At 67.8% G+C, this 57,522-nt stretch carries 46 protein-coding genes (1 of these 46 only partly in view); 11 read left to right on the top strand and 35 right to left on the bottom strand.

The window, feature by feature from the left end:
• Positions 1-587: 587 nt before the first annotated feature.
• On the bottom strand, positions 588-1,571 hold the full coding sequence (locus QMZ26_RS09425) for a LysR family transcriptional regulator (protein ID WP_079222980.1): 984 nt from the start codon (positions 1,569-1,571) through the stop codon (positions 588-590).
• Between the two features lie 208 nt (positions 1,572-1,779).
• Here QMZ26_RS09425 and cysK point away from each other — a divergent pair, with 208 nt between their 5' ends.
• The gene (gene cysK / locus QMZ26_RS09430) at positions 1,780-2,739 is read left to right on the top strand and encodes a cysteine synthase A (RefSeq protein WP_283221293.1); all 960 of its coding nucleotides are present in this window, start codon (positions 1,780-1,782) and stop codon (positions 2,737-2,739) included.
• A 209-nt stretch (positions 2,740-2,948) separates the two neighbouring features.
• Complete coding sequence (locus QMZ26_RS09435) at positions 2,949-3,545, top strand: O-acetyl-ADP-ribose deacetylase (protein ID WP_200734478.1); 597 nt, start codon at positions 2,949-2,951, stop codon at positions 3,543-3,545.
• A 48-nt stretch (positions 3,546-3,593) separates the two neighbouring features.
• Here QMZ26_RS09435 and QMZ26_RS09440 read toward each other — a convergent pair whose 3' ends face one another.
• The 8 genes from QMZ26_RS09440 to gap form a co-directional block, all read right to left on the bottom strand.
• Positions 3,594-4,631 carry an ABC transporter substrate-binding protein gene (locus tag QMZ26_RS09440; protein ID WP_283221294.1) on the bottom strand — a complete coding sequence of 346 codons (1,038 nt, stop codon included), beginning with the start codon at positions 4,629-4,631 and terminating at the stop codon, positions 3,594-3,596.
• A gap of 136 nt (positions 4,632-4,767) precedes the next feature.
• Positions 4,768-5,772 carry a class I fructose-bisphosphate aldolase gene (locus QMZ26_RS09445; protein ID WP_200734480.1) on the bottom strand — a complete coding sequence of 335 codons (1,005 nt, stop codon included), beginning with the start codon at positions 5,770-5,772 and terminating at the stop codon, positions 4,768-4,770.
• Positions 5,773-5,957: 185 nt separating this feature from the next.
• A complete protein-coding gene (pyk, locus tag QMZ26_RS09450; protein ID WP_283221295.1) occupies positions 5,958-7,424 on the bottom strand; it encodes a pyruvate kinase in 1,467 nt (488 codons plus the stop codon).
• A 214-nt stretch (positions 7,425-7,638) separates the two neighbouring features.
• Positions 7,639-8,307, bottom strand: coding sequence for an HAD hydrolase-like protein (locus QMZ26_RS09455; RefSeq protein ID WP_283221296.1), 669 nt, complete (start codon positions 8,305-8,307; stop codon positions 7,639-7,641).
• Positions 8,304-9,479, bottom strand: a complete 1,176-nt coding sequence (locus QMZ26_RS09460; RefSeq protein WP_283221297.1) for a phosphoglycerate kinase — start codon at positions 9,477-9,479, stop codon at positions 8,304-8,306. The genes QMZ26_RS09455 and QMZ26_RS09460 overlap by 4 nt, the downstream gene beginning before the upstream one ends.
• A gap of 621 nt (positions 9,480-10,100) precedes the next feature.
• A complete protein-coding gene (locus QMZ26_RS09465; protein WP_079222991.1) occupies positions 10,101-11,477 on the bottom strand; it encodes a DUF3999 domain-containing protein in 1,377 nt (458 codons plus the stop codon).
• Complete coding sequence (locus QMZ26_RS09470) at positions 11,474-14,149, bottom strand: DUF2339 domain-containing protein (RefSeq protein WP_283221298.1); 2,676 nt, start codon at positions 14,147-14,149, stop codon at positions 11,474-11,476. Before QMZ26_RS09470 ends, QMZ26_RS09465 begins: the two co-directional genes overlap by 4 nt.
• Positions 14,150-14,272: 123 nt before the next feature.
• On the bottom strand, positions 14,273-15,277 hold the full coding sequence (gap, locus tag QMZ26_RS09475) for a type I glyceraldehyde-3-phosphate dehydrogenase (RefSeq protein ID WP_079222994.1): 1,005 nt from the start codon (positions 15,275-15,277) through the stop codon (positions 14,273-14,275).
• 193 nt (positions 15,278-15,470) lie between these two features.
• Here gap and QMZ26_RS09480 point away from each other — a divergent pair, with 193 nt between their 5' ends.
• The 3 genes from QMZ26_RS09480 to QMZ26_RS09490 all read left to right on the top strand — a co-directional run bounded on the left by QMZ26_RS09480 (position 15,471) and on the right by QMZ26_RS09490 (position 17,849).
• Positions 15,471-16,100: an OmpW family outer membrane protein gene (locus QMZ26_RS09480; protein WP_079223005.1), complete on the top strand. Its 630-nt coding sequence runs from the start codon at positions 15,471-15,473 to the stop codon at positions 16,098-16,100.
• A 119-nt stretch (positions 16,101-16,219) separates the two neighbouring features.
• Positions 16,220-17,038, top strand: coding sequence for a S1/P1 nuclease (locus QMZ26_RS09485; RefSeq protein WP_283221299.1), 819 nt, complete (start codon positions 16,220-16,222; stop codon positions 17,036-17,038).
• 10 nt (positions 17,039-17,048) lie between these two features.
• Complete coding sequence (locus tag QMZ26_RS09490; RefSeq protein WP_283221300.1) at positions 17,049-17,849, top strand: MBL fold metallo-hydrolase; 801 nt, start codon at positions 17,049-17,051, stop codon at positions 17,847-17,849.
• Between the two features lie 43 nt (positions 17,850-17,892).
• Here the strand turns inward: QMZ26_RS09490 and QMZ26_RS09495 are convergent, their stop codons facing one another.
• From QMZ26_RS09495 to QMZ26_RS09505, 3 genes are read right to left on the bottom strand one after another with little or no spacing between them, the layout of a single operon-like run.
• On the bottom strand, positions 17,893-18,453 hold the full coding sequence (locus QMZ26_RS09495; protein ID WP_283221301.1) for a hypothetical protein: 561 nt from the start codon (positions 18,451-18,453) through the stop codon (positions 17,893-17,895).
• An 8-nt stretch (positions 18,454-18,461) separates the two neighbouring features.
• Entirely contained in the window at positions 18,462-19,724 is a 1,263-nt protein-coding gene (locus tag QMZ26_RS09500) for a M56 family metallopeptidase (RefSeq protein WP_283221302.1), read from the bottom strand.
• The gene (locus tag QMZ26_RS09505; protein ID WP_079223013.1) at positions 19,717-20,082 is read right to left on the bottom strand and encodes a BlaI/MecI/CopY family transcriptional regulator; all 366 of its coding nucleotides are present in this window, start codon (positions 20,080-20,082) and stop codon (positions 19,717-19,719) included. Before QMZ26_RS09505 ends, QMZ26_RS09500 begins: the two co-directional genes overlap by 8 nt.
• Before the next feature lie 117 nt (positions 20,083-20,199).
• Between QMZ26_RS09505 and QMZ26_RS09510 the strand changes: the two genes are divergently transcribed.
• From QMZ26_RS09510 to QMZ26_RS09520, 3 genes are read left to right on the top strand one after another with little or no spacing between them, the layout of a single operon-like run.
• Positions 20,200-20,757, top strand: coding sequence for a flavin reductase family protein (locus QMZ26_RS09510; RefSeq protein ID WP_079223015.1), 558 nt, complete (start codon positions 20,200-20,202; stop codon positions 20,755-20,757).
• Positions 20,758-20,791: 34 nt separating this feature from the next.
• Positions 20,792-22,744 (top strand): acetyl-CoA hydrolase/transferase C-terminal domain-containing protein, encoded by a 1,953-nt coding sequence (locus tag QMZ26_RS09515; RefSeq protein ID WP_283221303.1) that lies wholly within the window; start codon positions 20,792-20,794, stop codon positions 22,742-22,744.
• Positions 22,745-22,784: 40 nt separating this feature from the next.
• Positions 22,785-23,387, top strand: a complete 603-nt coding sequence (locus tag QMZ26_RS09520) for an NADAR family protein (RefSeq protein WP_283221304.1) — start codon at positions 22,785-22,787, stop codon at positions 23,385-23,387.
• 24 nt (positions 23,388-23,411) lie between these two features.
• Here QMZ26_RS09520 and QMZ26_RS09525 read toward each other — a convergent pair whose 3' ends face one another.
• The 15 genes from QMZ26_RS09525 to QMZ26_RS09595 form a co-directional block, all read right to left on the bottom strand.
• A complete protein-coding gene (locus QMZ26_RS09525; protein ID WP_283221305.1) occupies positions 23,412-23,717 on the bottom strand; it encodes a HigA family addiction module antitoxin in 306 nt (101 codons plus the stop codon).
• Between the two features lie 11 nt (positions 23,718-23,728).
• Positions 23,729-24,007 carry a type II toxin-antitoxin system RelE/ParE family toxin gene (locus tag QMZ26_RS09530; RefSeq protein ID WP_108760453.1) on the bottom strand — a complete coding sequence of 93 codons (279 nt, stop codon included), beginning with the start codon at positions 24,005-24,007 and terminating at the stop codon, positions 23,729-23,731.
• 262 nt (positions 24,008-24,269) lie between these two features.
• A complete protein-coding gene (gene tkt / locus QMZ26_RS09535) occupies positions 24,270-26,267 on the bottom strand; it encodes a transketolase (protein WP_108760452.1) in 1,998 nt (665 codons plus the stop codon).
• Positions 26,268-26,423: 156 nt separating this feature from the next.
• Positions 26,424-27,758: a dicarboxylate/amino acid:cation symporter gene (locus tag QMZ26_RS09540; RefSeq protein WP_283221306.1), complete on the bottom strand. Its 1,335-nt coding sequence runs from the start codon at positions 27,756-27,758 to the stop codon at positions 26,424-26,426.
• Positions 27,759-27,815: 57 nt separating this feature from the next.
• On the bottom strand, positions 27,816-29,462 hold the full coding sequence (locus QMZ26_RS09545) for a BatD family protein (RefSeq protein ID WP_283221360.1): 1,647 nt from the start codon (positions 29,460-29,462) through the stop codon (positions 27,816-27,818).
• Positions 29,463-29,506: 44 nt separating this feature from the next.
• Positions 29,507-31,318, bottom strand: coding sequence for a VWA domain-containing protein (locus QMZ26_RS09550; RefSeq protein ID WP_283221307.1), 1,812 nt, complete (start codon positions 31,316-31,318; stop codon positions 29,507-29,509).
• Positions 31,315-32,319 carry a VWA domain-containing protein gene (locus tag QMZ26_RS09555; protein WP_283221308.1) on the bottom strand — a complete coding sequence of 335 codons (1,005 nt, stop codon included), beginning with the start codon at positions 32,317-32,319 and terminating at the stop codon, positions 31,315-31,317. Before QMZ26_RS09555 ends, QMZ26_RS09550 begins: the two co-directional genes overlap by 4 nt.
• On the bottom strand, positions 32,316-32,765 hold the full coding sequence (locus QMZ26_RS09560; protein ID WP_283221309.1) for a DUF4381 family protein: 450 nt from the start codon (positions 32,763-32,765) through the stop codon (positions 32,316-32,318). Before QMZ26_RS09560 ends, QMZ26_RS09555 begins: the two co-directional genes overlap by 4 nt.
• Positions 32,762-33,691 (bottom strand): DUF58 domain-containing protein, encoded by a 930-nt coding sequence (locus tag QMZ26_RS09565; RefSeq protein ID WP_283221310.1) that lies wholly within the window; start codon positions 33,689-33,691, stop codon positions 32,762-32,764. The genes QMZ26_RS09560 and QMZ26_RS09565 overlap by 4 nt, the downstream gene beginning before the upstream one ends.
• An 8-nt stretch (positions 33,692-33,699) precedes the next feature.
• The gene (locus QMZ26_RS09570; RefSeq protein WP_283221311.1) at positions 33,700-34,749 is read right to left on the bottom strand and encodes a MoxR family ATPase; all 1,050 of its coding nucleotides are present in this window, start codon (positions 34,747-34,749) and stop codon (positions 33,700-33,702) included.
• Positions 34,750-34,915: 166 nt separating this feature from the next.
• A complete protein-coding gene (locus QMZ26_RS09575; protein ID WP_283221312.1) occupies positions 34,916-36,883 on the bottom strand; it encodes a type IV pilus secretin PilQ family protein in 1,968 nt (655 codons plus the stop codon).
• 21 nt (positions 36,884-36,904) lie between these two features.
• Positions 36,905-37,411, bottom strand: coding sequence for a pilus assembly protein PilP (locus tag QMZ26_RS09580; RefSeq protein WP_079225360.1), 507 nt, complete (start codon positions 37,409-37,411; stop codon positions 36,905-36,907).
• 26 nt (positions 37,412-37,437) lie between these two features.
• Entirely contained in the window at positions 37,438-38,112 is a 675-nt protein-coding gene (gene pilO / locus QMZ26_RS09585) for a type 4a pilus biogenesis protein PilO (RefSeq protein ID WP_283221313.1), read from the bottom strand.
• Complete coding sequence (locus QMZ26_RS09590; RefSeq protein ID WP_283221314.1) at positions 38,109-38,969, bottom strand: PilN domain-containing protein; 861 nt, start codon at positions 38,967-38,969, stop codon at positions 38,109-38,111. The genes pilO and QMZ26_RS09590 overlap by 4 nt, the downstream gene beginning before the upstream one ends.
• A complete protein-coding gene (locus tag QMZ26_RS09595; protein WP_079223036.1) occupies positions 38,969-40,027 on the bottom strand; it encodes a pilus assembly protein PilM in 1,059 nt (352 codons plus the stop codon). Before QMZ26_RS09595 ends, QMZ26_RS09590 begins: the two co-directional genes overlap by 1 nt.
• A 219-nt stretch (positions 40,028-40,246) precedes the next feature.
• On the opposite strand from QMZ26_RS09595, the gene QMZ26_RS09600 reads away from it, so the two are divergent.
• Positions 40,247-42,667: a penicillin-binding protein 1A gene (locus tag QMZ26_RS09600; protein ID WP_283221315.1), complete on the top strand. Its 2,421-nt coding sequence runs from the start codon at positions 40,247-40,249 to the stop codon at positions 42,665-42,667.
• A gap of 181 nt (positions 42,668-42,848) precedes the next feature.
• Positions 42,849-43,511, top strand: coding sequence for a hypothetical protein (locus QMZ26_RS09605; RefSeq protein WP_283221316.1), 663 nt, complete (start codon positions 42,849-42,851; stop codon positions 43,509-43,511).
• Between the two features lie 154 nt (positions 43,512-43,665).
• Here QMZ26_RS09605 and QMZ26_RS09610 read toward each other — a convergent pair whose 3' ends face one another.
• The 4 genes from QMZ26_RS09610 to QMZ26_RS09625 all read right to left on the bottom strand — a co-directional run bounded on the left by QMZ26_RS09610 (position 43,666) and on the right by QMZ26_RS09625 (position 47,931).
• A complete protein-coding gene (locus QMZ26_RS09610) occupies positions 43,666-44,715 on the bottom strand; it encodes a hypothetical protein (RefSeq protein ID WP_283221317.1) in 1,050 nt (349 codons plus the stop codon).
• A 372-nt stretch (positions 44,716-45,087) separates the two neighbouring features.
• A complete protein-coding gene (locus QMZ26_RS09615) occupies positions 45,088-46,365 on the bottom strand; it encodes a citrate synthase (RefSeq protein WP_200733223.1) in 1,278 nt (425 codons plus the stop codon).
• Between the two features lie 296 nt (positions 46,366-46,661).
• On the bottom strand, positions 46,662-46,904 hold the full coding sequence (locus tag QMZ26_RS09620; protein ID WP_079223041.1) for a type B 50S ribosomal protein L31: 243 nt from the start codon (positions 46,902-46,904) through the stop codon (positions 46,662-46,664).
• Between the two features lie 88 nt (positions 46,905-46,992).
• Positions 46,993-47,931 (bottom strand): nucleoside hydrolase, encoded by a 939-nt coding sequence (locus QMZ26_RS09625; RefSeq protein WP_283221318.1) that lies wholly within the window; start codon positions 47,929-47,931, stop codon positions 46,993-46,995.
• A gap of 514 nt (positions 47,932-48,445) precedes the next feature.
• On the opposite strand from QMZ26_RS09625, the gene QMZ26_RS09630 reads away from it, so the two are divergent.
• The gene (locus QMZ26_RS09630) at positions 48,446-52,465 is read left to right on the top strand and encodes a transporter substrate-binding domain-containing protein (protein WP_283221319.1); all 4,020 of its coding nucleotides are present in this window, start codon (positions 48,446-48,448) and stop codon (positions 52,463-52,465) included.
• Between the two features lie 36 nt (positions 52,466-52,501).
• Here the strand turns inward: QMZ26_RS09630 and recG are convergent, their stop codons facing one another.
• The 4 genes from recG to rpoZ all read right to left on the bottom strand — a co-directional run.
• A complete protein-coding gene (gene recG, locus QMZ26_RS09635; RefSeq protein ID WP_283221320.1) occupies positions 52,502-54,613 on the bottom strand; it encodes an ATP-dependent DNA helicase RecG in 2,112 nt (703 codons plus the stop codon).
• Positions 54,614-54,620: 7 nt separating this feature from the next.
• The gene (locus tag QMZ26_RS09640) at positions 54,621-55,007 is read right to left on the bottom strand and encodes a RidA family protein (protein WP_046987316.1); all 387 of its coding nucleotides are present in this window, start codon (positions 55,005-55,007) and stop codon (positions 54,621-54,623) included.
• A 134-nt stretch (positions 55,008-55,141) separates the two neighbouring features.
• Positions 55,142-57,304 carry a bifunctional (p)ppGpp synthetase/guanosine-3',5'-bis(diphosphate) 3'-pyrophosphohydrolase gene (locus tag QMZ26_RS09645; protein WP_283221321.1) on the bottom strand — a complete coding sequence of 721 codons (2,163 nt, stop codon included), beginning with the start codon at positions 57,302-57,304 and terminating at the stop codon, positions 55,142-55,144.
• A gap of 105 nt (positions 57,305-57,409) precedes the next feature.
• On the bottom strand, positions 57,410-57,522 hold the 3' portion of the coding sequence (gene rpoZ, locus QMZ26_RS09650) for a DNA-directed RNA polymerase subunit omega (protein WP_079223054.1). Its footprint extends 184 nt past the window's final position; 113 of the gene's 297 nt are visible here — the last part of the coding sequence; the start codon falls outside the window, past its right edge; its stop codon occupies positions 57,410-57,412.

Below are 57,522 nucleotides of genomic sequence, written 5' to 3' on the forward strand. Positions count from 1 at the left end.
GACCGTATCCGGCTGAAATTAAAGGGCTTGAGCCCGGTAAAGTACCGGGAGCAGGTCGCGCTGGCCGCCTAGCCCCCCACCCGTCCAACTTCAGGGGGTCACTTCACCATGGGGGCTTGGTCGCGGCATCCATGCCGCTCACACCCCCTCAACCGGACCCACCCCGCCTTCGACAGATTTCCGCTATCTGTCGGAACAGCTTTCTGCTCTGGTGGGTGCCGACCGTTGGTCGGCACGGGGTCTGATTACGTTCTGAATATCGATATCTGACAGATGTGCCGACCAACGGTCGGCACCTACCAACAGCCGCGTGAACCTGTCAGAGGTGGGGCGGTGTGGGTGGGCAGGACCGTTGGCGCCATGGATGGCGCCATCGAGCCCCCATGGGTGAGGGCGCTTTGCTTGCGAAGCACTGCTTCGCAAGCGCCCGAACGCACAGCCGCCAGCGGCTGGGCCGGACCCCGGAGGGGGGTTTACGGCGTGTCCTGCCCACCCACACCGCCCCGTCAACCCACGGATCGCCCGCTTTTGACGTTGCCGTTGATTGCAGCAGGTGCAGGGCTGCAAGCCCTGCCGAAACCGCCCCCTCAGACCGTGATGGTCTGGGTCAACGACTCCCATGTCGGCGGCACCGGCCACGCAGCCGCCTGGTTGCCATCCAGCACCCGCCGCAGGTCGCGCGGATCAATCTGCGGCGCCAGCACGTGCACCAGCTCCAGTGCGTAATCACGCAGCACCCGGTCGCGCGGCAGCACCGCCCACGCGATGCACTCGGTGATCGGCTCCGGGGCCGGCCACGAGCGCAGGTCCTCATCGTTGGAACTGACCGCCATCTCGGCCAGCAGCCCCACGCCCAGACCCGTGCGCACATAGGTCTTGATCAGGTCGGCATCCAGCGCGGTCAACGCCAGGTCCGGTACCAGGCCGTTGGCCGCGAAGGCGCGCTGCAGCGAGGAACTGGGGCGGGTGGAGGATTCGTAGCTGATCAGCGGCTGGCGGGCCAGCGCGGCCAGGTCCGGGGCGCGGCCGGCGCGGTCCAGCGGGTGGCCCTTGGGCACCACCACCAGGCGCCGCCAGCGGAACAGCGGCACCGCGATGCCATCGGTCGGTTCGCCGCCGGCCGTGCTGATGATCGCGATGTCGGCATCGCCCTGGTTGAGTCGGTCCAGCGCGTCGGCTTCACCGGCCTGCTGCAGATGCACGCTGACCTGCGGGTAGGCCTGCTTGATCGCCGCCACCGCTGGCGGCAGCACGAAGCGTGCCTGGGTGTGGGTGGTGGTCAGGATCAGCTGGCCCTGGCTTTCGCGCCGCTGATTGGCGGCGTAGGTGCGGATGTTGTTGGCCTCGGCCAGCACTGCGCGGGCGCGGGAGATCACTTCGGTGCCCGCCGGGGTCACCGATTCCAGGCTGCGCCCCTTGCGCACGAACAACAGGAAGCCCAGCTCGTCCTCCAGCTGCTTGAGCTGCTTGGACAGGCCGGGCTGGGTGGCGTGCACACGCGTGGCCGCGAGCGTGATGTTCATCTCGGCGTCGGCGATGGCGACCAGGTAGCGCAGCTGGGTAAGCGTCATGGCAGGCGGGGGCGCTGGGGGCGGAGGTCCACTCTAGGGTCTATTACCCTCACCAGCTTATAACCAAAGGTTGTTTAAGAAAGGTATCTGGTCATTTCCGGGCGTCATATGCCGGCGCTACGGTCAGCCGGCAGCCGCTGGCCTGAACGGCCAGCCTCCCCCCTTCCGCCCGCCGGCCCACGGCGCGGCCTGCTTCCGGAGCGCTTCCATGGCCCTGTACGACTCCATCCTCGATACCGTCGGCAACACCCCCATCGTCAAACTGCAGCGCCTGGCTCCGCAGGGCGTGACCCTGTACGCCAAGGTCGAATCGTTCAACCCGGGTGGCTCGGTGAAGGACCGCCTGGCGCTGGCCATCATCCTCGACGCCGAGGCACGCGGGCTGCTCAAGCCGGGCGACACCATCGTGGAAGCCACCTCGGGCAACACCGGCGTGGCCCTGGCCATGGTGGCCGCCGCGCGCGGCTACAAGTTCGTGGCCACCATGGTCGAAACCTTCTCGGTGGAGCGACGCAAGCTGATGCGTGCCTATGGCGCCAAGGTGATCCTGACCCCCGCCGCCGAGCGCGGCAGCGGCATGGTGCGCAAGGCCGCCGAACTGGCCGAGCAGCACGGCTGGTTCCTGGCCAGCCAGTTCGCCAACCCGGCCAACCCGGCCTACCACCGCAACACCACGGCGGCGGAGATCCTGCGCGACTTCGCCGGCAAGCGCCTGGACTACTTCGTCAGCGGCTGGGGCACCGGCGGCACCCTCACCGGCGTGGGCGAAGTACTGAAGGTCGCCCGCCCGCAGACCCGCATCGTGGCCACCGAACCGGCCGGCGCCGCGCTGCTGAAGGGCGACGACTGGAAGCCGCACAAGATCCAGGGCTGGACCCCGGACTTCGTGCCGGACGTGCTCAACCGCGACGTGGTGGATGAACTGCTGACGGTCGAGGACGACCGCGCCATCGCCACCGCGCGCCGGCTGGCAGCCGAAGAAGGCATCTTCGTCGGCATCTCCGCCGGTGCCACGGTGGCCAGCGCACTGGACGTGGCTGCCCGCGCCGAGCCGGGCTCGGTGATCCTGGCGATGTTGCCGGACACCGGTGAACGCTATTTCTCCACGCCGCTGTTTGCCGATGTGAACGAAGGCTCCGACGACGACTGGCTGGCCGGCCTGCCGTAAGCCGCACCCAAGGCGGCAACCCACGGTAGCGCCGGGCCATGCCCGGCGTTTCCATTTTCCGCCGGGCATGGCCCGGCGCTACCGGTCCCGCTTCAGCCGTAATCGCAGCGCGTGAGACGGTCATGACGCAGCATGGATGCCCTCTCCACTACGGTGGGTGCAGCCAGCGCGGGCACGGCGCGCAACAACAACAGGCAGGAGACGGACGCATGAAGATCGAAGTGTGGCAGGGCGACATCACGACCCTGGCGGTGGATGCGATCGTCAACGCGGCCAACGAAACCCTGCTCGGCGGGGGCGGTGTGGACGGTGCGATCCACCGCGCGGCCGGGCCGGAGCTGCTGGCCGAGTGCGAGCGCCTGCCGGAACTGCGCCCGGGCGTGCGCTGCCCGACCGGCGAAGTGCGTGCCACCGACGCCTATGCACTGCCCGCACGGCATGTGCTGCACACCGTCGGCCCGGTCTGGCATGACGGCCAGCGCGATGAACCGGCGTTGCTGGCCAACTGTTACTGGAAATCACTGCAGCTGGCCGAATCGCTGGGCGTGCACTCGATTGCGTTCCCGGCCATCAGCTGCGGCGTCTATGGTTACCCGCTGTACCAGGCCGCGCAGGTGGCAGTGACCGAAACGCTGGCATGGCAGCGCAGCCACGCGCAGCCGATGCGTATCGTGCTGGTGGCGTTCAACACGGCCACGGCCAAGGCCTACCAGCAGGCACTGGCCGCGGCGGGCCAGGCGGTGGAGGCTGAACGCATCCTGCCGCTGCCGCCGGCGGGTGATGCCGGGTACGCTGCCGCGCATTGAGGCACGGGCACGCAGGAAGATGAAAGGCCATCCACGCGTGGCGTGGATCTACCGCTGGATGCGCAGCTCCACCAGGCCGGAATCGCCGCCGATGCTGGATACATCCAGCGTGTAGTGGCCGGCCGGCAGGGTTTCCTGCAGGCGCGCGTCGGTGCCACTGCCGCCATCATCGTCTTCGATGTCGATGTCACCGCCGACCACGCGCAGCACGGTATCGACCTGGCTGGACAGCGCATCCACCTGCACTCGCGCCGGTGCGTCCAGGCTCAGCAGGAAGCGCCGGCGTCCGTCAGCATCCAGCACGGTGAATACACTGCCCGACGCTGGAAGCGGGGTGCCGTCCTGGTCGACGATCGTGGCAGGCACCTTGCTGCGCTGGACGTCCAGCGTGAACGCACCGCTGTCCTCTTCATCCAGGGCACTGACGCTGAGCGTATAGCGTCCCGGTTGCAGCAGCAGGCTGATGCGCGAATCGCTGCCTTCGCCGCCATCGTCGTTCTCGGCATCCTGGCCCTCGCCCTCCAGCGCCAGCAGCGTGTCGAACACGTCCGAGCGCAGATCGATGGTGTAGAGGCCGGCGGCATCCACCTGCAGGGTGTACGTCTGTGACGTCTCCAGCAGCAGGTCGGCGATATGCCCGGTGTTGATGATCGGCTTGCCGTCGTAGGGCTTGAGTTGCTCAGCGCGCAGCCGGAACGGACCGTAGGTGTCCGGCCCGGAGGCATTCACGGCCACCTGGTAACTGCCGCCGCCGTCGGCCCGGAAGGCGACCGCGACGCTGCTGCCCTCATCGGTGGCGCGACTGCGGGCCACCACCTTGCCATCGTGGAAGACGGTCATCGCGCCGCTCAGCGTACCGGTCAGCGTGATGCCGACGCGCTGCTTGTCCTGCAGGGTGATCTGGTACAGCTGGTGATGGCTGCCATCGTTGAAGTTCGTGCCACTGCGCGAGGTGATCTCGCCGGACACAGGCTTGTCGAACTGCAGGACCGGCACCCGGCCCGACGGCTCGGGCGCGCCGAAGCGGTTGCAGCCTGCCACGGACAGCACCGTGGCGACGGCCAGCGCGATTGCGGTGGTACGCATTGAACCTCTCCCTGGCCTTTCGCGGACATCCCTGGCGCACAGGCCCTGCGCAGGGGAGCAGCAACGATACCCGCAAAAGCAGACGCCGGCATGATGCCGGCGCTGCTGTGTCACGTCATGCAGGAAATGGGACGGCTCAGCCGTTCCACTTGCCCAGCGCGGCCAGGCCGTTGTCCTTGGCACGCTCGTACACGGTCTTCTGGGCAGCGGCGTAGTTGCCCTTCATGTCCTTGGCCCACAGCTTCAGCGCGGCCTGCTGCATGGCGCGGCCGTAGGAGAAGCTCAGCGGCCACGGCAGGTTGCCCAGCTGGTTCATCGCGTTCAGGTGCTCGGTCGACTGCTCGTCGCTCTGGCCACCGGACAGGAACACCACGCCCGGCAGGATCGCCGGCACGGTGCTCTTCAGACACATCACGGTCGACTCGGCCACTTCCTCGACGTCGGCCTGCTCATCGCAGCCCTTGCCGGAGATGACCATCGAGGCCTTCAGGATGGTGCCTTCCAGCAGCACGTTCTGCTGGTACAGCGCGTCGAACAGCGAACGCAGGGTGGCTTCGGTGACTTCGTAGCAGGTCTCGATGTCGTGGTCGCCGTCCATGATCACTTCCGGCTCGACCATCGGCACCAGGCCGCATTCCTGGCACAGGGCGGCATAACGGGCCAGCGCGTGGGCGTTGGACTCGATGCAGGTGCCCGACGGGGTGTTGTCGCCGATGTTGATGACCGCACGCCACTTGGCGAAGCGCGCACCCAGCTTGTAGTACTCCTGCAGGCGCTCGCGCAGGCCGTCGAGGCCTTCGGTGACCAGCTCGCCCGGGCAGCCGGCCAGCGGGTGTGCACCCTTGTCCACCTTGATGCCCGGAATCATGCCGTGGTCGGCCATGTACTTGGCGAACGGCACGCCGTCCTTGGTCGACTGGCGGATGGTTTCGTCGTACAGGATGGCGCCGGAAATGTGCTCGTTGAGCTTCGGCGTGGTCAGCAGCAGCTCGCGGTAGGCACGACGGTTCTCCTCGGTGTTCTCGATACCGACGCCTGCGAAACGCTTGGCGATGGTAGCGGTGGATTCGTCGATCGCGATGATGCCCTTGCCCGGGGCGACCATGGCCTGGGCGGTTTCAGCCAGCTGTTCGATGCTCATGTATTTCCTGTGGCGGGTGCGGGAAAAACGTAAGTATAGCCCCGCTGCCCGTTGCCTCGCCGTGGAGGACAGGATGGAAACGCTTCCATGTCTGCGCAGGACAAACGGTGTCCTGCGGCATGGGGTCGGAGCCCCTGCGGGGATCCGACCCTGGATCGGCAGCGCCGACCCGATACCGTCAGGGCTTACAGATCGCCCAGGCCGCTGGCGCGGCCGTCTTCGCCCACTTCCAGCAGGCGCAGGGTGTTGGTGGCACCCAGGGTTTCCATGTGCTCGCCGCTGGTGAACACGACGCGGTCACCGGCCTGCAGCAGGTCCGATTCCACCAGCAGGCGGATGCTGCCGCGTGCCGCTTCGCGCGGGGTCAGGCCGCGGCTGTCGAAGTTGATCGGGTACACATCGCGCATCAGTGCCATCTGGCGGCGGGCGCCGTCATGGCGGGTCACCGCGAACACCGGTGCCTTGGCGCGGAAGCGCGACAGGTAACGGGCGGTACCACCGGATTCGGTCATCGCCACGATGGCACGCACGCCCACGTGCTGCGACAGGAACATGGTGGCCATGGCGATGGCCTGGTCGGCACGTTCCAGGTTGCGCGGCGAGGCGTTGAAGTCGGTTTCGGTCTGGAACTGGCGCTCGGCGCCCAGGCAGATGCGCGCCATCGCTTCGACCGCCTTCACCGGGTAGGCACCGGCGGCGGTTTCGGCCGACAGCATCACTGCATCGGTGCCATCGATGACCGAGTTGGCCACGTCGAGCACTTCGGCGCGGGTCGGGATCGGGCTTTCCACCATCGACTGCAGCATCTGCGTGGCGGTGATCACCACCTTGTTCTGCGCCAGCGAGGCCTTGATGATCTTCTTCTGCAGGCCCGGCAGTTCGGCATCGCCGATTTCCACGCCGAGGTCGCCACGGGCCACCATCACCACGTCACTGGCTTCGACGATCTCTTCCAGGTTCTCGATGGCTTCGGTGCGCTCGATCTTGGACACCAGCGCGGCGTAGCAGCCGTGCGATTCGGCGATCTGGCGTGCATCGTTCATGTCCTGCGCGTTGCGGCAGAAGGACACGGCGATGAAGTCGACGCCGATCTTGGCGACGATGCCGATCAGTTCCTTGTCGCGCTCGGTCAGCGCGCCCAGCGACAGGCCACCGCCCTGCTTGTTCAGGCCCTTGCGGTCGGACAGCGCGCCATCGTTGAGCACGGTGTTGATGATGCGGTCGCCCTGCACTTCAACCACCTGCAGCTGCATCAGGCCATCGTCGAGCAGCAGGACATCGCCCGGGCCCACGTCCTGCGGCAGGCCGAGGTAGCTCACGCCCACCTGGCTGGCATCGCCCGGGCCGGCGTTGGCGCTGGCGATCAGGTCGAAGCGGTCACCGGCCTTCAGGTACACCTTGCCTTCGGCAAAGCGCTCGATGCGGATCTTCGGGCCCGGCAGGTCGGCCAGGATGCCCACTTCCACGCCTACGCGGGCTGCGGCGGCACGGACGTCGGCGGCACGCTTGGCCTGGCCGGACGGGTCACCGTGGCTGAAGTTGAGGCGCACCACGTTCACGCCGGCGCGGAACAGATCCTCCAGCACGCCCGGCGGGTCGGTCGCCGGACCGAGGGTGGCTAGGATCTTGGTGCGACGCTGACGCTCGAACATGGTGAATGGGCCTCTCCCGTTAAAGGTGGGAAATTAGCACATCCTTCACGCCCCATGTATGCGGTTACAGCCTTGGGGCGCCTGACTCTGCGGGACATCGAACGGACATGTTCCGGACATACGCGGGCCGGCGCCCGCCGGGCATGGCCCGGCGCTGCCTGTCGACCTGCCCCGGTAGCGCCGGGCCATGCCCGGCGACCAGGAGCGCCAAAGGTCAGCCCAGCAGGGCCAGCAGCTGCGCCGGCTCGCGTGCCAGGTGGTCGGCACCGGCCTCGATCAGCTCGGCTTCGCCACCGAAGCCCCACAGCACGCCCACGTTGCGCAGGCCATGGTGGCGCGCGCCTTCGATGTCCATGCGGCGGTCGCCGATCATCCAGCACTGCGCCGGCTGCAGCTGCAGGCGCTGCAGCGCCTCGCCCACCAGCTGCGCCTTGCTGCTGCGCGAGCCGTCCGGGGTTGAACCGATCACATCATCGAACAGGCCGCAGAATGGCAGGTGCTCGACGATGCGGCGCGCGTGCGGTTCGTTCTTGGCGGTGACCACCGCCAGGCGGTGGCCACGGCCATGCAGCGCGCGAACGGTCGACTCGATGTCCGGGTAGAGGGTGTGCTCACGCCAGCCCTCCACGTCGAAACGCTCGCGGTAGTAGGCCACCGCCTCCTCCACCCGCACCTCGTCGCCGAACAGCGGGGTGAAGGTGGTGCGCAGCGACGGCCCGATCCAGCCCTGCAGGGTTTCCTGCGGCGGCACCGGGTGGCCCATCTTCTGCAGCGCATAGGCGATGCAGGTGGTGATGCCCACTTCCGAATCGATCAGCGTGCCGTCCATGTCGAAGAAGAGCGTTGCACGCGCTTCCCCGCCGGCCTGCAGCGCGACGCTCATGCGCCGCGGGCGGCCAGCGCAGCCACCGCCGGCAGGGTCTTGCCTTCCAGGAATTCCAGGAACGCGCCGCCACCGGTGGAGATGTAGCTGACATCACCGGCGATATCGAACTTGTCGACGGCCGCCAGGGTGTCACCGCCACCGGCAATGGAGAACGCCCTGGAGCTGGCAATGGCACGGGCCAGCGCTTCGGTGCCCTTGCTGAAGGCTTCGAATTCGAACACGCCCACCGGGCCGTTCCAGACCACGGTGCCGGCCTTCTCGATCAGCTGCGCGTACTGCGCGGCGGTCTGCGGGCCGATGTCGAGGATCAGGTCATCGTCGGCCACGGCGTCCACGGCCTTCACTTCGGCGGCTGCGTCGGGCAGGAACTGCTTGGCGGTGACCACGTCCACCGGCAGCGGAATGGCGGCGCCGCGCGCCTGCGCGTCGGCCACGATCTTCTTCGCGGTATCCAGCAGGTCCGGTTCGTACAGCGACTTGCCCACCTTGTAGCCGGCGGCGGCGATGAAGGTATTGGCGATGCCACCACCGACGATCAGCTGGTCGACCTTGCCGACCAGGTTGGCCAGCAGTTCCAGCTTGGTGCTGACCTTGCTGCCGGCGACGATGGCCAGCAGCGGCTTGGCCGGGGCATCCAGCGCCTTGGCCAGAGCGTCCAGCTCGGCCATCAGCAGCGGGCCACCGGCGGCCACCGGGGCGAAGCGGATGACGCCGTGGGTGGAGGCCTGGGCGCGGTGCGCGGTACCGAAGGCATCCATCACGAATACGTCGCAGAGCGCGGCGTACTGCTTGGACAGGACCTCGTCATCCTTGCCCTCGCCGACGTTCATGCGGCAGTTTTCCAGCAGCACCAGCTGGCCCGGCTGCACGTCGACGCCGTCGACCCAGTCACGCACCAGCGGAACCTCGCGGCCCAGCAGTTCCGACAGGCGCGCGGCGACCGGTGCCAGCGAGTCGGCTTCGGTCCACACGCCTTCCTTCGGGCGGCCCAGGTGCGAGGTGACCATAACGGCGGCACCCTGCTCCAGCGCGCGCTTGAGCGTCGGCAGCGAAGCGGTGATGCGCTGTTCGGAAGTGATGCGGCCATTCTCGATCGGCACGTTCAGATCCTGGCGGATCAGCACGCGCTTGCCGGAGAGGTCGAGGTCGGTCATGCGGACGATGGACATGGGCAACTCTTTGGCTCGGGGACGGGATGCCGGTGTACGGCAGACGGGCATTGTATCGGGTGGCGATGCCTGCGGCAGGCAGAGGCGTACGGCAACAGCAACAGCAACAGCCCGCATGGTCGGCTCTGGGTTGTCTGTGTGGGGCCAGGGCGGTGTGGGTGGGCGGGACACGCCGTGAACCCATCCATGGGGGCTCGTAGGCGCCATCCATGGCGCCTGCGGTCCCGCCCACCCACACCGCCCTGGCCTCGACAGGTTCCCGGTGACGGAACGGAAGGCAAGAGCAGAAGCGGTTTCTGATGTCGGATGGAGAAGGAATGTAGAGCCGAGCCCATGCTCGGCTGAATCCATCGCGCAGAGCAGCCGAGCGTGGGCTCGGCGCTACAGGGAGCGCGCAGCCAAGCAGCTTTTGCTCTTCTTTTTTCTTTTCCGTGGGTGGACGCGCACGGAAATTGTCAGAGGCCGGGCGGGTGGGCTGGGCAGGGGTGTCCGCGGCATGGATGCCGCGGCCAAGCCTACAGGGACGTACTTGCGGCGTCCCCTGCCCAGCCCACCCGCCCGGCCAAGCGCATGAATCGCGTTTTGCGACCACCCACGAGGGGCTGCGCCGTTCGCGGGAACCTACGCCGAAGGCGCAGGCTTCTGCCGCAGCAGGCTGACCGCCAGGCCACCCACCACCAGCACGCCCAGGCCAAGCAACGCCCACAGCAACCATGCCTTCCAGTCGCGCTGCGGCTCCAGCGCCGCCGCGCCGGCCAGCGTCTCCGGGGCACCTTCCAGGCGCGCCAGCGTCGGCTGCCACGCAGGGTCGTTGCGCTGGCGCAGTTCCTCGATCAGCACCGCGATCGGGGCTTCGGCGCGGCGTGCGGTGGCGCTGCCCACGGCCAGCGCATACGGCGCCGCGCCCTGGCTCAGGAACACCATCACTTCCGGCTGGTAGCCCAGGCGCAGGGTCGGCGCCGTGGCCGTTTCCACCGGGCTGGCCACCAGCTTCCAGTAACGGTCACGCCACGGTCCGGCCAGTGACTGTGCCGCCGATTGCTGGCGCTGGCCCGGCGCGCCCTGCTGCACCTGGTAGGCGATCCACGGCGCGCTGCGCCGCTGCCATTCCGCGTTGGCATCGTCGCGGCTGTACAGCGTCCACTGCACCAGGCTGTTGTCGGTACTGGCCACGTCAGCCTTGCTGACCGGGAATCGCCCGTCCAGCTCGAAGGTGTATTCGCCCTTGCCGGCGGCGGTCGGCTGCAACGACAGCCACTCCCACGGCACCGTCGCCGGGGCGGGCGGCAGTTCGGCCAGCACACTGCGCAGGGTCGGCAGGCGCGCTTCGCCCTGCGGCAGCACGCGCAGGTAACGCGCATTGCCATCCACCTGCAGGCGGCGCTGCAGCAGGCGCTTGCCGGCGCGCTGCAGGTCCACCAGCGGCACATCGCGCGACACCGCGCGCCAGTGCTGCAGATCGTCGCTGGCGTCGACCTGCACCTGTGCCTGCAGGGGTTGGCCGCTGTCGGCCCAGTCCAGCACCAGCGCCGCGACCGGCTGCTGGCCCAGCACGCTGCCGTCGATCAGCCAGCCGCCCTGCCCGTTCGCCACGGCGCCACTGCCCACCCGCGCCTCGACCCGGCGAACGCGGCCATCGGTATCGCGCTCGGTCAGCAACTGCAGGTCGTTGCGCTGCGCTTCGGCCAGCGGCGGCAGCGCGAACCACGGCAGCTCGCGCTGCACCGGCGGCTGCGCCAGCGGCTGGTCGGGGGCCAGCAGCGCCGACGGCAACGCCTGGCCGGCGGCGTTGAACACCTGCAGGTCGCCCAGGTCGGCACGGCCAGCGCGGCGGTAGATGGCCGGCTCCAGCACCACTCGGTAGGCGCCGGACTGCGCGCTGGACAGGCTCAACGGCCACTGCTCGGCGTAGTGCCTGCGGTAATCGTTGGCCTGCGCGGATGCCGTACCCGCTACGGCCAGCAGGATCGGCAGCAATGCACTGCGCCATGTCTTCATTGCGTGTTCTCCACGGTCGGCGCGGTGCCCGGGGGCGCCGGCGCCAGATAGCCCACGACCGTGCACAGCAGGCCGTAGGCGATGAACGATGCGATACCCAGCAGGTTGCCAAGATGCTGGCGGTCGATCAGCACCAGCTTGGCCAGCACCACGGCCATCAACACGGCACCCACCATCCACAGGACGCGCTGGCCACGGCGCGAGCCCCAGACCCAGGCGATCACGCCCAGCACGCTCCACAGCACCGTCAGGCTGGTCTGGGCCAGGCTCCCGCGTGCCATCGACGGGCTCCAGGGCGCGCCGCCCCAGTGGTGGACACCGTGCAGCACGGTGCTGGTGAGGGCGATGAAACCGGCCAGCGCCAGCACCGGCACGCGCAGGCGCTGCAACGAGGCCGGGGCCTGGCTGCCGAACAGCCAGCGCGCGGCCAGCAGCAGGCTCAGCCACTGCGCAAGTTCAGCCGGATTGAGCACCGGCAGCCACGGCAGCGGATCGGCATCACCGGCCAGGCTGATGCCGATCCACCAGGCACAGGCCAGCACACCAAACACCACGGTCTGCAGGGTGGTGCGTGCCGCGTCGAAGGCATCGCCCAGCGGCCAGCGCAACCACGTCCAGCGCCACAGCGACACGGCCGCCAGCAGCAGCCACGGCAGGGTCACCAGCAGCGCCGTCCAGCCCTGCGCCAGCTGCGCGGCATCATCGCCCCACAGCGCAAGCAGGGACAGCAGCGAAGGCCACAGCAGCCACCACAGGAACTGGGTGATGCGGCCCACGCCGTCGCCGCCCTGCCGCAGGCACAACAGCGTGCGCACGCCCAGCACCGCAAACACCGCCCAGGCCAGCCCGCCGTAGCCGGCAAACGGCTGCTGGTGCGCATCGCCCTGCAACAGCGCCAGTGGGAAGCCCGTCGCCAGCATCAGCAGCGCGGTCATGCCCAGCGCACGCGCCGGCTGCCGACGATGCACCTCGGCGGCCAGCCAGGCGGTCACCGCCGCCAGCACCAGCAGGGCATCGGCCTTTGCTGCGTGCTCGATGAAGCGGACGATCTCATGGACGAAGCCGCCCAGCCACCACAGCAGGCCCCACAGGTAATAGACCAGGGCCACGTCATGCCGCGCGCGGCGCTGGTAGCTCCAGGCACTGGCAAAGCCGGCCACGGCCAGCAGCAGCGCGCCGACGGCGGTGGCGTTGAGCAGGAACCGGGTGTCGCCGTGCCAGTGGTCGGCGCCCACCACGAAGGCGAACGCGGCACCAAGCTGCAGCAGCGCGGCCGCCACCTGCGGCAGCCAGCGCTTCTGCCGCAGCCCCAGCCACGCCAGGCCAGCACCTTCCAGTGCGAACACCGCGCCGGTGGCACGCGCCGACAGCGCCAGCGGCACCGCGAGGGTGGCAAAACCCACCGCCAGCACTGCGTGCGACTGCGCCAGCACGCTGTACGACGCGCGATGGATCAGCGCGCGTGCCAGCAACGCATAGACCGCTGCCAGGCCCAGCGCGCACAGCGCCAGCGTCATCGGCTGCTCGTGCAGCATGCCGGCCTGCAGCGAGAACGCGATCAGCGGCGTGCCGAACACCAGGCTGCCATCGACCAGATCGCGGCGCTCGGCCGGCTGGCGGCGTGCGTACAGCAGCGGGATCAGCAGGTAGAACGCGAAGAACAGCAGCAGGAAGGGTTCGGTGCTGGCGAACTTGTCGGCGCGGTACTGCAGCACGCCCCAGAAGGTGCCGATGCCGAAGGTGAAAGCAAAACCCAGCAGGTTGAGCGCGCGCCACGGGCGGAACCAGGCGATGGAAAAGATGCCCGCATTGAGTACCGCGTAGTAACTGAACAGCCCGACGTGGTTGCCACTACCGGTGGACAGCCACAGCGGCGCCATGAAGCCGGCAAGGATGCCCAGCACTGCCAGCGTGCGCGAGTTCTGCACCACGGCCAGCACGCACAGGCCCGCCACCAGCAGGATCGAGCTGGCGAAGGCGAAGCCGGGGTTGATGAGTTCGAAGCGCTTGAACGCAGCGAAGATGGTCAGCAGCAGCACGCCGATGGCACCGCCCTGCAGGGCCAGCGCAAACAACCGACGACGTTCACGCTGGTGCCAGCCGAAGCCCAGCAGGCACAGCGCGCCAACGGTGATGGCAGCCAGGCGCAGCTCGATGGGCAGCACCAGCCAGCCCTGGTCGCTGACGTACTTCAGCAGCGCGGCGACGCCGGCCAGCAGCACCAGCATGCCGATCTTCACCGGCACGTTGCCCTCGGTGAACCAGCGCTTGGCCGCGCCCACGGCGCGTTCAACGACGTTGGGCTGCGCCGGCTGCTTCGGCTGCGGCGGCAGCGGCGGGCGCGCCGAGACCGGCGGTGGCACAGGGGGCACGGGGGGCGCAGGTGGTTCGGGCGCGGGACGCGGTGCAACGGGAGGTACCTGCGATACCACCGGCGGCGGAGCGGCCGCAGCCGGGCGCAGCAGCGGCGGTTCGCGGGGCGCGGCGGGCCGTGGCGGCGCCACGGCGGCCTCGGGCTCACGCGGCGGCGCGGCGGCGGCAATACCCTCAGCCACTGCGCTCTCCAGCGCGGCCACGCGCCGGCGCAGGCCGGCAATCATCACCAGTGCCACCACCAGCAGCAGCGGTATCGCCAGCAGGGCCAACACCACCAGGACGATCAGTGCTTCCATTCTTCGTCTACCCCAACGCAGCCGCGCCCCAGCGGCAGCGGTCCGTGGCCCATGCTACGTCAGCCGGGCCCATGAACGACGAACCCCGGCAAGCCGGGGTTCGTGTGGCAATCTTCGCGGGCCTTACTTGGCCGCGACGACCTTGGCCATTTCCAGGCACTTGTTCGAGTAGCCCCACTCGTTGTCGTACCACGACACGAGCTTGACGAAGGTGCCGTCGAGGGCGATGCCGGCGTCGGCATCGAACACCGAGGTGTGGGTTTCACCGACGAAATCGGTGGCCACCACCTTGTCTTCGGTGTAGCCCAGGATGCCCTTCAGCGCGCCTTCGCTCTGTGCCTTCACTTCGGCGCAGATCTCGGCGTAGGTGGCTTCCTTTTCCAGCTCGACGGTCAGGTCGACCACCGACACGTCCGAGGTCGGGACGCGGAAGCTCATGCCGGTCAGCTTCTTGTTCAGTTCCGGGATGACCACGCCGACGGCCTTGGCCGCACCGGTGGACGACGGAATGATGTTCTCCAGGATGCCGCGGCCGCCGCGCCAGTCCTTGTTGGACGGGCCATCGACGGTCTTCTGGGTGGCCGTGGCCGCGTGCACGGTGGTCATCAGGCCGCGCTTGATGCCCCACTTGTCGTTGATGACCTTGGCCAGCGGGGCCAGGCAGTTGGTGGTGCACGACGCGTTGGAGATGATCGCCTGGCCGGCGTAGGTCTTGTCATTCACGCCGAACACGAACATCGGCGTGTCGTCCTTCGACGGAGCCGACAGGATGACCTTCTTCGCGCCCGCATCGATGTGCTTCTGCGCGGTTTCCTTGGTCAGGAACAGGCCGGTGGCTTCCAGCACCACGTCGGCGCCGACTTCGTCCCACTTCAGGTTGGCCGGGTCGCGTTCCTGGGTCAGGCGGATCTTCTTGCCGTTGACCAGCAGGTCGTTGCCCTGCACCGCCACGTCGGCCTTGAAGCGGCCATGCACGGAGTCGTACTTCAGCATGTACGCCAGGTAGTCCGGCTCCAGCAGATCGTTGATGGCCACGATTTCGATGTCATCGCCGAAGTTCAGCACCGCCGAGCGCAGGACGTTGCGTCCGATGCGACCGAAACCGTTGATACCAACCTTGATTGCCATGTTCAGAAGCTCCTGCAGCCGCGACAGGTGCGGCGGGATGGATAGGGCCCATAAGTCTAGCAGCACCCCACTGGCCACCGCCGGCCAGCGCCGCGGGCTGGCAGGCGGCGGGACAGGATTTGATCCGGATCAAAGCGTTAGCGCGGCGTGAGGCCGAGACTGGCCGCATCCACCCAGCAACGAGAACACCCCCATGCGCAAGACCTCCCCCCTGATCCTGGCCGGCCTGGCCGCTGCCGTCTCGCTGGCCGCCGCCCCGGCCATGGCCCAGTCCAAGGGCGACTGGACCGTCTCTGCCGGCGTCCACCAGGTCGCTCCGAAGTCGAACAACGGCTCGCTGGCCGGTGGCACCCTGAAGGTGGACGTCGACAGTGACATCAAGCCGACCATCACCGGTGAGTACTTCATCGCCGACAACCTCGGCATCGAAGTGCTGGCCGCACTGCCGTTCAAGCACGACATCAACATCAACGGCCTGGGCCGCGTGGGCAGCACCAAGCACCTGCCGCCGGTGGTAAGCCTGCAGTACCACTTCAACAGCAAGGGCAAGGTCTCGCCGTTCGTCGGCGCGGGCCTGAACTACACGACGTTCTTCAGCGAGGACACCACCGGCGCGCTGGCGGCCAGCAAGCTGAAGCTGGAAGACTCGTGGGGCCTTGCCGCGCATGCCGGCATCGACTTCGCCATCGGCGAGAAGGGCGCGCTGCGCGTGGACCTGCGCTGGATCGACATCGACAGCAAGGTGAAGCTGGACGGCGAGAAGATCGGTACGGTCAACATCGACCCGCTGGCTTACGGCGTCTCCTACGTCTTCAAGTTCTGATTCAAGTTCCAAGACACCCGCAAACCTCGCAGCATGTTGCCCCGGTGTGTGTGCCGGGGCTTTTTTTTGGACACATTGCGTCAAACCCGCGGTTACCTTCGCCCCGCTAGAATGGGCGCATGAAAGCCCTGCACTCCCTGATCCTCGCTGCCGCCCTCGCGCCGGCCCTGCTGACCCTGTCCGCCCCCGCCCATGCCTGGGGCGCGCAAGGCCACCGCCTGGTGGCCGAAGTGGCCGATACCCGCCTCAACCCGGCCGCGCGTGCCGAGGTCGACCGCCTGCTGGCCACCGAGCCCGGCGCCACCCTGGCCAGCATCGCGCCGTGGGCCGACCAGCTGCGCGCCAAGGACCCCGGCCTGGGCCGTCGCTCCGCCGGCTGGCACTACGTCAACATCGCCGAGGACGGCTGCCAGTACGAGCCGGCCAAGCACTGCAGGAACGGTAACTGCATCGTCGAAGCACTGAAGGCGCAGAGCGCCATTCTCGGCGACCACAGCCTGACCGACGGCGAGCGCCTGCAAGCGCTGAAGTTCGTCGTGCACATGGTCGGTGACGTGCACCAGCCGATGCATGCCGGCTACGGCCACGACAAGGGCGGCAACGACTTCCAGCTGCAGTTCGGCAACCGCGGTACCAACCTGCATTCGCTGTGGGACAGCGGCATGCTCAACACCCGCAAGCTGGATGACGCCGGCTACCTGCCGGTGCTGCGCGCGTTGCCGGCGCCGAAGCTGGCCCGCCAGTCCAACCCGCAGCGCGACCCGCAGCGCTGGGCCGAAGCCAGCTGCCGCATCTCGGTGCAGCCGGGCGTGTACCCGGCCACGCACAAGATCGGCGATGAATACACCGAGCGCTACCGCCCGGTGGCCGAAGCACAGCTGCGGCTGGCCGGCGAAAATCTGGCACAGCTGCTGAACCGCGTGCTCGGCACGCGCTGAGGAGGTTCCGATGTCGGCCCAGGTCCAGTCCTTCTTCCACCGCGACAGCAATACCTTCAGCTACCTGGTCTTCGACCCGGACAGCAATGAAGCGGCGCTGATCGACCCGGTCCTGGATTACGACCCGGACACCGACGCCAGCAGCGACGCGCCGGTGCGCCCGCTGCTGGAGGCCATCGAGCAGCAGGGTCTGCGCCTGCGCTGGCTGCTGGAAACCCACGCCCATGCCGACCACGTGTCGGCCGGGCGACGGCTGAAGCAGCGCTTCCCGCAGGCAACCCTGGCCATCGGCGAGGGCATCCGCGAGGTGCAGGCCACCTTCGCACCGCGCTACGGCCTGGAGCTGGCAGCGCAGGACGCACACTTCGACCATCTGTTCACCGACGGCGAAACCTTCGCGCTGGGCCAGTTGCAGGGCCGCATCATCGCCGTGCCCGGCCACACCAGCGACAGCATCGCCTACCTCATCGGCGATGCGCTGTTTACCGGCGACTCGCTGTTCATGCCCGATGGCGGCACTGCCCGTTGCGATTTCCCGGGCGGTGATGCCGCGCAGCTGTACCGCTCCATCCAGCGCCTGCTTGCCCTGCCCGATGCCACCCGCGTGTTCGTCTGCCACGACTACGGCCCGGGTGGCCGCGCGTTCGCCAACCAGACCAGCATCGGCGAGCAGCGCGCGCACAACATCCACGTGCACGACGGCGTGGAGGAAGCCGCGTTCGTCAGCGTCCGCGAGGCACGCGATGCGACCCTGGCCGAACCGAAGCTGATGCAGCCGGCGGTGAAAGCCAACATCGTTGGCGGCGCCTGACGACAGCGGTGGAAAACCGCCGGGCGTGGCCCGGCGCTACCCGTTACCTGCCCTGCGTGCGTACCACGTGCTGGCCCTTCACGATCTCGAAGGTGAACGCGTACTGCAGGGTGACCGCCACCGGTTCGATGCGGTCCGCGCCCTCGCAGCCACGGTCATCAGGCACCTTGCCCGGTGCGAAGTGGCAGACCGCTGCGGACGAGTACAGCCACTGCGCGACCGCGGCCTGCGCAGCCTGCAGCAGCGGCCCGTTCTCCGCCGCCAGGCCGGCGCTGCATTCACTGCGGTCGGTCAACGGCTGGCTGCGTTCAACCCGCCCCTGCGCGTCGACCACCACCTGCAGGCAGATGGTGGTCGGTGGCAGCGAGGTGCGAGGGTCGTTCCCGCCCACCACCGGGTCGGGTGCGGTATGCAGCTGCGGCATCCGATAGCCCTCGCTGGCCGCCAGCGTGTAGGGCTGGATCTGCCCGCTACCGTCCCCATCCGCCGCGCGCAGGCGCTGGTGGCCGACGTTCTCGCTGCGGGTGTCGACCGTGGTCACGCGCTCCCGGGTGGCGCAGCCTGCCAGCAGCACCGCTGCAATACACAGCGGTGCGCCCTTCATCGCTGCCTTCACTGCGCCTGGCCACCAGCAGATTCGGTGTTGTCCATGGCGTAGGTGATCGGGACGCGCAGCTTGCCGGCCACCGGCTTGCCATTCTTCATCGCCGGCGTGTAGGTCCATTTACGCGCCGCTGCGATCGAGGCAGCTTCGAATACTCCGGGGTTGGTCGCACTTTCCACCTTCACGTCGGTGACGGTGCCCTTGGCATCGACGGCCACGATCAGGTTCACCACACCGGTCTGGCCCTTCTCGAAAGCCTCGGCCGGATAGGTCGGCGGTGACATCTTCTGTGCCTGGATCGGGCTGTCCAGGCCGGCCTTGGCGGCATCCGCCGCGGCGTGCTGGAATGGTTCGGCGCTGACCGACGGCGTGCCCTTCACCGCGCCCTGGCTGGCCCAGGCCAACGCAGCAACACCCATGCACAACCCCATCAGCAACACCTGGCCGGACACCTTCGGCAATGCCTTCCGCTTCGACTGCTTCAACATGGCGATACGCTCCTTCAACACGGGTTGGCTGCGCCAATGACATGCCATCGGTGCAACCGGGTGGACCAGCTGCGCCTTCAACAGCGTGCTGGCATAAAGACGGCGATGCGTCGGCTGCGCGGCAACGGTGCGCGCATCGCAGGCCAGTTCCTGGTCGCGCAGGAAACGGCGCGCGGCCCAGGGCAACAACGGGTGGAACCAGAACACGGAACGTGCCAGCAGCAGGGCGCCATTGGCCCAGTGGTCGCCATTGCGGCGGTGGCTGCGTTCGTGGCGCAGGATCAGCGCCTGTTCGTCGGCATCGAACTGCTGGTCGAAGTGCGGGCCGACCACGATGCGCGGCTGCCACAGGCCGACCAGCGCGGGCAGGCCGGGGTCGGCGCTGGCCTGCCAGCTGCCATCACCGCGCACCTGCAGCGTGCCCAGTGCGCGCTCGAAGCGACGTTGCGCGCGCAGTTCGCGCGCCAGGTGCAGGCCGGCACCCAGCCCCCAGACCAGGGCCAGCAGCCACGGCCACATCGGCAGCTGCGCGGTGACACCTTCAACGGTGCCCGGCACCACCTTCAGCGGCAGCGTGGGTACATGCTGCAGCACCGGCAATGCGCGCAAGGCCGGCAGGGGCAGCAGCAGGGCCACCAGCAGCAGCGGCAGCAGCCACCAGCTGCGATAGGCCAGCTCCGCGCCGCCCAGCTTCACCAGCAGTGGCCGCGCGGCCGCCAGCAGCAGCGCGCCCAGCGCCAGCCACAGGCTGGCCTGCCACAGTCCATCGAGCAGTTCATTCATCGTCCATCTCCTGGATCAGCTTCTTCAGTTCGGCAATGTCCTGCGCCGTCAGTTGCCCGCGCTCGCTGAAGTGCGCCACCAGCGGCGCCACCCGACCATCGAACACGCGGCCGATGAAGTCCTGGCTCTGCGTTTCCACCCAGGCCTGGCGCTGCAGCAGCGGCTGGTACAGGTAGCGGCGGCCATCGCGCTCGGCGGCGATCGCGCCCTTGGTCAGCAGGCGGTTGAGCAGGGTCTTGATGGTCGGCTCGGCCCATTCACGGTGGGCCAGTGCGGCCACCACCTCATCGGCGCTGCGCGGCGCCTGCTGCCACAGCACTTCCATCACGACGGCTTCGGCTTCGCTGATCGGGGTCATGGTTTACATCCGTAATCGACAACCCGATTACGCGCGTAATCGAATGGGATGTCAAGCCCTCGACCGCAGGTTCATCCGGCCTGCCCCAGCATCGGCCCTTCCGCCCACGGAGCCCGCATGAAGCCACTGCGCAAACTGGATTACCCGGTGGACCAGGCCCGGCGTTTCCTGGAGCCGGGCCCCATCGTGCTGGTCAGCACGGCGGCCCACGGCCAGCGCAACCTGATGACACTGGGCTGGCACATGGTGATGGGTTTCTCGCCCTCGCTGCTGGCCACCTACATCTGGAACGAAAACCACAGCTTTGCCCTGGCCCGCGACAGCCGGCAGTGCGTGATCAACGTGCCGGGCGTGGAACTGCTGGACACCGTGGTGGACATCGGCAACTGCAGCGGCCGCGAGGTCGACAAGTTCGCACGGTTCGGCCTGGATGCAGTGCCCGCCCGCGACGTCGCCGCACCGCTGGTCGGCCAATGCCATTCCAGCTTCGAGTGCCGGCTGCACGACGACAGCCAGGTGCAGGCCAACAACCTTTTCATCTGGGAAATCGTGCGCGCCCACGTCGCACCGCGACCGAAGCTGCCACGCACGTTCCACTACCGGGGCGATGGCCGGTTCATGGTTTCGGGGCAGGAAATCTCGCGTCGACGGCGGTTCAAGCCCGACATGCTGTAATGCCAGCACTCCCCTTGCCGCAGGACCGCCACGCATGACCGAACACCTGACCGACCTCGACGCCGCCGTTGACTGGCTGTTCGCGCGCGTGGACGGGCCGCTGCGGGTGGGGGCACCGCTGGCACTGGGCAAGCCGCACCGGTTGCTCAATGCGTTGTATGCGCGGGTGGAAGGGGATACGTCGCGGCCGCTGCAGCTGTACACCGCACTGTCGTTGAACCCGCCCAAGGCACGCGGCGATGGCCTGGAGGCGCGCTTCATGGCGCCGTTCGTGCAGCGCCATTTCGGCGAGGATTTCCCGCGCCTGGCCTACGCCGATGCGATCGCCCGCGATGCGCTGCCCCCGCATGTGGAGGTGGAGGAGTTCTACATGCAGTCCGGTGCGCTGCTCGGCTCGCGCCAGGCGCAGTCCAGCTACACCAGCCTGAATTACACGCATGCCGCTGATGCTGTTGCGCAGCGCGCGCCGCACGTGATCGTGCAGAAGGTGGCGATGCGCCCGGACGATCGCCGGCTCTCGTTGTCGTGCAACAACGACATCACCCAGGACACCCTGGATGCGATGGCCGCGCGTGGACTGCCACGCCCGCTGCTGGTGGCCGAGATCGACCCGCAGCTGCCCTACCTGGGCGGCACGGCCACGGTGGATGTGTCCTTCTTCGATCTGGTCATCACCCCGCCGCCGCCGTACCCGGCGCTGTTCGGCCTGCCACGGCAGCCGGTGGCCGATGCGGACTACGCCATCGGCCTGTACGCGAGCACCCTGGTACGCGATGGCGGCACGCTGCAGATCGGCATCGGCACCTTGGCCGATGCACTCAGCCATGCGCTGGTGCTGCGCCACACCGACAACGCGCGCTACCGCCGCGTGTTGAACGCGCTGGACCCGCAGCTGGCCAGCCACCCGCTGGTGCAGGAAATCGGCGGGCTGGATCCATTCGAGGTGGGCCTGTACGGCTGCAGCGAAATGCTCAACGAAGGCTTCCGGCGGCTGGTGCAGACCGGCGTCATCCGGCGCAAGGTGCACGACGATCTGGCGCTGATGCAGCGCATCGAGAATGGCAGCACGCTGTCCATCGACCATGCCACGCTGGAAGCCGAGGGCGAGTACCTGCACGGCGCGTTCTACCTCGGCTCGCCCGAGTTCTACGAATGGCTGCGCACGCTGCCCGAGGACGAATGCCGCGCGATCGGCATGCGCCGCATCAGCGAGATCAACCAGCTTTACGGCGGCAACGAGACACTGGAGCGCCTGCAGCGGCGCCATGCGCGCTTCTTCAATTCCTGCATGATGGCCACCGCGCTGGGTGCGGCGGTGTCCGATGCGCTGGACGACGGCCGCGTGGTATCCGGCGTGGGCGGGCAGTACAACTTCGTGGCGATGGCGCATGCGCTGCCGGAAGCGCGCAGCGTGCTGATGTTCCGGGCCGCGCGCGACGACAAGGGCCAGCGCGCCTCGAACGTGCGCTGGAACTATGGGCACACGACCATTCCGCGCCACCTGCGCGACATCTACCTCAACGAGTACGGCATTGCCGACCTGCGCGCGTTGACCGACGACGACTGCGTGCAGGCGATGGCCGCGATCACCGAAGCGCCGTTCCAGGCAGGGCTGCTGCAGCAGGCCTACGCATCGCGCAAGCTGCGTACAGGGCGGCACCCGGACCCGCAGCGCGAACAGCGCAACACACCGCAGGCCCTGGCCTCGGCACTGGCCCCGTTCCGTGCCGATGGCACCCTGCCCGACTACCCGCTGGGCAGCGATTTCAACGAGATCGAGCAGGTGCTGGTGAAGGCATTGGGCTGGCTGAAATCGAACACGCAGACGCGCGGTGACATGCTGCGCACGCTGTGGGCTGCACTGCGCCAGCCCGCCGGTGATGGTGATGCGGTGTATCTGCAGCGCATGGGTCTGCAGGCACCGAAGAATTTCGGTGAGCGCGTGAACGCACGCCTGCTGCGCCTGGCGTTGGCCCGCACCGCGTAGGCGACGGTAGCGCCGGGCCATGCCCGGCGGACAAGCATCAGTGCCAACCAAGGTCGGCATCTACCTGGGCACGGCGGCGCGCTATCCTGTAGCGATGAAAGACGATTCCCGTTTCCTGCATGACCTGCAGCAGCGCCAGGCTGCAGGCGAAGACCTGCGTTACCTCTGCTTCTGGGGCCACCAGCCGCCGCGCAGCGGTGTTTCCGCCTCCTGTTTCAGCCAGTGGTATGACGCCGGCTTCGACATCGACGGCGTGCATTACCGCACCGCCGAGCACTACATGATGGCCGGCAAGGCGCGCCTGTTCGGTGCCGCCGAGCTGCTCGACAGGATCATCGCCAGCACCACGCCGGACAAGGCCAAGGCACTGGGCCGCCAGATCGAAGGATTCGACGAAGCGCGCTGGGTACAGGCGCGCTACCAGCTGGTGGTGGACGGCAACAAGGCCAAGTTCGCCCAGAACCCGGAACTGGGGGCGTTCCTGCGCGCGACCGGAGGCTGGGTGCTGGTCGAAGCCAGTCCGGTGGATTTCATCTGGGGCATCGGCCTGGCCAAGGACCACGCCGACGCGCACAACCCGGCGCAGTGGCGCGGGTTGAACCTGCTGGGGTTCGCACTGATGGACGTGCGCGGGGCGATGTAGCGTCTATCCACGCATGGCGTGGATCTACTGCTGACTGTTCAGCATGTCGCCCAGATACAGACGCTTGATCGGAGGATGTTTCCGATGTTCCGCTTGCCATAGATCATAGGCTGCCTGCATCGCCAGCCACATCCGTGCATTTCCCAAGCCAGCCAGTTCCAGCCGGTACGCCAGCTCTGCAGAAATGCCCGCATGCCCGTTGATGATCGTCGACAGCTGCCCTCGGGAGTACCCCAGGTGCTGCGCCAGCGCACTGATGGACATGCTGATCGCAGGCAGGATGTCCTCGCGCAGCGACTGCCCCGGATGAGGCGGGTCATACATGGGCATCGCGGGTGCTCCTAGTGGTAATCAAGGTAGTCAACCAACTCAACATCAGGCCCTCGGAACCGGAAGATCACTCGCCAGCTGGCCGACACACTTACGGACCAATAGCCTTTGTAGTTCCCTTGCAATGGGTGCAGGCGATTACCTGGTAATCCCATGTCGCCGGGCAGTTCGGCTTGATCCAACTGATGGAGCAGACGACGCAACCGGCCGACATGGTCCGGCCTGACTCCTGACGCGTCACCACGGTCATAAAGTGCTTTCAGCCCCTTGTGCCGGAAGCTGACGATCACGGACGTCCACTGTAAGGCATGACCTTACATTCCGCAATTTGGATGTGCGTCCTGTTCACGATTCCTCCCGTATACGAACTCGGCCCGCATCGGCGAACCTCACGAAGGTCGTTGTTTCCGCAGAAAACGCAGTAAAGACGGAAGAGGACAACGCGACATCACCGGTTCGCCGATGAGTCATTCCGGGAAAGAGAGTGTGTCCACCCGGAAACGAAAAAGGCCGGCTTGCGCCGGCCTTTTCCTTTCTGCTTCGCGAAGCTGCTTACAGCGCCTTCGCCGCGGCCACCACGTGGTCGGTGGTGATGCCGAAGTGCTTGAACAGCTTGTCCGCCGGGGCCGAGGCACCGAAGGTGTCGATACCGATCACCGCGCCGTCCAGGCCGACGAACTGGCGCCAGAAACCGGTGACGCCGGCTTCGATCGCCACGCGCTTGCGCACGGCATTGGGCAGCACCGATTCACGGTAGGCCGCATCCTGGCGCAGGAACACGTCGGTGGACGGGATGGAGACCACGCGGGTCTTCAGGCCGGCGGCGTCCAGCTGGGCCTTGGCCTCGGTGGCCAGCGAGACTTCCGAACCGGTGGCGATCAGGATCACGTCCGGGGTGCCAGCGGCGTCGGCCAGCACGTAGCCACCGCGCTCGATCTGGGCGATCTGCTCGGCGCTGCGCGGCTGGTGCGGCAGGTTCTGGCGGCTGAACACCAGGCAGCTCGGGCCGTCCTGGCGGGTGATCGCAGCCTTCCAGCTCACGGCCGACTCGACGGCATCGCACGGGCGCCACACGTCGTTGTTCGGGATGTAGCGCAGCGAGGCCAGGTGCTCCACCGGCTGGTGGGTCGGGCCGTCTTCGCCCAGGCCGATCGAGTCGTGGGTGTAGACGTGGATCGCGTGGGCCGGGATCAGCGCGCTCATGCGCACGCCGTTGCGGGCGTAATCGCTGAACACCAGGAAGGTGGCGTCGAACGGAATGAAGCCACCGTGCAGGGCCAGGCCGTTGGCGATGGCGGTCATGCCGAACTCGCGCACGCCGTAGTACACGTAGTTGGCGTTGGCATCATCGCTGGCCACCGACTTGCTGCCCTTCCACAGGGTCAGGTTCGAGTGCGCCAGATCGGCCGAGCCGCCGACGATTTCCGGCAGCAACGGCGCGAAGGCTTCGATGGCCAGCTGCGAGGCCTTGCGCGAGGCGATGGTGGCGCCTTCAGCGGCGACCTTGGCGATGTAGGCATCGGCCTGGGCGACGAAGTCGGCCGGCAGTTCGCCGTGCGAACGGCGGGTCAGTTCGGCGGCTTCGGCCGGGTACTGCGCAGCGTACTTGTCGAACTGCTGTTCCCACTCGGCCTGGCGCAGGGTACCGGTACCGCCGGCACGCCAGCCGGCGTAGATCTCTTCCGGAATCTCGAACGGACCGTAGTTCCAGTCCAGCGCCTTGCGGGTGGCGGCCAGTTCGTCCTTGCCCAGGGCGGCGCCGTGGCTGGATTCCTTGCCGGCCTTGTTCGGCGAACCGAAGCCGATCGTGGTGCGGCAGCAGATCAGGGTCGGCTTGTCGCTCTGCGACAGCGCGGCCTCGATGCCGGCCTTGATGCTTTCCGGGTCATGGCCGTCGACATCACGCACGACGTTCCAGCCGTAGGCCTCGAAACGCTCGGGGGTGTTGTCGGTGAACCAGCCCTCGACGTTGCCGTCGATGGAGATGTGGTTGTTGTCCCAGAAGCAGACCAGCTTGTGCAGGCCCCAGGTGCCGGCCAGCGAAGCGGCTTCGTGCGACACGCCTTCCATCAGGCAGCCATCGCCCATGAACACCCAGGTGCGGTGGTCCACGATCTCCAGCTCCGGGCGGTTGAAGCGCTGTGCCAGCAGCTTCTCGGCCAGGGCGAAGCCCACGGCATTGGCGAAACCCTGGCCCAGCGGGCCGGTGGTGGTTTCCACGCCCGGGGTCTCATGGCGTTCCGGGTGGCCGGCGGTGTGGCTGCCCAGCTGGCGGAACTGCTTCAGCTGCTCGATCGGCAGGTCGTAGCCGCTCAGGTGCAGCAGCGCGTACTGCAGCATCGAGCCGTGGCCGTTGGACAGCACGAAGCGGTCGCGGTTGAACCACTGCGGGTTGTTCGGGTTGTGCCGGAGGAAGTCGTTCCAGAGCACCTCGGCGATATCGGCCATGCCCATGGGCATGCCGGGATGGCCGGAATTTGCGGTTTCAACCGCATCAGCGGCAAGGAAGCGGATGGCGTTGGCCAACTGGCGACGGGTAGGCTGCGTCATGGTTCTGTCGGAATCGGGAGGCGGCCGCGAAACTGCGGGCGCGCCATTGTCCCACAGACGCCCGGCAGGGTCAGGTCAACGTCGCCCGGAAACGAGACGGGGTCGGAGCCCTTTCCTGGTGGAAAGGGATCCGACCCCGTTCAGGTGTTGCCGGGATCAGTTGTCCAGGCGGGCGGCGGCGGCAGCGGCCTCGGCCGGGGTGTCTGCAGCCTCGCCCTTGGCCACCAGGGTGGTCAGGGCCAGGTCGCCGGTCACGTTCAGCGCGGTACGGCACATGTCCAGGAAGTGGTTCACGCCCAGGATCAGGCCGATGCCCAGCGGATTCACGCCCACCATGGCGCAGATCATCGCCACCACCGGCAGCGAGCCGGAGGGAACGCCCGCGGTGCCGATGCCGCCCAGGATGCAGACCGCCATCACCATGACCTGCTGGCCGATGGACAGGTCCACGCCGAAGAACTGGGCCAGGAAGATCACCGTCACGCCCTCGAACAGCGCGGTGCCGTTCTGGTTGGCGGTGGCGCCCACGGTCAGCACGAAGCGCGACACGCGCTGCGGCAGGCCCATCTGGTCGGCCACGCGCAGCGCGGTCGGCAGGGTGGCGTTGCTGGAGGCGGTCGAGAACGCCATGACCGTCGCTTCCTGGGTATCGCGGAAGAACGACAGCGGCGAACGGCCCGACAGCCACACCGCCGCGCCATAGGTCACGATCATGTGCAGGCCCAGCGCCAGCACCACCACGCCCACGTAGGCCCCGAGGCGGATGATCAGCTCGAAGCCGAACAGCGCGGCCAGGTTGAACATGAAGCAGGCCACCGCATACGGGGCCAGGCGGATGACCAGGTTGATCAGGGTCATCGAGATTTCGAACACGCCTTCGATGGCGCGGCGCAGCGGGGCGACCTTCGCTTCATCGGTCAGCACCATGCCGATGCCGAACATCAGCGCGAAGAACATCAGCGACAGGATGGCGCCGTTGTCCGAAGCGGCCTGCAGCACGTTGCTCGGCACGATCGACAGCAGCATGTCCATGCCCTTCGGCGTGCCATGGATGCCGGCGACGATTTCCTTGCTGCGCTCGGCGTTCTCCGAGAGCATCAGCGCGGCGGTCTGCGGGTCGACGCCGGCGCCCGGCTTGAGCACGTTGACCAGCACCAGGCCGATGCCCACGGCGATGCCGGACAGCAGCACGGTGTAGGCCAGGGTCTTCCAGCCGATGCGGCCGAGGGCGCGGATGTCGCCCATCTCCGACACGCCCATGATCAGCGCCGAGAAGATCAGCGGCACGATCAGCATGAAGATCAGGTTGAGGAACAGGCCCGACGCCGGCGTGGTGATGTAGTCCATGACCCACTTGGCACCGGCCTGCAGGCCATCGACGCTGCCGCCCAGGGCATGCACGGTGAGTCCCAGGACCAGGCCGATCACAAAGCCGATGCCCATCTTCCAGTGCAGGGGCAACTTCTTCTTGTCGGCAGCAGCTGCTGTCATACGCGGCGTTCCTCGAAAAATGAATCTACTCTAACAAAGCGCGCAAGCCGCGCCGGTTCAGGGTCGCTGCGTGGGGTACAGCGGCGCCAGCCCAGTGTCGGCGGCCCCCTGCGGTGCCGACCAGTGCGGTCCGTCACGGAAGCATTCGCGCAGGCGTGCGCGCAGTGCGGAGGCTTCGCCCTGCCCGCCCCAGCGCGCGGCCTGCAGGTCCAGCAGCACCTGGCGCTGCGCTGGATCAGCGAGGCGTTCGATCACCTGCTCCAGGCGCTCGACGCCGGCCATTGCACACAGCTGCGCCTGCACCTGGTCGAAACCTTCGCCGTCGAGCGCACGGCGCAGCTCGGCCACGCTGCCGCGCGGCACGCCGCTGTGGTTGGCGCCTGCTGCTGTAGGCGACCCTGCAGGAGACACGTGGCGGCCACGGCGCCAGCCCCAGGCCAGGGTCAGCAGCCACAGCAGGGCGAGGCCGGCGGCGGCGGCGATCCACGGCCACGGGCGCGCGTCCGCGGCCCCCAGCGGCACTGCAGTCGGTGCGGCCGGCAGCGCGTCGTCGCCGGGCAGCGCGGCCTGGGTGTCGATGGGCTGGGCGGCCGGAGCGCCACCACGGCCGGCGGCCACCGCCAACGTCAGGTCCGGCAGCGTGGCCTGCTGGGCGCTGCCGCTGTCCACGTTCCACCAGGCCAGCCTGGGCCCGGGCACCACCAGCGTGCCGGCCTGGCGCGGCACGATCGAGTAGCGCCGGGTGATCTTCAAGCGCGGCGTGCTGCCGGTGAACGTCTCATCGTACTGGGCCGGCTCGGCGAAGACCTGCCCGGCATCGCCCACGTCGGGCACCGGCAGATCGGTGAACTGGGCGCGGGTTGCACCATTGGCCACGGCTTCGACCACCACGGTGGCCGCTTCGCCGGCACGCGCACTGTCCGGCGCCGTGGTGTAGCGCAATTGCAGGCCATGCAGCGGCAACCACGGCTGCGGTGCCTGCGTCGGCTGCGCGCGCACCTGCAGGGTGCGCTCGGGGGCGACGGCATTCATGCGCCCGTCGCCGCCCGCGCCGAAGAAATCATCGAAGAAGCCACCTGCGGTGCGCCCGTTGAAGCGGGCACCGGGCAGGCGCAGCGGCCCGCTGCGTTCGGGAATCAGCAGGAAGCGCCGCTCCACCACGTTGTAGCGGCGGCCGTTGATCTGGCGCACATCGGTGCGGTCCTCGCCCACCCGCTGCAGCGACGCGCCCTCGGGCGTATCCAGCACCAGCTCGCCGGAGGCCAGCTGCGAGGCGAAGTAGAGGCGCACCACCACGCCGACGCTCTGCTGCACGTAGGGCTGCGCATCATCCACCTCGGTTTCGACGAAGGCGACGGCGTTGCTCTGTGCGGTGGCCACCGTGCCCGCGCCCACCTGCAGCTGCAGCGGCTCGGTGCGCTGGCTGCCCACCTGCAGCGAGGGCACCAGCAGGGTGCCGCTGCGGCGCGGGGTCAGCGTCACCGAGTAGACAGTGCGCTGCTGCATGCTGCCGTTGCTCCATTGCACCTGGCGGTTACTGCCCTGCGCGCCCAGCACGAAATCGGCATTCAACGGCGCGTAGTCCGGGCTGCCCTGGTCGGTTTCCACCTGCAGCGTGACCGGTTCACCGAGCTGCGTGCTGGTCGTCTCCAGCCACGCGCGCGTCTGCGCCAGCGCGGCCGATGGCAGCCAGGCCAGCAGCATCGCCAGCAGCACCGTCACGTGGAGTGTCCTGCGCGGCACGCCGATCATCGCCCTTCCCTCTTTCTACGTTCGTTTTCCAGCTGGAACTTGGCGCGCAGCAACGAGCCCGGGTCATCGGGCACGCGGCGCATCCAGGCGTCCACGGCCTGCTGTTCCTCGCGCTGCTGCGGCGTACGCCCGTCGCCACGTCCAGCGGGCTTGCCCTGCTCGCCCGGCCTGGATTGCTGCATGGCCTGCTGCATGCGCTGGCGCTGTTCCGCATCGGCCTGTGCCTGCGCCTTTGCATCGGCCGCCTGCGGACCGGCGTCCTGGCGGTCCTTGTCACCGGGCTTGCCCTGCTGCGGCGGCTGTTGATCCTGCCGGCCCTGCTGCGGGTCCTGCTGCCCCTGCCTGGGATCCTGCTGCCCCGGCGAACCCTTCTGGCCCTGTTGCTGGCCTTGCTGCGGCTGCTGCTGGCCCTGTTGCTTGTCCTGGTTGGAGCGGTTGTTCTGGTCCTTGCTGGACGGCGGCTTGCGCTTGCGCGCGGCGTCCACCACCGCACGGTTGGCCACCGCGTCGGCCATGCCGGGATGCTTGGCCAGTGCGCGGTCGTAGGCGGCGATGGCACCATCGTAGTCGCCCTGCCGCGCCAGCGCGTTGCCCAGGTTGTACAGGCCGGCATCGCTGTCGATGCCTTCGAAGCGCGCGCGCGCCGTATCAAAATCGCCGTTGCGGTAGGCCTGCACGCCTTCGGCGATGCGTTCATGCTCGCGCTGGTCGGCACGCTGCCAGAGCGTGCCGGCTTCCCTGGCCGGTGTGTTGCGGGATTGCGCCTGCAGGTTGCCTGACAGCGGCAACAGCCCCACCGCCAGCACCGCGGCCAGCACCGCGCGGCGGCGGAACGCCAGCAGGGCCAGCAGCATCAGCGGCGGCAACAGCCAGTAACCTTCGTCCTGCCATTGCCTGCCCTGCCCCGGGCCCTGCCGTGCAGGGCCATCACTGGCATCCAGCACGTCCAGCGCGCGCAGGTCGCGGTCATCAGCGGCAATGCGCGCGTACTGGCCCCCACCGGCGGTTGCCACCGTGCGCAGGCTGCCTTCATCCAGCGCCGCCTGCGCGATCTGCCCGCTGCCATCGCGATAGGCCGCGCCCGTGGGCGTGCCCAGCCCCAGCACGGACACCTGCAGGCCGAGACTGCGCGCCTGCGTTGCGGCAAGAGCAGCGGCAGCATCGGCCTGGTCAGTGACCAGCAGGATGCGCCCGCGCAGCGTGCCGGTCTGGCGCAGCAGCTGGGTGGCCCAGTCGATGCCACGGTCGGCATGCTGGCCATCGCGCGGCATCACATCCGGGGCCAGCGCATCCAGATAGAGCGCTACGTTGGCGGTGTCATCGGTCAATGGTGCAACGGTGTAGGCATCGTCGGCATACACCACCAGGGCAACCTGGCCCCCTTGCCGCGCACGCAGCAGCGCACCGATCTTCGCCCGCGCCTGCAGCAGCCGCGAAGGCGGCAGGTCGGTTGCGGTGATGCGGCTGGACAGGTCCAGCACCACCACCAACGGCGTGCCGGCCTGGTACATCGGCTGCGCCTGCTGGCGCCAGCTCGGGCCAGCCAGGGCCAGCACCGCCAGCGTGCAGCCCAGCAGCAGGGCCCACGGCAGGCGCGTACGGCGGCGCTCACCGGCCGCCAGCAGGTGCGACAGCAGGTGGGCATCGACCGCCTGCCGCCACGCATCGCTGCGGCGTTGCCGGTACAGCGTGGCGGCGATGACCAGCGGCAGCACCAGCAGCGCCCACAACCATTCCGGCCGCAGGAAATGCAGTGCGCCCGCATCGGGGAGGACGGCGTGGAGCTTCTGCAGGAATGTCGCGATCATCGGCGCCGCTCCGGCCACAGCCAGGCCAGCGCGCCCAGCAGCAGGGCCAGCGCCAGCGGCCAGGCATAGCGTTCGCTGCGCGGGCGCAGGCTCGGGCCCTTGGCGGCGATGGGTTCCAGCCGGTCCAGCTCGGCGTAGATGCCGGCCAGCTCGTCGGTGTCGCGGGCGCGGAAGAATCGGCCCCCGGTCATCCCGGCAATCCTGCGCAGGGTGGCTTCATCCACTGGATCACGATCACTGGCGATGGGGATGCCGAACAGGCGCATGCTGCCATCGCTGCCAAAGGCGACGGTGTGCACGCGCACGCCTTCGGCACGGGCCAGTTCGGCCGCGCGCAGCGGCTCCAGCACACCGGCATTGCTGACGCCGTCGGTCAGCAGGATCAGCACGCGCTGTCCTTCGGGTTGGCTGCGCAGGCGCTTGACCGCCAGCGCGATCGCATCGCCGATGGCGGTCTCGCGCCCGGCCAGGCCGACCACGCTGTCGCGCAGCTGGTCACGCACGCTGGCCAGGTCGGGGGTGATCGGGGTGAGGGTGTACGCGCGGTCACCGAACACCAGCAGGCCGACACGATCACCGGCACGCCGGTCGAGGAAGTCGGCCAGCACCGCCTTGGCCGCGGTCAGGCGTTCCACTGCCTGCGAGCCGAGCACCATGTCCGGCTCGCTCATGCTGCCGGACACATCCATCGCCAGCATCATCTGCCGGCCCTGCTGCGGCGGCGTGATGGCCTCGCCCAGCTGCTGCGGCCGCGCCATCGCCACGCACAAGGCGGCCCACGCCAACCACAGGATGAGCGTGCGCAGCCAGGACGCATCGATGCGCCCGCCCCCGGACAATGCCTGCAGCTCGGCTGCGGCATAGGGCACGCGCAGGGCTGCACCGGGGTCGGCACGGCGTTTCCACAGGTGCATCAGCAGCGGCACCGGCAGCGCGAAGAGCGCCAGCGGCCAGGCCAGCTGCAGGTCCGGCCAGGGCCAGTAACTTGCCAGCAGGCTCATCGGCGGCGCTCCTGCAGCAACTGCAGGTATCGCTCGCGCGCCCAGCGACGGACCTCGGCCACGTCGCCTGCTGCGACCTGCGGCCGGTAGGCACCTTCGGCCAGCAGGCGACGCTGCGGCTCGGACAGCTGCTCCTTCGGATCGATCCGCTGCCACCAGGCCTGGTCATGCAGGGCTTCGCTGCCGGGCTGGGCCAGCCGCGCGGCACGGCGCAGCAGCCCGGCGATGGCGGCCAGCTCGGCCGCTGCGGCGGGCGCGGCCTGCAGCTCCCGGTCGAACTGCTGCAGCCAGCGCTGGCGACGGCGGCGACGGCGCTGGCTGATGAACACAAGGATGCCCAGCACCAGCAGCAGGACGGCGGCCAGCATCAGCCAGCCCGGTGCGGGCGGCCACCACGACGGTGGCGGCGGCAGCGCGACATCGCGCAGCGGCAGCGCCGCACTCATGCCGGCACCTCGGTGGGCGCAGGTGCCAGCCAGGCATCGCTGGGGGCGTCGGTGGAAAGGACCTGCACATCGACCCGGCGAGCGGCCAGCTGCTGGCGCAGCGCCTGCAGCGGTTCGACGAAGTGGGCGTGCCAGTGGTCCTGCACCTCGCTGCGGCGCAGGTCCAGGCCGATGCGCTGCTGTGCGGCCAGGAACTGCAGCGGTGCCGACGGCGGCTGCAGTTCCAGCGGGTCGACCAGCAGCAGCAGGGTCAGGTCATGGTGCTGGGCCAGGGCACTCCAGCGCGCCGGCGCGATGCGCAGGGCCTGCTGGGGATCGGCCAGCACCAGCATGCGCGCGCCGGGGCGCAGCACGCGGCCGGCGTGGTCCAGCGCACGCTCCAGGCCGAGGTCATCGGCGGGCGGTTGCGCGTACCAGCGGGTCAGTGCGTCGAGCACGCGCAGCACGCCACGCGGCCCGCCGGCTGGAGCAATCGGTGGTTCACGGTCGCTGCCGCGCAGGGCGCCGATACGGTCGCTACGACGCTGTGCCGACCATGCGGCCACGGCACCGGCGCGTGCAGCCTGCACCGATTTGAAACGAACGCGCGTGCCGAAGTACAGCGCGGGCGAGGTGTCGGCCACGATCATGCTGACCCGCTCGCGCTCGGCCTGGAACAGCTTGGTGTGGGCGCGACCGGTACGTGCGGTCACCCGCCAGTCGATGTGCCGCGCGTCATCGCCGGCGACGTATTCGCGTGATTCGGCGTACTCCATGCCGCGCCCACGCAACGGTGAGGGCGCCTGGCCGGCGTTGCCGGCACGCCCACGGCGTGGCGGTGGCGGTCGCTGTGCCAGGCGGCGCAGGGCCACCAGTTCGGCCAGCTGCGGGCGCAGGCCATCGCCTTCGACCGCGCGGGCGCTCTGTGGCGCGGATGGATCGGACATGCGCAGGCTCAGGGTGCCGGCACGCGGGCCAGCAGTTCCTGCACCAGGCGCTCGCCATCCCAGCCTTCGGCGGTGGCTTCGTAGCTGGGCAGCACGCGGTGGCGCAGCACATCGGCGGCCACGGCGCGCACGTCATCGGGGGTGACGAAGTCACGACCGGCCAGCCAGGCCCGCGCACGCGCACAGCGCTCCAGCGCGATCGAGCCGCGCGGGCTTGCGCCCCAGGCGATGCGGCGGCCGAGGCCGGCGTCATAGCGCGACGGATCGCGCGAGGCCAGCACCAGCTCGATCAGGTAACGCTCCAGCGCCGGCGCCATGTGCAGGTCCAGCACTTCGCGACGGGCGTCGAAGACCACCTGCATCGGCAGCTTTTCCGGTGCGGGCGCCGCGTCGCCGAGGGCGCCACGTGCGCGCTCGCGGGCCAGGCGCAGGATCTCCGATTCAGCGGCCTGGTCGGGATAGCCGATCCGCACATGCATCAGGAAGCGGTCCAGCTGCGCCTCGGGCAGCGGGAACGTGCCCTCCTGCTCGATCGGGTTCTGCGTGGCCATCACCAGGAACAGCGACGGCAGCGCATAGGTATGCCTTCCGACAGTGACCTGGCGCTCGCCCATCGCTTCCAGCAGGGCCGACTGCACCTTGGCCGGGGCTCGGTTGATTTCGTCGGCCAGCAGGATCGGATGGAAGATCGGGCCCGGCACGAATTCGAAGCGGCCTTCCTGCGGACGCCAGATCTCGGTACCGGTCAGGTCGGCCGGCAGCAGGTCCGGGGTGAACTGGACGCGGGCGAAATCGGCTTCCAGGCGCGAGGCCAGCGCACGGATGGCGGTGGTCTTGGCCAGGCCGGGGGCGCCTTCGACCAGCAGGTGGCCATCGGCCAGCAGGGCGATCAGCAGGCGCTCGACCAGCGCGGCCTGGCCAACGATCTCGGCCGACAGGGCGTCACGCAGGCCGATGAAGGCCGCATGCAGCTGCGAGGGGGTCGGCGCGGGCGGCGCGGTGGTTGGCGCGTCGGGCGGCGCGTTCGACGAATCGGGCATCGGCGGTGGCAGGTTCATGGGGGCCTTTGACCGGCGCGGGGTGGCACGGGTTCCCCACATCATCGCAGGCCGGTCCCGGGATTGGATCAAGGACGGATGAATGGCCATCCATGCAGGGCATGGCGCCACAACGAAGCGGGGCCGCACATGGCGGCCCCGTTTCGAACAGCGTGTGATGGCTGGCTCAGCCCTTCTTGGCCACGCGCAGCACCTTCGGGGTCACGAACACCAGCAGTTCGGCCTTGTCCTTGTTGCGGCCACGCTTCTTGAACAGGTTGCCCAGGAACGGCACGTCGCCCAGGAAAGGCACCTTGCTGACGCTGCTGCGGTCGGTGAACTCGTACACACCACCGATCACCACGGTCTGGCCGTCTTCCACCAGCACGGCGGTGTTGACTTCGCGGCGGTTGATTTCCGGGATTTCACCGTAACCGGCCAGGGTGATGTAGCGCTGCACTTCGTCCTTCTTGACCTCCATGTTCAGGAACACACGGTTGTCGTCGGTGATGGTCGGGGTGACCTTCAACTGCAGCACCACTTCCTTGAACTGGACGTTCGGGGTGGCGGCACCGCCGGCGGCACCGCCGCCGCTGATGGTCACGTAGCCGATTTCCTTACCCTGCTTGATCAGGGCCTCGCGCTGGTTGGTGGTCACCACGCGCGGGTTGGAGATCACTTCACCGCGCGACTCTTCCTGCATGGCCGACAGTTCGACGTCCAGCAGGTAGCCCGCGTTGAGGATCGACAGTGCCAGCGAACCCGGGTTGCTGGTGGAGGCCACCGGCAGGTTCCAGTTGAGGCCGCGCTCAATGGCCGACGCAACCGGAACCGGGGCAGGGCCTACGCTGCCACCGGCGATCCACTCGCGCACCGCGTTGGCATTGGTGGCATTCGCTTCCACCTGCGAGTTGCGGGTTTTGAGCGTGGAATCCAGATTGCCACCGAAGTACACATTGTCCCGGCTGCCGCTGATGCCGAACTTAGCACCCAGCTCGCGGGCGAAGGTATCGGTGGCGATGACGATGCGGCTCTCGATCAGCACTTGGTCGACCGGGCGGTCGATCACGTTGATCAGCTCACGCATGCGCGCGATCTTCTTCGGGATGTCGCTGATCATCAGGGTGTTGGTGCGCTCGTCGGCCACGATGCGACCGCGCGAGGACAGGAAGCCACTCTCTTCATTGCTGGAGCTGTTGCCACCACTACCGCCACCACCGCCACCGATGCCCTTGGCTTCGGTCAGCGCTTTGAATATCTGCGAGGCGCTGTGGTAGTTGACCTGCACGTAATCGGTCACCAGATCCTCGCGGTTCTCGATGGCGATGCGTGCGTCTTCCTTTTCCTGCTCGAACTTGGCCAGCTCAGCCTGAGGCGCGACCCAGATCACGCTGCCATCCTGGCGCTTGTCCATGCCCTTGGCGCGCAGCACGATGTCCAGTGCCTGGTCCCACGGCACGTTGACCAGGCGCAGGGTTACATTGCCCTGCACCGAATCGGACGCCACGACATTCAGGTTGGATTCTTCGGCGATCAACTGCAGCACGGTGCGCACCGGCACGTCCTGGAAGTTGAAGGTCACCGGCTTGCCGCTGTAGCCACGCTGCGGCACGCCCTTGGCGGCCTGGGTGACGCTGCCTGCGGTGACGGCACCGACGGCGGCCGGTGCCTTGCGGGCACTGATCTCCACCACGTACTCGTTGCCGCTCTGGTAGGCCAGCGATTCAACCGCGCCGCCAGTGCTCAGCACCAGCTGGGTACCTGCGCCGGACGGCTTGGCGTCGATGCGCTGCACCGGCGTGGCGAAGTCGGTGACGTTCATCGGCTTCTGCAGGTTGGCCGGCAGCCGGGCATTGCCGACGTCGACCACCACGCTGTTGTCCTGCGTGCGCAGGTCAGGGATGGCGCCCTGGCCGTCGAACTCGACGATCAGGCGGCCGCTGCCGTCTTCGCCGCGTTTGAAATCGATCCGCTGCACCGCCAGCGATGCCGGCGCGGTGGACTGCGCTGCAACGGTGGTGCTGGCCGGCTTCTCAGCCGGTGCGGCAGCCAGTGCCGGAGCGCAGGCCAGCATCAGCGCGACTCCCAGCGCGCTGATGCGGTTCAAGGTAGAGCGCCGGATGGGTCGCAGCCCCTTGGCTTGGTGAAAAGTCATCGTGCTATCCCCAGTAAACGATCATTGATCATCGAGCGCGAGCGTGGCCGGACGTTCCAGCCAGCCCCCCGCGCCGTCCGGCACAAGTTCGATCAGTTCCACGCGGTCTTCGTAGACCGCGGTGACCCGCCCGTCGCTCTGCCCAAGGTAACCACCCGGGCGCACCCGGTAGGTCACCTTGTCGGGCCCCATCACCAGGGCGACCGTGCCGCCTCCGGTACCGATGGTGCCCACCATGTCCAGCGCATCCAGCGGGAAGCCTTCAAGCGGCTCCTTGCGCCGGTTCGGATCCGGACGGGTTCCGCCAGCCCCCTGCTGCGGATTGGTCCAGGCATCGGTGAACGGATCGCGCATGCCCTGCGCGGAGTATTCGAAGGTCTCGAACTGCTGCATCACCGGCAGCGGCTCCAGCGGCTGCGCCGGTCGTGCACGTTCGCTGGCGACCCAGGTTTCAAGGTTGGGCGCGTCGCCCGGCGTGCTGGTGACGCCGCGGCCACAGCCGGCCAGCATCAACACCGCCAGGGCCATGCCGCCTCGTGCAATGAAGGAACGGATCACTTCTTTGCCTCCTTCTTGCCGGCGCCACTCTTCTTGCCAGTGTCAACCTGTTGCTCTGCAATCTCGGACTCGTCCAGATAACGATAGGTTTTGACCGTACCGGACAATTCCAGTGCACCTGCGCGATTGTTTCCACCGGTCTTGTCGGCAGGCTTCAGGTTGATGTCGTGCATGGTCAGGATGACCACGCGCGGCAACGAGGCCACGCCGCTGACGAACGCACCGAACTGGTGGTAGCTGCCCACCATCTTCAGCTTGATCGGCTTTTCGGCGTAGAACTCCTTGACCTGTTCCTGTTCCGGCTCGAACAACTGGTTGGTCAGGCCGCTGGACAGCGCGGTCTGCGAGATGTCGATGATCAGATCCGGCATTTCGGTCTTGCTGGGCAGCTGCCGGAGCATCTGCTGCAGGACCTGTTCCATCTGCGCCAGCTGCTGCTTGAGCGGCTCAAGGTTCACCGCGCGCGCCTGCTCGCTGCTGAACTGCTGACGCAGCGTGGATTCCTTTTCCTCCAGGTTGGCCAGCTCCTCGCGCTTGCCACTGATCAGCAGCATGTACGCGACGAACATGATGACGATGGCGATCAGTGCGCAGAAAACGATCTTGGCGTTCCGCGGCCAGTTGCCGATGTCGTTGAAATCCAGGCTCTTGATGTCGAATTTCTTGCTCATGCGCGATCCCCTTGCAGCAGGGCATGGAAAGCCTGCGGCGGCTGCGCAAGACGAGTCCCTTCGGGCTTGGCCGGGGCTGGCGGTTGGGCAACCGGGGCCTTTGCCGGGCCGGCAGCCGGCGCCGGAGCAGCGCCCGGCGGGGCCGGCGCCTGACCGGGTGCCGGTGTCGCCGGAGCTGCCGCATCCGGCGATGGGGCCGGCGGAGCGAGGGGCGTTGCCGCGCTTCCCGGCGCAGCAACGCTGCCATCAGGGTTAAGGCCAGGCACGGTCGACTCATCACTCTGCGCCGGCAGCTTCACCTTGACCTTGAACACGTACGGCAGGGCCTTGATGTCGGCTACCGGGCCAACAGGACGCGTGTCCTTGTCCGGTGCGCTGGCCTGGATGATCGACAGTTCCGGGCTGGTCATCCAGCCGGACACTTCCAGGTTGCGCATGTACGCCGAAACGCGTGCATTGGACTGGGTCCGGCCTTCCAGGGTGAGCATGTCACCGTCCTGGGTCAGGGCGGTGAGCACGACGCCATCGGGAATCGTGCGGACCAGGGCGTCGAACAGATGGACCATCTGCGAACGCTTGGCCTGCAGCTGCTCGATGACGGCCTTGCGGGCCAGCAGGCGGTTCTTCTGCTCGTCGAGGCGCTTGATCTCCTCGTTCTGCTTCTTGACCTTCTCGATCTCGGTCTGCAGGTAGGCGTTGCGATCCTGCTGGCCGCTGACCTGCATGTCGTAATAGAACCAGATCAGCAGGGACAGCAGCAGGCCGCCGAGCGCGGCCATGCCAAGCATGACGCCGAACTCGCGCTGGCGTTGCTTGCGCCGTTCGGCGCGCCAGGGCAATAGATTGATGCGTGCCATCAGTCGAAGCTCCTCAGTGCCAGACCGGTAGCGATCATCAGCGCGGGGGCATCCTGGGCAAGCGCCTGCGCCTGCACCTTCGGGCCCAGGGTCATCTGTGCCAGCGGGTTGGCGACCACGGTCGGCACGCCCAGCTGTTCCTCGACCATTTCCGGCAGGCCGGCCAGCGCGGCGCAACCGCCCGCCAGCACGATGTGGTCGACACGGTTGAATTCACTGCCCGCGTAGAAGAACTGCAGCAGGCGGCTGATCTGCTGGACCGTCGCCTCCTTGAAGGGTTCCAGCACTTCCACTTCGTAGCTTTCCGGCAGCCCGCCCTGGCGCTTGGCCAGGCCGGCTTCCTCGTAGCTCAGGCCGTAGCGGCGCATGATCTCGTCGGTCAGCTGCTTGCCGCCGAACACCTGTTCGCGGCTGTACAGGCTGCGGCCACCGCGCAGGACGTTGAGGGTGGTCATGGTCGCGCCGATGTCGACCAGGGCGACCACGCCGTCGTGGGACACCGGCAGCTCGCTGGCCACCAGGGCGAAGGCGTTCTCGACCGCGAAGGCCTCCACGTCCATCACCTTGGCCTGCAGGCCGCCCAGCTCCAGCGCCGACTGGCGCAGCTCGACGTTCTCCGAGCGCGAGGCAGCCAGCAGCACCTGGACCATTTCCGGGTTGTTCGGGATCGCCCCGATCACCTCGAAGTCCAGGTTCACTTCCTCGATCGGGTACGGAATGTAGTTGACCGCTTCCAGCTCGATCTGGGCTTCCATGTCGGCTTCGTCGAGGTCGGCCGGCATCGGGATCACCTTGGTGATCACCGCCGAACCGGCCACGGCGGCAGCGGCCAGCTTGGCCTTGCTTCCGGAACGGTTCATCGCCCGGCGGATGGCCTCACCCACGGCCTCCACTTCGACGATGTTCTTTTCAACCACAGCATTCGGCGGCAACGGTTCCACGGCGTAGTGTTCCACGCGGAAACGGTTGCCACTGCGGGAAAGCTGCAACAGCTTTACCGCAGTCGAACTGATGTCGACGCCAATGAGCGGCGACTGACTTTTTGGGATGAGCCCCACGGTTTCTCCCCTGCCGACGGGCACTTGGACACAGGATCTGCGTCCGCGCATTAATAACGTATTTTTAGCGAATGGCAACCGCCCTGCTGTGAAATCCCTCACAGGATGAACACGCAGCCCCTGGCAGTTCCCCTTGCGTTCCCCGGTGCCGGCCCCAGCCGCCACCTTGCGTAATCTATACTCTGCGACCACGAAATTCGCAATCGGAATCTGACACCGATGACTCGTCTCCGCCGCTGGCTGCGCTGGATCTTTGTTGTTGTCCTGGTCCTGGCGCTGGTCGGTGCTGCCGCCGTGGGCGGCCTGTACTACGCCGTATCGTCCAAGCTTCCCGACGTGCAGACCCTGCGCGACGTGGAGATGCAGGAGCCGATGTACGTCTATGCTGCCGACGGCAAGCTGATGGCCGTCTTCGGTGAAACCCGGCGCACCCCCATCACCATGAAGGACGTGCCGGAGAACCTGAAGAGGGCTTTCCTGGCCACCGAGGACGCCCGCTTCTATGAGCACGGCGGCGTGGACTACAAGGGTATCGCCCGCGCGGTCTGGCTGCTGGCCACCACCAGCGACCGCCGCGTGCCGGGTGGCTCGACCATCACCCAGCAGGTCGCCCGCCAGTTCTTCCTGAGTTCCGAATACAGCTACACCCGCAAGCTGGCCGAGATCCTGCTGGCCCGCAAGATCGAGTCGGAGCTGAGCAAGGACGAGATCTTCGAGCTGTACCTGAACAAGAGCTTCTTCGGCAACCGTGCCTACGGCGTGGCCGCGGCCGCCGAGTTCTACTACGGCAAGAAGCTGAACGAGCTGGACCTGGACGAGATGGCCTCGCTGGCCGGCATCCCCAAGTTCCCCTCCTCGGGCAACCCGATCTCCAACCCGGAGCGTGCCCGCCAGCGCCGCGACAACTACGTTCTGCAGCGCATGGCGGACCTGAAGTTCGTCAGCCAGGCCGAAGCGGATGCCGCCAAGGCGGTGCCGATGCACGCCACCCCGCATGAGCCGCCGGTGCAGGTGTATGCCCCCTACGTTGCCGAGCTGGTGCGCCAGGAAATGATCGCCCGCTTCGGCGGCGATGTGGTCAACAAGGGCTATCACGTCACCACGACGATCGATTCCACGCTGCAGGAATCGGCCAACGTGGCCGTGCGTGACGGCCTGCTGCTGTATGACCACCGCCACGGCTGGCACGGCGTGGAAAAGCAGGTGCAACTGGGCGCCGCGGATGACGCTGCCGCCCTGGCCGAGCACCTGCGCGGCATCCCCGGCCAGGCCGGCCTGCTGCCGGCCATCGTCGCCAGCACCGGCGCCGACGGCAGTGCCACGGTGGTCATGGCCAACCGCAGCGAGGTCGTGCTGCCGGCCGCCGCCGCCAAGTGGACCAACAAGACCCCTGGCAAGCTGGTGCAGCGCGGCGACATCGTGCGCGTGCGTGCCGGGGCCAAGGAAGGCGAATGGCTGCTGGACCAGATCCCGCGCGGCCAGTCCGCCCTGGTCTCCCTGGATGCCCACAGTGGCGCCCTGAAGGCCCTGGTCGGCGGCTTCAGCTTCTCCGGCAACAAGTTCAACCGTGCCACCCAGGCACGCCGCCAGCCGGGCTCGAGCTTCAAGCCGTTCGTCTATGCGGCCGCCTTCGACAAGGGCTACAACCCGGCCTCGATCGTGCTCGACGCACCGGTCGTGTTCCGCGACCGCCGCGGCAAGACCTGGGCCCCGCAGAACGACGGCGGCGGCTTCCGTGGCCCGATGCGCCTGCGCGAGGCCCTGGTGCAGTCGCGCAACCTGGTCTCGGTGCGCCTGCTCGATGGCATGGGCGTGGACTACGCGCGCAAGTACATCAGCGAGTTTGGCTTTGCCGAATCGGAACTGCCGCCGAACCTGTCGATGTCGCTGGGTACCGCTTCGCTGACGCCACTGTCGGTGGCCCGCGGCTACGCCGTGTTCGCCAACGGCGGCTCGCGCGTGGACACCTGGCTGATCGACCAGGTCAGCGACCGCGACGGCACCCTGGTGTTCAAGGAGAACCCGGCCCTGGCCTGCCGCGAGTGCGTCGGCACCAGCGACCAGCCGGTGAACCAGGTGGTGGATGGCTTCAACTTCGGTGCCCCGGCACCCAAGCCCGATGCCACCGCCGCGGCCAAGCCGGCCACCGAGGCCCCGGCCGCGCCGGCCAACCCGGACGCCCGCACCGCCCCGCGTGCGATCGACGCCCGCACCGCCTACCAGCTGGTGTCGATGATGCGCGACGTGGTCCAGCGCGGTACCGGTACCGCCGCCAAGGTGCTCGGCCGCGCCGACCTGGGTGGCAAGACCGGTTCGACCAACGACCATCGCGATGCGTGGTTCTCCGGCTTCGGCGGCCCTTACGTCACCACCGTGTGGGTGGGCCGCGACGACTTCCGCTCGCTGGGTTACCGCGAATACGGTGGCAAGGCCGCCCTGCCGATCTGGATCGACTACATGCGCGTCGCCCTGAAGGACGTGCCGCTGGCCGAGAACGAACCGCCGGCCGGCATGGTCCAGGCCACGCTCAATGGCGCCGTGGAGTGGGTGAAGGTGGAAGACATGGACCGCCTGACCGACTACGACCTCAACCTGCAGAACACCCCGCAGGCTGACGCGGCCGCGTTCGACATCTTCTGAGGCAGGCAGGGATGGGTGCCAACCGTTGGTTGGCACGATGGATCTGGTAGGTGCCAACCGTTGGTTGGCACAGCCTTTGTGCAGCCGAGCATGGGCTCGGCTCTACAGGAACATGCCCACCCCCACGCAGGTGTCACATCCCTGCGCTACCCTGCACCCAGGTCGCATCAGGAGTCTTTGCATGCATCGGGCACGTCAGCATGCTGCCAGCCAGACCCGCGAGCGGCGCCACCGCCTCGCCCACGAAGCCGCCCGCCTCATGGCCGAAGGCGGCATCCGCGACTACCACCAGGCCAAGTTGAAGGCCGCCAGCCGGCTCGGCATCCACGACGATGCCTCCCTGCCCCGCAACGTCGAGATCGAAGACGCCCTGCGCGAGTACCAGCGCCTGTTTTCCGGACCAGAGCACGGCAACGACCTGCAGCGCCGCCGCGAGGCTGCCGTGCGTGCCCTGGAATTCCTGCATGGCTTCACCCCGCGCCTGGTCGGGCCGGTGCTGGACGGCACCGCTGATGCCAACAGCCCCGTGCAGCTGCACCTGCACAGCGATGATCCGGAAGCCGTGCACCGCTTCCTGGACGAGCACGGCATCCCCGCCGAATCGCGCGTGCGGCGGCTGCGCCTGGACCGCGAACGCAGCCTGGACGTACCGGTGTGGGTGTTCAGTGCAGAGGAGCTGACCTTCGACCTGGCCGTACTGCCCTACGACGCACTGCGCCAGGCACCGCTGTCACCGGTGGATGAGAAGCCGATGCGACGCGCCTCCATGGCCCAGTTGCAGCAACTGCTGGCCGAAGCGGAGATCACCGCCTACATCGGCGGGGGCGCCCAGCAGCAGCGGTAAACACATCAGGCCGCCCTTCGGCGGCCTGATGTGCAGATCATTCGAACGCGCACTATCAGAAGAAGATCGCGTACAGGATCAACAGCGGAATCGGCACGCCCAACAGCCAGAGCAGGATCATTTTCATGTCAGGTCTCCTTGCATGGAATACGGGTTACAGGTCGCGGCGGCGGCCGCCCCAGGTGGCGCTGAGGCTGGCGAAGAACGCGCCGATCAGCAGGGTGATGAACAGCCACAGCGCGGCATACGCCGTTGCCTTGCGGGCATCGTCGGCCGCCTGCTTGGCGGTGTTCTTTGCTTTTTCCAGCGCAGCCCGCATGCGCGTCTGCACGTCGGTCACGCGCGCCTGGGCTTCGGCCGGGCTCATGCCGGTTTCGCGCGCGATCAGCTGCGACACGTACTGGGTGTCGGCGGGATCCAGCCCGTCACCCTGCAGGCTGTTGATGATGATGCGGTTCACTTCGGCACGCACTTCGCGGCGGTCACCCATCGGCCCGTTGCCCGGCATCGGGCGCGGCGGCGGCGGCGCTGCGGCCGGGTCCATGGGCGCATTGCCCGGGGCAGCGCCCGGTGCCTGCGGAGCCGGCGGCGCAGCGGCGGCATCCGGGCCCGGCGGGGTCGCGCTGCGGAACAGCGAATCAACCCAGTAGTTGAGATCACCTTCCGGCGCGGCGGCAGCAGCACTGCCGGCGCCCGCAGCGGCGACGCCTGCGGTGGACGCTGCGGCGCCTGCGGTGGCACCTGCCACCTTTGCACCCGCCCCCAGCACCCCACCGATGGCCGACGTCAGCAGGCCGGCGGTCAGCAGCGTGGCTACGGCCCAAGAGACAAAGCCGTGTGCAGTATCTCGGAAATAGGTTTCATCGCCGTGGATCTGCGTCCACTTGGTACGCAGGCGGCCGGCCAGGTAGCCGCCCAGGCCGGAAGCGGCCAGCGCGGTGAAGGTGAGCCAGATGACGCTGGACCAACCGAAGGTTTCCTTGCTGACGCCTTCGAACGACCACGGCGACACCGAGGACAAGCCCAACCCGACGCCGAGGATCAGCAGCACCAGGGACAGTGCGGCCGCCGCAGCGGCACCGGCGAAGATCGCACCCCAGGACACCGCGCTTTCGCTGGGCGGTGCGACGATGGGTGCGGTGACGACGGTGGCAACGTCGGCGCCGAGCGGGCCGCGCTCGGGTGGATCGAATCGGGTACTCATGGGGTGAACGCTCCGTATCGGGTGCTGCGGGTGCAGCGTGCGTCCTGAGGCTGCGCGTGCCGTTGTGAAGCTGGCGAGACCCTTGAATCACGCGGCCTTGGCGCGGGCGGGTCTGCGCGAAAGGCGTGCCCACCAAGGTTGGCATCTACCAGGGCAAGAGCCGCCGGGCATGGCCCGGCGCTACCGGGGACGGTGCCGGCGCCGAGGGCATGCATGCGTGGATCGATGAGCGCGTCAGTAGATCCACGCCATGCGTGGATGGTTTTTCGCGAAGGCCCAAAGCGTGCCAACCAAGGTTGGCACCCACCATGCGCGGCGCAAAAAAAACGCCCCGCGATGCGGGGCGTTCTCATCACGACTTACCGCGGGCGATCAGCCCTGGTAATCGCGCACGTCTGCGCCGGTGTAGACCTGGCGCGGACGGCCGATCTTCATTTCCGGATCGACCTGCTGTTCCAGCCAATGCGACACCCAGCCGGAGGTACGGCCGAGGGCGAACATGACGGTGAACATTTCGGTCGGGATCTGCAGCGCCTTGTAGATGATGCCGCTGTAGAAATCGACGTTCGGGTACAGCTTGCGGGCGACGAAGTACTCGTCCTGCAGCGCGGCCTGTTCCAGCTTCACGGCCACGTCCAGCAGCGGATCCTGCACGCCCAGCTGCTTGAGCACCTTGCCGGTCATCTCACCGATGACCTTGGCGCGCGGGTCGAAGTTCTTGTAGACGCGGTGGCCGAAGCCCATCAGGCGGAAGCCGGAGGTCTTGTCCTTGGCCTTGACCACGGCGGACTCGACGTTGTCGGCGGTGCCGATCTCTTCCAGCATCTTCAGCACGGCTTCGTTGGCACCGCCGTGGGCCGGACCCCACAGCGCGGTGACGCCAGCGGCGACCGAGGCATACGGGTTGGCACCGGTCGAACCGACCAGGCGCACGGTCGAGGTCGAGGCGTTCTGCTCGTGGTCGGCGTGCAGGATGAACAGCAGGTCCAGCGCCTTGACCACGTCCGGGTTCAGATCGTACTGGCCATCGGCCGACTCGAAGGTCTGCTTCAGGAAGCGGCTGACGTAATCCAGCGAGGTGTCCGGCTTGTTGGCCGGCAGGCCCTTGCCGTGGCGGTAGATCAGCGCCGACAGGGTCGGCACCTTGGCGATCAGGCGCACGGCTGCCTGGCGGCGCTGTTCGGCGTCGGACAGGTCCAGCGAGTCGTGGTAGATGGCCGACAGCTGCGCGATCGCGGCAGCCAGGATGGCCATCGGGTGGGCATCCTTGGCGAAGCTGCCGATCAGCGTGTTGATCGACTCATCGACGTTGGCTTCGGCGGTCAGCTCATCGGTGAAGGCCTTCAGCTGTTCGGCGCTCGGACGCTCGCCGTTGATCAGCAGGTACGCCACTTCGATGTAGCTGGACTTTTCCGACAGCTGTTCGATCGGGTAGCCGCGGTACAGCAGCACGCCCTTGTCGCCATCGATGTAGGTGATGGCGGACTTGCAGCTGGCCGTCGCGGTGAAGCCGGAATCGTAGGTGAAGAACCCCGTTTCCTTGGTCAGCTTCGCGATGTCGACGCAGTCGTTGCCGAGGGTGGGTTTGATGACGGGCAGAACGACCGACGTGTCGCCGGCGTTGAGCGTGACCTGATCAAGATCGGACACTGTGTGCGCTCCTTCATGGGAAGGCGCCTGCCCAAGCGCATTGGTCAGGCACGTGAATGACGTCCTCGGCCTGTGCCGGGGATCAGGTCATTATCGCACAGCAGCATTTGTCGGGTGCTAGACGGAAGTCGTAGACGACGGGCAGGAGGAACCCTGCCAGCAAGCGGCCTTGATGGGCAAAGATGCCATCCCCTGAACGGTCTGTTCCGCCATTCCAAACGCCCGTTGGGTGGGCGCCGGACAAAAACAAACGGCCGCGCAAAGCGCGGCCGTCGGTTCGAAGCTGGATCGACGGATCAGCGCGCGTAGCGCTTCTGGAACTTGTCGATACGGCCCGAGGTGTCGATCACCTTGTGCTTGCCCGTGTAGAACGGGTGCGAAGCCGAGGAAATTTCGACCTTGACCAGCGGGTATTCATTACCGTCGGTCCAGGTGGTGGTTTCCTTGGTCGCCATGGTGGAGCGGGTCAGGATCTTGAAATCGGAAGTGACGTCTTCGAAGACGACGTCGCGGTAGTTCGGATGGATATCGGCCTTCATGGGCTCACACCGTAAATGGGCTGGTGGTCAAGAGCGGCATTATAAACACCGGTTGCCGCGCGGAGCAACCGGTGTTTGCGCATCGGGCTCAGTCCGCGCCCAGCGCCTGCCGGACCAGGGCCTCGAAACGCGCCTGGTCGTAGGCTATCAACAGATCGCAGTTGTCCGGCTGGCCGGTCTGGCGGTTCCAGTCGACGATGGTGGCGCCGCGGCTGAACGTACCGTTCAGTTCCACGTTCAGCGGACGCGATTCCACCTGCAGCTGGCCTTCCGGGTTCAGCGCCCAGGCCATGGCGACCGCATCGGCGGTGTACCAGCGGCCACCCTTGGCGTCTTCGGACAGCGCGCGGGTCTTGCGCGAGATCAGCTCGTAGAAGCGGGCACGGTCGGTATCGGCCTGCAGCCACTGCTCCGCCTGCTCCAGCGGCAGGCCGTGGGCAACGGTGGCTTCCCAGTCCGAGACCAGCAGGTGCTTGAACGAGGTGAACACCACATGCGCGGCTTCCGGATCGAAGGCGATGTTGAATTCGGCGGCCGGGGTGATGTTGCCGTGGCAGGTGACCGCGCCGCCCATCACCACGATGCGCTTGATGCGCTGGGGCAGGGTCGGGTCCAGCTTCAGCGCCAGCGCGAGGTTGGTCAGCGGGCCGAGCATGACCAGCATCAGCTCGCCGGCATGCTGGTGCGACAGGCGCAGGATGGCCAGCGCGGCGTGCTCGGCCTCGGCCTGGCGGCTGGGCGGCGGCAGGTCCACGTCGCCATAGCCATCACGGCCGTGCACGTGGGCGGCGTCCATCGAGGGGTGGATCAGCGGATCGGGGCTGCCTGCGAACACCGGCACATCGGTGCGCCCGACGATGTCGCAGAGCTTGAGGGCGTTGCGGACGGTGTAGTCGAGGCCGACGTTGCCGGCGGCAATGGTCAGGGCGACCACCTCGTGCCGTTCATCGGCGAAGGCCATCAGCAGGGCCAGGGCGTCGTCCACACCGGGGTCGGTGTCGATCAACAGCGGGATCTTGTGGGTCATCGTTGCCGTCTTCAGATCGGCAACGAAGTGTGGACCGGGTTGATGACCGTTGCAAGTACAGGGGGGGGGCGCAATTCCGCCTGCGATGGGATCCCCATCGCCCCCTCCCCGCCGCAGACACTGGACGCTTCATCCGGCAATGAATGCGGCTTGAACCCAGTCACGATCACCGCAGGCATTTCGGATTAGTTGCATGGCCGGGGCCGGGGCCGTTGCGCAGAGTGCCGTGGTTGCGTCCACAGCGGCCGCAGGTTGCGCAGCCGCCGATGCGAATCGGCCACTGGCCGGCGCTGGAAGCAGTCAAAGCGCCGGCCTCGCCGGCACCACCGGAGTGTCTTTCATGGAAACAACGGCGAGCCCGGAATGGCACCTGCGGAACCGACGAGTGCAGCCAGCACTGTGCACGGTGCTGGCAGCGCTGGTCCTGCTGTTGGCCGCGACAGTCCCGGCACGGGCTGGGCGCGAGCGTGCCCCCTCCCCTACCACTGCGCCAGCGGCACCGCTGGTGGTGGGCATGCTGCGTGAGGGCTGGCCACCGTTCGAGAGCATCGACGACAGCGGCACGCCCCGCGGCGTGTCGGTCGGGATACTGGACTACGTCACACAGCGCACCGGCATGACGTGGACGCCGCGCTTCTATGAAACCTGGCCGGCGCTGTACCAGGCCGCCTGCCGAGGTGAAGTCGACCTGCTGCTGAGCGTGACGCCCAACGCAGAGCGTGCGGCCTGCCTGGTCTTCAGTCCTGCGTACTTCCAGGCTTTCCCGGTGGTGGTCACGCGCCGTGACCTGCCCGCCGTGGCCGATCTCTCCAGCCTTGCCGGCCGTCGCTTCGCAGTGGCACGCGAATACGCACTGTCTCCACTGCTCGCGCGCCGGTTTCCCTCATCGCCGCAGGTCATGGTGGATGGGCCCCGCGCTGCGTTGCGTGCAGTGGCCGAGGGGCGTGCCGATGCCTTTGTCACCAATCCGCATACCGCCCGCTTCATCATCGACGAACAGCATCTGGCCAACCTCAGGGTCGGCAGCCCGGTGGCCGTGCCGCTGGATACGCTGACCATCGCCGCACCGCACCGCAACGGCAAGCTGCTGGCGATGATGTCCGAGGTGATCGCCGGCATGCCGAGCCTGCAGAGGAACCAGTTGGCGCAACCTTGGCTTGCAGCACGCGCAGGTACCGATGCCAGAGGCCGGCTGCCGCTCAACAGCAGCGACCGCGCCTATCTTGACGGCCTGCCGCCGCTCCGGGTGGCCTACCTTGAGCAGCGCCCCCCGATCAGCTTCAGTGACTCGTTCGGCAATGCCAACGGTTACGCGCCGACGATGATGCGGCGCGTGGCCGAGGTACTGGGACTGCAGGTGGAGTTTGTCCCGTTCGCGTCGGCGGCGGCGATGAGGCAGAAGGCCGAGAGCGGGCAGTTCGATGCCATCGTTGGCTTGGCGCGTGGCAGCGATGTCGGCCGCGGGTATGTGCCGACCGTGCCCTACTCCTCGTTCCCGATCATGTTGGCCACCCGCGCCGACGCCAGCCCGATCGCGTCGCCCAGCGAGATGAAGGGGCGCACGGTGCTGGTATCGGAAACATTGGCGCCAGCGACGATCAGCTTCCTGGACATGGCCGGCGTGGATACCCGCACAGCCAGCGATGCAGGCGAGGCCATGCAGCAGGTTCGCCGCGGTGAAGCGGCCGCCTACCTGGACAACCTGATGGTGGTGGACCGTTTGCTGCAACGCGAGTTCTACGGCGAAATGAAGATCGCCGGAGCCCCCCGCAACCGCGATGAGCTGGTGATCCAGGTCGCGCGTGGGCAGCCGCGGCTGCGCATGCTGCTGGATTCGGCGCTGGCGTCGATTCCTGCCGCCCAGCAGGAGCGCCTGCGCAGCCAGTGGACAACACTGGCACCGTATCAGGAACTGTCCTGGCGGCTGGTGTGGAGCCGCTATGGCAGCATCCTGATTGCGCTGGCGCTGGGCGTGGTGGCGATTCTGATCTGGCAGCTCCGGCTGCAGCGCGAGGTCCGTCGGCGCAAGGCACTGCAGTCACTGTTGGCGCAGCGGTCCGCGTTCCAGCAACTGCTGATCGACAGCTCACCGCACCCGATGGCCGCGGTAAACCCGGAGGGTCACGTCGTCGCCAGCAACATGGCCTACCGCGAATCGTTCGCGACCGATGCCTTGGCCGGACCGTTCGTGCATCTGGCGGCCGGGGACAGCGAAGATATCCGTGGACGCGAACTGCTGTATGCCGAGGCCGATCAGCGTGATCGGGTGGGCATGTACTGGCAATTGGAGCTCAACGGAACCGCCGGCTTCCACGGCCGCGTCGCCACCCTGGTGGATGTGACGCCACTGCGTGCGGCTGAACGCCGCGCCAAGCAGGCCCAGCTGCGATTGGCGGACTTCACCGACAATCTGCCCGGCACGCTGTACCAGTACGCCATCGATGCTGATGGCAGCACCGCTTTCCAGTATGTCTTCGGTTCGCCACGCGAGCTGTTCGGCGTGGGCGCCGAGGACATCGTCGCCAATGAGGCGCTGGCGGTCCGCGCGGTGCATCCACAGGATCGGGCGCCACTGCGCGCGGCCATCGTTGACGCCAGCCGCGAGCTCCGTCCGCTGTCGATCGAGTTCCGTACCTGTGTGGGTGACACGGTGCGCTGGGTACGCAGCCATGCGGTTCCCTCGCAGCAGGCAGGCCGCGCGGTGATGTGGAACGGCTACTGGATCGACGTGACCGATGAACGCGAGCGCCGCCAGCAGCTTTCGGCCGCCACGCGCGCCGCCGAAGAGGCCGCGCTGGCAAAAGGCCGCTTCCTGGCGGTGATGAGCCACGAGATCAAGACCCCCCTGGGTGGCGTGGTGGGCCTGGTCGATGTGATCGCCCAGACCGCCCTGAGCCACGATCAGCGGCATCTGGTCGAACTGCTGAAGGAGGCATCGGACAGGCTCGCCGGCACCATCGATGGCGTCCTCGATTTCAGCCGTCTCGATGAAGCGGCAGTCGCCATCGCCGCCGTTCCGACCCGGCTGCGGGAAGTGCTGGAATCGACCGTTGCAGCGATGCTGCCGCTGATACCGGCCGGCGTAGGCATCGCCATCGAGATCTCTGCCACGGTGGCCGAAGCGCATACCGTGGATCCCGCGCGGCTGCGACAGATCTTCGCCAACCTGCTCAGCAATGCGGCCAAGTTCACCCACGCGGGCAGCATCACCGTAACGCTGGGTGCGGTATCGGTCGCCGAAGGCAGACAGCGGCTGCAGCTGCAGGTAGCCGATACCGGTATCGGCATGGACGCAGCAACCGTGGCATCGCTGTTTGCGCCTTTCACGCAGGCTGCTGGCACACACGACCGCTATGGTGGCACCGGCCTGGGCCTGGCGATCTCGCAGCGCATCGCGCATCTGATGGGTGCGGCTATCGAAGTGCGGAGCGAGCCGGGCAAGGGCAGCTGCTTCACGCTTCATTTCGATGCCGATACGGCTACGCTGCCGGCCGTGCCACTGCGCTTCAAGGGCCTGCGCATTGCCGTGGCGGCTGCCACGGCTGAACCTCTGGCACGCATCCTGGAAGACGAGGGTGCGCGCAGGACCCGGCAAGGCCCCGTCGATCTGCAACTGGGCGACGATCCCCTGCGCGCAGGCGTACCGCAGCTGGAGCCGGTGCAGCGGCCGATCGTGGGTGGCTACCAGCGTAGCGGGCGCCGGGCGCAGGTCAGCGTGGCACCCCTGCTGCGCCGCGCGGTGGTCGCAGCAGCAGAAGCGGTACTGGATGAGGCTGCCGATACAGCACTGCCGCCGTCGGCGGAATCATCGCCGGTGCAGGCCGCCCATCGCCGCTGCGCGCTGCTGGTGGATGACACTGCCATCAACCGCCACGTGCTGTCCCTGCAGCTGGACGTGCTCGGCTATCGCTGCCGGACCGCGGCCGATGGCAGCCTTGCGCTGGATCAGCTTCGCCAGGGCGGCATCGACGTGGTCATCACCGACTGCCGGATGGCACCGATGTCAGGCTACGAATGGGTACGCCGCTTCCGTGCCAGCGATATCGCAGGCGCGCAGGATCTGCCGATCCTGGGGCTCTCCGCCGCCAGGGACGATGGCCGGTGGCGCGAAGCCGGCATGAATGCCTTCCTGGAACGCCCCTTCGCGTTGCCGCAGCTGCGCGCCGTGCTGCGCCAGCTGGATCCAGTGCCGGGGAGCACCCTCCCGGACAGCGCCGGGGGCACCTGCGGGCCACTGCAGCCACTGGGCGATGGGGCGGCGCTGGACGACCTGCGACGGCGGATACGTGAAGCGGCAGCAAGTGCACTGGCCGATGTAAAGCAGTTGCAGTTCGCCGATGCCGGCGACCGCCTGGCGGACTGGGCCCATGCCACCCTCGGCGCACTGGTACTGCTGGGCCATAACGATCTGACCCGATGGATGGCGGACTCGGAAGAGAGCCTGCGCACGACGCCTACCCTGGCGACGCTGGCCGAGTTCGCCGATCTGTTGTCCGAGCTGGAGCAATGGAACCAGCAGGAAGACCTTGGCTAGCAGCACCCACCCATCCGCGCACCCGATCCAGCCACATCATGCCGAGGCGTAGCGCACGGCGGTGCCGATCCAGCGGTTGACCACGCGGTCGGCCAATGCCGGTTGCTGGTCCAGCAGGCGCTCGGCCAGCTCGTGCACGCCCGGCAGCAGGCCGGCGTCGCGGGCCAGGTCGGCAATGCGGAAACCCGCAAGGCCGGTCTGGCGGGTGCCCAGCAGTTCGCCGGGGCCGCGCAGCTCCAGATCTTTCTCGGCGATGACGAAGCCATCGTTGGTTTCGCGCATGGTCTGCAGGCGCTCGCGTGTCATCTGCGAAAGCGGTGCCTGGTACAGCAGCACGCAGCGTGACACCGCCGAGCCACGGCCAACACGGCCGCGCAGCTGGTGCAGCTGGGCCAGGCCCAGTCGTTCGGCGTTCTCGATCACCATCAGCGAGGCGTTCGGCACATCCACACCCACTTCGATGACCGTGGTCGCCACCAGCAGGTCGATCTCGCCGGCCTTGAACGCGACCATCGTCGCCAGCTTCTCCGCCGCCTTCAGGCGGCCGTGCACCAGGCCCACGCGCACGCCGGGCAGCAGCGCCTGCAGCGATTCGTAGGTGGCCTGCGCCGGCGTGGCATCCAGCTCTTCGCTTTCCTCGATGAGCGTGCACACCCAGTACACCTGCCGCCCTTCCTGGCAGGCCAGGGCGATGCGCTCGATCAGTTCCGGGCGGCGATCGTTGTTGAGGGCCACGGTCTGCACCGGCGTACGTCCCGGCGGCAGTTCGTCGATGGCCGATACATCCAGGTCGGCGTACTCGGACATCGCCAGCGTGCGCGGAATGGGCGTGGCGGTCATGACCAGCTGGTGCGGCACGCTGTTGGCGCCCGCCCCCTTGTCACGCAGCGCCAGGCGCTGGTGGACGCCGAAGCGGTGCTGCTCATCGACGATGGCCAGCGCCAGATCCTGGAACACCACTGCGTCCTGCATCAGCGCATGGGTACCAACCACGACCTGCGCTTCGCCACTGGCCACCTGCTCGATCACTTTCGCGCGCGCCTTGCCGGTGACCTTGCCGGCCAGCCAGCAGACGCGCACGCCCAGCGGTTCCAGCCAGCCGCGCAGGTTGTTGAGGTGCTGTTCGGCCAGCAGTTCGGTGGGCGCAGCCAACGCCACCTGCTTGCCCTGCTCCACCGCCAGCATGGCGGCCAGCGCGGCGACCACGGTCTTGCCGGAACCGACGTCGCCCTGCACCAGCCGCAGCATCGGGCTGGGGCGTGCGAGGTCGTCGCGGATCTGCTTGAACACGCGCGCCTGCGCACCGGTCAGGGCGAACGGCAGTTGCTTCAGCAGGGCCTTGGCCAGTTTGCCCGGGCCAGCCAGCGGCGGCGCATGGTGCGCCTGCAACGCGATGCGCTGGCGGCGCAGGCTGAGGTGGTGGGCCAGCAGTTCTTCCATCGCCAGGCGGCGCTGCGCCGGATGGGTGCCGGCCGCCAGCGCAGCCAGGTCAGCATCCGGCGGCGGCCGGTGCACAGTCAGCAGCGCACTGCGCAGCGAGGGCAGGCCCAGGCCGTCCAGCCAACCAGCAGGCAGCAGTTCCAGCGTGCTTTCCTCGGGCAGGCGGTCCAGGGCCTGGCCGATCAGCTTGCGCATGGTCATCGGGCCGACGCCTTCCACGGTGGGATACACCGGGTCGAGGCGATCGCCGAGTTCGGGGTCGTCGTTGCGGCCCAGCACCTGGTAGCTGGGGTGGACGATTTCCAGGCCGAGGTGGCCCGGCTTGGGCGTGCCGAAGCAGCGCAGCCGGTTGCCCACCGCGAACTGGCCGACCTGCTGCTGGCGGAAGTGGAAGAAGCGCAGCACCAGGGTGCCCTGCCCTTCGTCTTCCACCGCGACCTTCAGCATCGGCCGGTACCGCATGCCGCGTTCGACCGCGGTGACCCGCACTTCCACCTGCGCCGGAACGCCCGGACGCAGTTCTTCAATGCGGGTCAGGCGGGTGCGGTCTTCATAGCGCAGCGGCAGGTGCAGCCACAGATCCTGCAGGGTGGCCAGGCCACGCGCCTGCAGTTTGGCGGCCACGGCCGGGCCCACGCCGGCAAGCATCGCCAGGGATGCTTCGCCGGACGGTGACAGTGCCGGGGTGACCGCCGCCTTGCGTGCCACGGGTGGGTCAGTCGATGACCATCACCGCGTCGACCTCGAAGTTGGCACCCTTGGGCAGGCCGGAGACTTCGATGGTGGAACGGGCCGGGAACGGGGCCTGGAAGTAGTCCTGCATGACGGCGTTGACCTTGGCGAACTCGGCCAGGTCGGTCAGGTACAGGCCCAGGCGCACGACCTTGTCCAGCGAACCGCCGGCGGCTTCGGCCACGGCCTTGAGGTTGTCGAAGGCGCGGCGGGCCTGCGCTTCGACGTCACCGGCGCCGACGATGTCGCCGGTGGCCGGGTCCAGCGGAATCTGGCCGGAGAAGTACACGGTGTTGCCGGCGCGCACGGCCTGCGAGTACGGGCCGATGGCGGCCGGGGCCTTTTCGGTATTGATGATCTGGCGGGACATGGTCGCTCCGGTGCGTTGGGGGAAAACAGAGCGGTGATTGTAGCAACCCGGTAGTGCCGGCCGCTGGCAGGCAACCTCGCAACGCAGCAGGTCCACGCGATTGCCGGCCAGCGGCCGGCACTACCAGGCGCGCATTACTGGCGGCGTACCGATTGCACCACCGACAAGCGGCGCAGGCGGCGCATGACTTCGGCCAGGTGGTTGCGGTCGCGCACCTGGATGTTGAACGCCAGCACGGCGGCGTTGAAGTCGCGGTCCAGGTAATCCACGCGTTCGATGTTGGAATGGCTCTGCGCGATGGCCGCGGCCAGCTGCGCCAGCACGCCGGTGCCGTTCTCCACTTCCACCACCAGCGCGGTGTCGTAGTCGCCGGACACCGTGGTGTCCCAGCCGATCGGCACCCAGCGCTCGGGCGACTTGCGCAGCTCGGCCAGGTTCGGGCAGTCCATGCGGTGCACCACGATGCCCTTGCCGGCGGTGTGGTAACCCATGATCTCGTCGCCAGGAATCGGCTGGCAGCAGCCGGCGAAGGTGACCACGCCCCGCTCGCTGCCGTTGATGAGGATCTTTTCCTGCGAGTGGTGGCGCGAATGCGCGCCGCCGCGCAGTTCGGCATAGGCCATCAGCGCCTGCGCCGCCTGCGTCGGCATCCAGTTGCCCAGCGCCACTTCGGCCAGCAGGGCCTCCAGGCGCGGGAAACGGTGTTCGGCCAGGAACGCATCCAGGCGCCCCTTGGGCAGGCGTTCCAGCGACGAATCCATCGCTTCCAGCGCGCGGTCCAGCATGCGGTGGCCGAGCTGCACGGCATCTTCGTGTTCCAGCTGCTTGAGCTGGTGGCGGATGGCGGTGCGCGCCTTGCTGGTGACCACGAATTCCAGCCACTGCGGCTTGGGCGTGGCCGAACGCGCGGTGATGATTTCCACCGATTGCCCGGACACCAGCTTGGTGCGCAGCGGCACCAGTTTCTTGTCCACGCGCGAGGCCACCGCCATGTTGCCGACGTCAGTGTGCACGGCGTAGGCGAAATCCAGCGCGGTGGAATTGCGCGGCAGGGCCAGGATCTTGCCCTTCGGCGTGAACAGGTAGACCTCGTCCGGGAACAGGTCGACCTTCACGTTGTCGAGGAATTCCAGCGAGGAACCGGCGGCGCGCTGCGAATCGATCAGCTCGACGATCCAGGCATGGGCACGGCTCTGCGCGCTGTTGGGCGAATCGCCACCGAACTTGTACGTCCAGTGCGCGGCCACGCCGCGTTCGGCGATCAGGTCCATTTCCTCGGTGCGGATCTGCACTTCGATGGGCGAACCGTAGGGCCCGAACAGCACGGTGTGCAGCGACTGGTAACCGTTGGCCTTGGGGATGGCGATGAAATCGCGGAAGCGGCCATCCAGCGGCTTGAACGTGGCATGCACCGAACCCAGCGCGTGGTAGCAGCTGGGTACGCTGCGCACGACCAGGCGGAAGCCGAACACGTCCATCACCTGGTCGAAGGATTTGTTCTCGTCGCGCATCTTGTTGTAGATGCTCCACGGGGTCTTGATGCGGCTGACCAGGCGGTGCTCGATGCCCTCTTTCGCCAGCCGCTGCGACAGCTGCACTTCCACCTGCGCCATCGCCTCGCGGCGTACCACCGGCTGGCTGCGGATGTGTTTTTCGATGATGGCGTGGCGCCACGGGTACAGCGCCTTGAAGCCGAGGTTCTGCAGCTCGCTCTTGACCAGGCTCATGCCCAGGCGCTGGGCGATGGGCGCATAGATCTCCAGCGTCTCGCGGGCGATGCGGCCGCGCGCTTCGCGGCTCTGCGCGCCCAGCGTGCGCATGTTGTGCAGGCGGTCGGCCAGCTTGATCATGATCACGCGCAGGTCGCGAGACATGGCCAGCAGCATCTTGCGGAAGCTCTCGGCGGCCGCTTCCTGGCGGTCGCGGAACTTCAGCTTGTCCAGCTTGGTCACGCCATCGACCAGCTCGGCCACGGCTTCGCCGAACTCGGACGCCAGCTCCTCGCGGGTCAGCGGCGTGTCTTCGATGGTGTCGTGCAGGATCGCGGCGATCAGTGCTTCCACGTCCAGGCCGAGCTCGGCCAGCACCTGGGCCACGGCCACCGGATGGGTGATGTAGGGCTCGCCCGACTTGCGCGTCTGCCCAGCGTGCGCCGACGCACCGACTTCCCAGGCACGGCGCAGCAGCGGCAGCTGTTCCGGCGGCAGGTAATGGGCGGCGCGTTCGAGCTGGAGGACGTAATCAGGTACGGCCGCGGCGGTGGGCGCGGCTACCTTGGCAGTGGGGCCTGGGTTCATGCCAGAAGCCTATGCCAGCGCGCCGATTACGGCAAACCCTGAATGCGAAACAGCCCGCACGGGGCGGGCTGTTCAGCGGTCAAGCAACGGCATTGATCGATGCGATCAATCGTCGTTCTTGGACATGTCTTCGTCGGCGACCACTTCAGCGGCGGCCCACTCCAGCGCTTCGCGCTCGGCACGCTCGCGCTCGGCCTTCTCGACTTCGTCGATCAGCG

It is taken from the genome of Stenotrophomonas sp. PFBMAA-4 (assembly GCF_030053215.1).
Taxonomy (GTDB): Bacteria; Pseudomonadota; Gammaproteobacteria; order Xanthomonadales; family Xanthomonadaceae; genus Stenotrophomonas.

Excerpts from the sequence above, each read along its gene's own strand:
- QMZ26_RS09425 (WP_079222980.1), bottom strand. The coding sequence starts at position 1,571 with ATGACGCTTACCCAGCTGCGCTACCTGGTCGCCATCGCCGACGCCGAG.
- cysK (WP_283221293.1), top strand. The coding sequence starts at position 1,780 with ATGGCCCTGTACGACTCCATCCTCGATACCGTCGGCAACACCCCCATC.
- QMZ26_RS09435 (WP_200734478.1), top strand. The coding sequence starts at position 2,949 with ATGAAGATCGAAGTGTGGCAGGGCGACATCACGACCCTGGCGGTGGAT.
- QMZ26_RS09440 (WP_283221294.1), bottom strand. The coding sequence starts at position 4,631 with ATGCGTACCACCGCAATCGCGCTGGCCGTCGCCACGGTGCTGTCCGTG.
- QMZ26_RS09445 (WP_200734480.1), bottom strand. The coding sequence starts at position 5,772 with ATGAGCATCGAACAGCTGGCTGAAACCGCCCAGGCCATGGTCGCCCCG.
- pyk (WP_283221295.1), bottom strand. The coding sequence starts at position 7,424 with ATGTTCGAGCGTCAGCGTCGCACCAAGATCCTAGCCACCCTCGGTCCG.
- QMZ26_RS09455 (WP_283221296.1), bottom strand. The coding sequence starts at position 8,307 with ATGAGCGTCGCGCTGCAGGCCGGCGGGGAAGCGCGTGCAACGCTCTTC.
- QMZ26_RS09460 (WP_283221297.1), bottom strand. The coding sequence starts at position 9,479 with ATGTCCATCGTCCGCATGACCGACCTCGACCTCTCCGGCAAGCGCGTG.
- QMZ26_RS09465 (WP_079222991.1), bottom strand. The coding sequence starts at position 11,477 with ATGAAGACATGGCGCAGTGCATTGCTGCCGATCCTGCTGGCCGTAGCG.
- QMZ26_RS09470 (WP_283221298.1), bottom strand. The coding sequence starts at position 14,149 with ATGGAAGCACTGATCGTCCTGGTGGTGTTGGCCCTGCTGGCGATACCG.
- gap (WP_079222994.1), bottom strand. The coding sequence starts at position 15,277 with ATGGCAATCAAGGTTGGTATCAACGGTTTCGGTCGCATCGGACGCAAC.
- QMZ26_RS09480 (WP_079223005.1), top strand. The coding sequence starts at position 15,471 with ATGCGCAAGACCTCCCCCCTGATCCTGGCCGGCCTGGCCGCTGCCGTC.
- QMZ26_RS09485 (WP_283221299.1), top strand. The coding sequence starts at position 16,220 with ATGAAAGCCCTGCACTCCCTGATCCTCGCTGCCGCCCTCGCGCCGGCC.
- QMZ26_RS09490 (WP_283221300.1), top strand. The coding sequence starts at position 17,049 with ATGTCGGCCCAGGTCCAGTCCTTCTTCCACCGCGACAGCAATACCTTC.
- QMZ26_RS09495 (WP_283221301.1), bottom strand. The coding sequence starts at position 18,453 with ATGAAGGGCGCACCGCTGTGTATTGCAGCGGTGCTGCTGGCAGGCTGC.
- QMZ26_RS09500 (WP_283221302.1), bottom strand. The coding sequence starts at position 19,724 with ATGAATGAACTGCTCGATGGACTGTGGCAGGCCAGCCTGTGGCTGGCG.
- QMZ26_RS09505 (WP_079223013.1), bottom strand. The coding sequence starts at position 20,082 with ATGACCCCGATCAGCGAAGCCGAAGCCGTCGTGATGGAAGTGCTGTGG.
- QMZ26_RS09510 (WP_079223015.1), top strand. The coding sequence starts at position 20,200 with ATGAAGCCACTGCGCAAACTGGATTACCCGGTGGACCAGGCCCGGCGT.
- QMZ26_RS09515 (WP_283221303.1), top strand. The coding sequence starts at position 20,792 with ATGACCGAACACCTGACCGACCTCGACGCCGCCGTTGACTGGCTGTTC.
- QMZ26_RS09525 (WP_283221305.1), bottom strand. The coding sequence starts at position 23,717 with ATGCCCATGTATGACCCGCCTCATCCGGGGCAGTCGCTGCGCGAGGAC.
- tkt (WP_108760452.1), bottom strand. The coding sequence starts at position 26,267 with ATGACGCAGCCTACCCGTCGCCAGTTGGCCAACGCCATCCGCTTCCTT.
- QMZ26_RS09540 (WP_283221306.1), bottom strand. The coding sequence starts at position 27,758 with ATGACAGCAGCTGCTGCCGACAAGAAGAAGTTGCCCCTGCACTGGAAG.
- QMZ26_RS09545 (WP_283221360.1), bottom strand. The coding sequence starts at position 29,462 with ATGCTGCTGGCCTGGCTGCCATCGGCCGCGCTGGCGCAGACGCGCGCG.
- QMZ26_RS09550 (WP_283221307.1), bottom strand. The coding sequence starts at position 31,318 with ATGATCGCGACATTCCTGCAGAAGCTCCACGCCGTCCTCCCCGATGCG.
- QMZ26_RS09555 (WP_283221308.1), bottom strand. The coding sequence starts at position 32,319 with ATGAGCCTGCTGGCAAGTTACTGGCCCTGGCCGGACCTGCAGCTGGCC.
- QMZ26_RS09560 (WP_283221309.1), bottom strand. The coding sequence starts at position 32,765 with ATGAGTGCGGCGCTGCCGCTGCGCGATGTCGCGCTGCCGCCGCCACCG.
- QMZ26_RS09565 (WP_283221310.1), bottom strand. The coding sequence starts at position 33,691 with ATGTCCGATCCATCCGCGCCACAGAGCGCCCGCGCGGTCGAAGGCGAT.
- QMZ26_RS09570 (WP_283221311.1), bottom strand. The coding sequence starts at position 34,749 with ATGAACCTGCCACCGCCGATGCCCGATTCGTCGAACGCGCCGCCCGAC.
- QMZ26_RS09575 (WP_283221312.1), bottom strand. The coding sequence starts at position 36,883 with ATGACTTTTCACCAAGCCAAGGGGCTGCGACCCATCCGGCGCTCTACC.
- QMZ26_RS09580 (WP_079225360.1), bottom strand. The coding sequence starts at position 37,411 with ATGGCCCTGGCGGTGTTGATGCTGGCCGGCTGTGGCCGCGGCGTCACC.
- pilO (WP_283221313.1), bottom strand. The coding sequence starts at position 38,112 with ATGAGCAAGAAATTCGACATCAAGAGCCTGGATTTCAACGACATCGGC.
- QMZ26_RS09590 (WP_283221314.1), bottom strand. The coding sequence starts at position 38,969 with ATGGCACGCATCAATCTATTGCCCTGGCGCGCCGAACGGCGCAAGCAA.
- QMZ26_RS09600 (WP_283221315.1), top strand. The coding sequence starts at position 40,247 with ATGACTCGTCTCCGCCGCTGGCTGCGCTGGATCTTTGTTGTTGTCCTG.
- QMZ26_RS09605 (WP_283221316.1), top strand. The coding sequence starts at position 42,849 with ATGCATCGGGCACGTCAGCATGCTGCCAGCCAGACCCGCGAGCGGCGC.
- QMZ26_RS09610 (WP_283221317.1), bottom strand. The coding sequence starts at position 44,715 with ATGAGTACCCGATTCGATCCACCCGAGCGCGGCCCGCTCGGCGCCGAC.
- QMZ26_RS09620 (WP_079223041.1), bottom strand. The coding sequence starts at position 46,904 with ATGAAGGCCGATATCCATCCGAACTACCGCGACGTCGTCTTCGAAGAC.
- QMZ26_RS09625 (WP_283221318.1), bottom strand. The coding sequence starts at position 47,931 with ATGACCCACAAGATCCCGCTGTTGATCGACACCGACCCCGGTGTGGAC.
- QMZ26_RS09630 (WP_283221319.1), top strand. The coding sequence starts at position 48,446 with ATGCTGCGTGAGGGCTGGCCACCGTTCGAGAGCATCGACGACAGCGGC.
- QMZ26_RS09640 (WP_046987316.1), bottom strand. The coding sequence starts at position 55,007 with ATGTCCCGCCAGATCATCAATACCGAAAAGGCCCCGGCCGCCATCGGC.
- QMZ26_RS09645 (WP_283221321.1), bottom strand. The coding sequence starts at position 57,304 with ATGAACCCAGGCCCCACTGCCAAGGTAGCCGCGCCCACCGCCGCGGCC.